Raw genomic sequence first — 57,671 nt, forward strand, 5'->3', positions numbered from 1 at the left:
GTCAGTGGTGGCGCATTATAGGGAGTTATTTCTGCCTGACAAGAGGAAATTTAAAATAATTTTTCAAGTGCCTGGTATTTACCCAAAACGCCATTAAACCGCCAGTTTTTCGAGCGTTTCAAAGCCATAACGCTGTAAAACGGGTAATAATTGTTCAGCTCCTGGCGTCATTGCCATGCAATAAGCAATATTGGCATCGGTTGATTTCGCATCCGGCGCTTCATGTTCCAACAGCCAGGCTGTACGACGCGCTATCGCCGCGCCGGAATCCACTAACCGCGTCCCTTCGGGCAGGACTTGCAAAAGCTCGTCCCGTAATAGAGGGAAATGCGTACACCCCAGAACGACCGTATCAGGCGGCTCCGGCATTCGTAGCCATGGGCGTAATATGCGGCGCAGCTCTTCCAGCGATACCGAGTCGCCATGTAGTTTAGCTTCCGCCAGTTCCACCAGTTCTGCCGACCCCAACATCGCTATCTGACATTCATTAGCGAAGCGCGCAATCAGCTCGTGAGTATAAGGACGTTTGACCGTGGCTCTCGTCGCCAGTAGCCCGACGACGCCATTGGCGGTCAGCCGCGCCGCTGGTTTAATCGCAGGCACAACGCCCACTACCGGGAAGGCAAACTTTTCACGTAATGCGGGAAGTGAGACCGTACTGGCGGTATTGCAGGCAATCACCGCCAGTGAAAGGGGATAGCGCTGCTGTACCGCAGTCACAATCTCGACAACGCGCTCGACGATAAACGTTTCACTCTTTTCCCCGTAGGGGAAAGCCACGTTATCAAAAGCATATATATAGTGGAGATCCGGCAGGAGCCGCCGAATCTCATCATAGACCGACAATCCACCGACGCCGGAATCAAATACCAGCACGGTGGGACGTGGTTCAGAAGGTGTAGCTGCCAGACAAGGTGTATTCTCGTCCTGCAGTTTGGTAGCCATAAACTGTCTCGTAATCTTTGTCGAACAGGTTGGCTATTTTACCACGAACTGTCAGATGTGAGGTGACCGGATATGCAACCGTAAGATCCCATAAACTGACGCCGCCCATTTTTACCGTCCGGTATGGGTAAGCGGAGTAATCCGAATCATAGCGGGAACCAAGGTATTGATATGTCACCCCCCAGTCAAAATCGTAAACGTCCCAGTCAAGTTGATATTTTGCCATCTGTTTGGAACGCCGGGGTAATGGCGTATCGGTAATCGCATTACGCGCATCAACGTAATCGTAACTGACCGTATGCGTTAACGGTCCGGTATCGAAATTCGCCGTCGCCTCAATACCTTTAATGCGCGCCTTACCTTCGTTGTAATATTTTTGCAGATGATCGTCATAATCGATCATGTCATTAATATCGTTACGATAACCTGAAATACGCCAGCTGACGCCAGCGGTTAGCCCTTCAAATGCGCCTTCCCACTGTTTACTCTTTTCAGGATTCAGGTTCGGATTACCGTAATAACCATACAGTTGGCCTAAATTAGGCGCTTTGTAGGAGGTTCCGTAGGAAGCAATAAAGCGATAACCTTCTATAAACTCCCATCCCGCACTGGTTTGCCATGTACCGTGACGACCAAACTGGGAGTTGTCATCACTGCGCGCCGCCGCTTCCAGAGTGAAGTCACCCAATTGTTGTAATCCTGTCAGGTAAACCCCGGTATTACGCTGGTCATATCCCTCGGGCACATAGCCGGTACCTGGCGTGGTAGTCTGTTTCTGCCAGTCTACGCCCGCCCCAACATTACCGTGCCCCACGACCACACTGTTGGTCCATTGAACATTGTACTGTTTCATCTCATCCAGCGTGGCGGAGGTATCATACCGGCCATAGTGCGGATCATAGTTGTAATCTTTACTGTGGCTATAGCTTGAAACCAGCTGAGACTGAATACGTTCGCCATTAAAGCGCAGCCCGGCATCCCAGCTTTGGCTATAAAGTTTGCGTGTATCAATCAGCGGCGAGCCCGGCGAGTAATAGGCGTCGTAATCGGTACGGTTATCGTAGCCATAACCACGCACGAATCCGCTCCAGCGATCAGAAAAGGTATGCTCTAACGCGCCATAAAGCGTTTTACTCAAAAAGCCGTCCCGGTCAGGCTGCGCCTGCATCCCGGTACCGCCTTTCGCTACCACGTCAAACCCTTTGGTGTATTCGTAATCGCCGATCAACGTCGCCCGCGTGTTTTCGCCAAGTTGCTGTTGCGTCGAGAGGTCGTAATTCTGGTAGCTATTGCTTCCCCATCCAGCGGTTAATTCTGTGCCTGGGTTATCGCGCGTCGTAATGATATTCACTACACCGCCGATAGCATCGGAACCATAAATAGCGGAACGCGGACCACGAATATATTCAATGCGCTGTACCAGCGACACCGGGAATTGGCTGAGATCGGCGGACCCGCTCACGCCTGCTAAATTCAGACGCACGCCGTCAATCAATACCAGTACATGGCTGGAGTTGGTGCCGCGAATGAAAATGGAGGAGTTTTGTCCGGCGCCGCCGCTCTGCGCAATATCGACGCCAGGCAAACGGCGCAGAACATCATTTACGGAGGTTGATTGCCAGCGTTCAATATCCTGACGCGTCACGATGGTAACGGGCGCCAGAACCGCGCTGCGCGGCTGCTGAAAACGGTTGGCGGTGACAACCAGGGTATCCGGGCTAGTGTCCTGCGCCCAAGCGGAAAAGGCCGTGACGGAGAACGCCGTCAGCAGCGTAGCTTTTTTAATCATTGTAAAGCATCCACAATATAAGAAGGATGCCGCAGGCTTCATCGATAGTACGCGATGATGAAAAACCAGATGCGACGTTAGCCGGCAGGTCTTCGGGCTTGGAGGGTTATCCGTTGGCTGGATAGCAGAAATGATGACTTCCCGCCGGAGGCAGTGTCTGCTTACGCTCTCATCTCACCTTTCCTTACCGCTGCGCGTCAGCTCCAGATTTTCACTGGATTCCCTATTAACTCACAGGACCGGCCCACGGATGCTACCGTCTGTCACAACACCCTGTCCAGACTGCGCATCACAAATCAGAAATCATCAATAGCTGGACATCCACTGAGCAATCCCTACAATCCCCGCGTACTTTTATTATTCAGGATGCGATATGACCCCCGAACATCTTCCGACAGAACAGTATGAGGCGCAGCTGGCCGAAAAAGTGGCACGCTTGCAGAGTATGATGGCGCCGTTTTCTGGCCTGGTTCCGGAAGTATTTCGCTCGCCGGTCAGTCACTATCGTATGCGTGCGGAATTTCGCCTGTGGCATGACGGCGATGATCTGTACCACATTATGTTTGATCAGCAGACCAAAAGCCGGATTCGCGTTGACACCTTCCCGGCGGCCAGCCAACTGATTAATACCTTAATGAAGGCGATGATTGCCGGCGTGCGCGATAATCATGCACTGCGGCATAAGCTGTTCCAGATCGATTATCTCACGACCTTGAGCAACCAGGCGGTAGTGTCGTTGCTGTACCATAAGAAGCTGGACGAAGAGTGGCGTGAAGCCGCCACTGCGTTACGCGATGCTTTACGCGCGCAAGGTCTGAACGTACACCTGATTGGCCGGGCTACTAAAACCAAGATCGAATTGGATCAGGATTATATTGATGAGCGTCTGCCTGTGGCAGGTAAAGAGATGATCTACCGCCAGGTCGAAAACAGCTTTACGCAGCCAAACGCCGCCATGAATATTCAGATGTTAGAGTGGGCGCTGGAGGTGACGAAAGACTCAAAAGGCGATCTGCTTGAGTTGTATTGCGGCAACGGCAATTTTTCTTTAGCGCTGGCGCGCAATTTTAACCGCGTGCTGGCAACCGAAATCGCCAAACCGTCCGTCGCTGCCGCACAGTACAATATTGCCGCTAATCATATTGATAATGTGCAAATTATTCGCATGGCGGCGGAAGAGTTTACCCAGGCGATGAACGGCGTTCGTGAGTTTAACCGCCTGCAGGGGATCGACCTGAAGCGCTATCAGTGCGAAACCATTTTTGTCGATCCGCCGCGCAGCGGTCTGGACAGCGAAACGGAAAAAATGGTGCAGGCTTATCCACGTATTCTGTACATTTCCTGCAATCCGGAAACGTTGTGCAAAAACCTGGAAACGTTCAGCCAGACGCACACGGTGTCTCGCCTGGCGCTATTCGATCAGTTCCCGTATACGCATCATATGGAATGCGGGGTATTACTCACCGCAAGGTAAAATGTACGTCGGATGGCCGGTTATACCGCCATCCGGCATTCGCACACTATTCCGCGGTGTCCTGCTTGCGGTTACGCAGTTTAAAGCCAATCCAGAATACCAGAATCACCGACAGCACCGCCGGGAAGAAATTAGAGCCAATATCCGGATATTCTGCACGCACGACGGTGCTATACAGTAAAACGCCAAGAATGAAACAAGCGGCGGCCAACCCCGGCAAACCTACCGGCATAGTACGATTTTGGTAGCGCTGATGCAGGCAATATACCGTCAGCACCAGCGAGATAACCGGGAATACGGAGAACGGCACAATAGCGCTAAACAGCGCCGCGAATGTGCCGTTAATCGATAAGCCAGCGATGAGCGCCAGCAACAGCGTACCTTTATCTTGACCTGACTGTTTCATTACTCGTCCTTCACGTTATTCGGAATGATGTGCTATTTTCTCTTGCTCACGGCGATACCAGTAATACGCCCCTTTCGCAATCATGCGCAGTTGCAATACCAGCCGCTCTTCTAATTGCCGACGCTGTTCAGCGCCGATGTCCAACGCCTCTGCGCCCGCGCTAAAGACAATAGTCACCATCGCTTCGGCCTGGGCTTCAGTAAACGCGCGCGGCATATGGTTTTCGAGTTCCAGATAGTCGGCAAGTTCCGCAATAAAATGCTGAATCTCCCGCGCGACGGCGGCACGAAACGCCGCTGAAGTGCCGGAACGTTCGCGCAACAACAGACGGAAGGCGTTGGGATTGTTGCCGATAAACTCCATAAATGTGGAGACCGACGTGCGAATGACGCTGCCGCCTTTCGCGATGCGCTGCCGCGCCTGACGCATCAACTGACGCAGCATCAGACCGCTTTCATCCACCATCGTCAGACCGAGTTCATCGACATCGCGAAAATGACGGTAAAACGACGTTGGCGCAATGCCCGCTTCACGCGCCACCTCACGCAAACTCAGGCTGGCAAAACTCCGCTCAGCGCTCAGTTGGCTGAATGCGGCTTCCACCAGCGAACGCCGGGTTTTTTCTTTTTGTTGCGCTCTAACACCCATCACAATGTCTGAATCCTTCCATATGCCTTATTCGGCACTATACCAGAGAATAAAAGTAACGGGTTCACACTGGATTGTGAATGATTGTTTACAGACAGTTTGTGCTCCGGCTTCGCAAAAAAGCACAACGATAATTGGGTTAAAGCTGGGCAAATGTTATCATCGTGTTTATTTTATGTATAAAAACAGGTGAGTAATACCATGCCACATTCCTGGGATTATGATGCAGTCGTCATAGGGTCAGGCCCCGGCGGTGAAGGCGCTGCAATGGGTCTGGTTAAGCAAGGAGCACGCGTCGCGGTGATTGAGCGTTATCATAACGTTGGCGGCGGATGTACCCACTGGGGCACCATTCCATCCAAAGCCCTTCGCCACGCCGTCAGCCGCATTATTGAATTTAATCAAAACCCGCTCTATAGCGACCACTCCCGTCTTCTTCGTTCTTCATTCGCCGATATCCTTAATCATGCCGATAACGTGATTAATCAACAAACGCGTATGCGTCAGGGGTTTTATGAGCGTAACCACTGTGAAATCTTGCAGGGCAACGCCCATTTTATTGACGAACATACCCTGGCGCTGGAATGCCATGACGGCACGGTTGAAACCCTGACGGCAGAAAAATTTGTTATTGCCTGTGGTTCGCGTCCTTACCATCCCAATGATGTGGATTTCTCGCATCCGCGCATTTATGACAGCGACTCAATCCTGAGTCTCCACCATGAACCGCGCCACGTTATTATTTACGGCGCTGGCGTTATCGGCTGCGAATATGCGTCCATCTTCCGCGGTATGGATGTGAAAGTGGATCTGATCAACACCCGCGATCGCCTGCTGGCCTTTCTCGATCAGGAGATGTCCGACTCTCTCTCTTACCATTTCTGGAATAGCGGCGTGGTGATTCGCCACAATGAAGAGTATGAGAAAATCGAAGGCTGCGATGATGGCGTCATCATGCACCTGAAATCCGGCAAAAAACTGAAGGCTGACTGCCTGCTCTATGCTAATGGCCGTACCGGTAACACCGATTCGCTGGCGCTGGAGAATATTGGTCTGGAAACAGATAGCCGTGGACAGCTCAAAGTCAACAGTATGTACCAGACCGCCCTGCCGCACGTCTATGCGGTGGGCGACGTGATTGGCTATCCCAGTCTGGCCTCCGCCGCCTACGATCAGGGGCGTATTGCAGCGCAGGCGCTGGTGAAAGGCGAAGCGACCGCACATCTTATCGAAGATATCCCCACCGGGATTTATACCATTCCGGAAATCAGTTCTGTCGGCAAAACCGAGCAACAGTTAACGGCAATGAAAGTGCCTTACGAAGTGGGCCGCGCGCAATTTAAGCATCTGGCGCGAGCGCAAATCGTCGGCATGAACGTCGGCACGCTAAAAATTCTCTTCCACCGCGAAACCAAAGAAATTCTGGGGATTCACTGCTTTGGCGAACGCGCCGCCGAAATTATTCATATCGGCCAGGCGATCATGGAGCAGAAAGGTGGCGGTAACACCATCGAATACTTCGTTAACACCACCTTTAACTACCCAACCATGGCGGAAGCTTATCGGGTTGCGGCGTTGAACGGCTTAAACCGCCTGTTTTAACGCCTTGTCGAAATGGCCATCCATTGCGCCACGGATGGCCTCTGCCAGTTGCTCATAACGGCTACGCAGCGGCGATCCCGGGCGATAAACCAGCCCCACGGTACGACGCGGCTCCGGCTTAATGCATGGCAGATAAACCACGCCGTCGCGCTTACGCTCCTGCGGTACGGCCAGCGCGGGGAGTAGTGTAATACCACTGCCCGCCGCCACCATGTTGCGCAGCGTTTCCAGACTGGTCGCCCGGAAATGGGTATCTTCATCCGCTCCCGCTTCAAAACAGAACCCCATCGCCTGATCGCGCAGACAGTGGCCATCTTCCAGCATCAGCAATTTCTCGCCCGCCAGGTCGGACATCGGCACGCGATCGCGATTCGCCCACGGATGATCCTCATAAATAGCCAGCATCATGGGCTCATCAAACAGCGGCACTTCGATAAACGCCTCGCTCTCTTTCACCAGCGCCAGAATAGCGCAGTCAAGCTTGCCGCTATCGAGTTGCGCTAACAACTGATGCGTTTGCGCCTCATGCAGATACATTTCCAGCTTCGGGAAAGTCTGGTGCAACATTGGAATGATAAGCGGCAGCAAATAGGGACCAATTGTTGGGATTAAACCAATATGCAGCGGGCCGGACATCGTCTCGCCTTGTTGGCTTGCCATCTCCTTGAGCACCTTGACCTCACGCAGTACGGTACGCGCCTGATCCACCAGCAGTAAGCCCGCCTGGGTAAACAGCACCTTACGGCTCGTACGCTCCAGCAGCATAACGCCCAGCTCATCTTCCAGCTTACGTATTTGCCCACTAAGGGTTGGCTGGCTGACGTGACAGGAGTCCGCCGCTCGCCGGAAATGGCGATGTTCGGCTAACGCCACCAGATATTCAAGATCACGAATATTCATTATTCATCCTCCGTCGCCACGATAGTTCATGGCGATAGGTAGCATAGCAATGAACGATTATCCCTATCAACCTTTCTGATTAATAATACATCACAGAACGGAGCGGTTTCTCGTTTAACCCTTGAAGACACCGCCCGTTCAGAGGGTATCTCTCGAACCCGAAATAACTAAAGCCAACGTGAACTTTTGCGGACCTCTGGTCCGCTTTTTTTTGCGTAAAAAAGCCCGGCGTCGCTGATGCTCGGCCGGGCAGTATTACCTGATAGCGCGACGCTTATAAGGCCTACAACGCGAGGCGCGCCTTCGCATCGTCGATGGCCTGCGCCACCTGCTGCGGAGAAACGCCGCCTTTTGCCGCCCGTTTATCCAGACACGACTGCAAAGACAATATCGGATACACATCGTCGCCAATCACGCGGCTGAATTTCTGTAAATCGGCCAGCGGCAACGCTTCCAGCGGCTTACCCTGGAGAATAGCTTCTACCACCGCTTCGCCGACAATATGGTGCGCTTCACGGAACGGCACGCCTTTCGCGACCAGGTAATCCGCCAGCTCCGTGGCGTTGGCATACCCCTGTTGCGCCGCGTCCTGACAACGTGGGCGTTTCACCTGAATACCGTCCAGCACTAACGCCGCCATATGCAGGCAGTCAAGCCAGGTATCGAGCGCATCGAACAGCCCTTCTTTGTCTTCCTGCATATCTTTGTTATACGCCAGCGGCAGACCTTTTAAGGTCATCATCATGCCGGTTAGCGCCCCTTGTACGCGACCGCACTTACCGCGAATCAGCTCCAGCGCGTCCGGGTTTTTCTTCTGCGGCATTAACGATGAACCGGAAGTCACGCGGTCAGAAAGCTCTACAAAACCCGCTTCACCAGAATTAAAGAAAATCAGATCTTCCGCGAAGCGTGACAGATGCACCATGCCGATAGCCGCATCAGAAAGCAGTTCCAGTACGTGGTCACGATCGGACACGCTGTCCAGGCTGTTGCGGGTCGCAGACGCAAAGCCCAGCCAGCCTGCCAATTGTTCACGGTCAATTTCATAGGCCGTTCCCGCCAACGCGCCGCAACCTAGCGGACTCACGTCCAGACGTTTAAGCGTGTCCTGCAGGCGGCTTTCATCGCGCGCCAGCATTTCGACATACGCGAGACACCAGTGGGCGAAAGTCACTGGCTGCGCGCGTTGCAGATGGGTATATCCCGGCATTACCGCGTCCTGGTTCGCCTGCGCGTTTTCCACCAGCGCGCTCTGTAGCTGGCGGTTAGCGGTAAGCAGTTCCCTCACCGTCTCTTTGCACCACAGTTTCAGGTCCGTCGCCACCTGATCGTTACGGCTGCGCCCGGTGTGCAGCTTTTTACCCAACTGACCCACTTTGTCGATGAGCTTACCTTCCACCCAGCTATGGATATCTTCCGCATCGCTTTGCAGGATTTGCTGCGGATTCGCGCGAACCTCTTCCAGCAGCACGTTCAGCGCTTCTTCCAACTGTCGTTGCTCATCGGCAGTCAGTACGCCTACCGTGACCAATGCTTTGGACCAGGCCACAGAACCGACAATATCCTGCTCCGCCAGACGGTAATCGAAGCGCAACGAATCATTGAATTGTTTAAACCGCTGGTCTGCCGCCTGTGTAAAACGCCCACCCCAAAGTGCCATAATAGACTTCCTTAAATTCTTCGAATTTCACTGCCGGATAGCGCTACGCTTATCCGGCTTACAATTTCTGTTCACGTAGGCCCGATAAGGCGCAGCCGCCATCGGGCGAACAAATAGTTAAGCCAGAATACGCGTGCCAATCGGCGTGCCGTTAAACAGTGCAGGCAATTGTTCCGCATGACGCCAGGAAGCAATATCCACTGGGCGACCCAGCGCCCGCGCAGCATCGAGAGCCGCATTCACTTTCACAATCATCCCGTCGGTAATAATGCCCTGGTCGATAAGCTGCTCGGCTTTGGACGCCGTCATTTCGGCGATACGCTGGCCTTTGCCGTCCAGAATACCGCTCACGTCAGAAAGCAGGATCAGATCGGCCCCCAGCGTCGCCGCCAGCGCGGTTGCCGCCTGATCGGCGTTGACGTTCATCAGTTGGCCGTCGTCTGTTACGCCAATGGAGCTGACCACCGGCAGAAAGCCGTTTTCCAGCAGCATGTTAATCAGCTTCGGCGACCCCGGCTGCGCCAGCCCGACGTGGCCTAACGCTTCATCGAGTTGGGTCACTTTTACGCTGTCGCCATCACCCAGAAACAGACCAACAGAGGCGATATGGTGTTTCTTCGCCCAGGCCAGCAGAGTCTTGTTAGCGGTTCCCGCCAGCGCGCCGGTAATGATGCCAATCTGATCGGCAGGCGTCACGCGCAGGCCGTCTTTCTTTTTCACTGGCAAATTCAGCCCTTTCATCAGCTCATCCACCACGCAACCGCCGCCGTGAACAATCACCAGCGGACGCTGATGGGACTCACGATAGTTGACCAGCGCGGTAAAAAGACGTTCCAGAGCCTCTTCGCTATCCAGTAATACGCCACCCAGCTTGATAATTAATGGATTCATCATTTCACCCCTAAATAAGAGACTGCGTTTCAGCGAAGCCAAAACGAATATTAGCGCACTGCACCGCCTGCGCCGCTGCGCCTTTCAACAAGTTGTCTTCGGTTGCCACCACAATCAGATGTTCGCCCTGGACGGCAAAACCAATATCGCAGAACGGCAGCCCGACGACGTTCTTTAACGCCGGAACGCCTTTGTCATACAGGCGCACCAGCGGTTTGTCGCCATAGGCTTTTTGCAACACGTCGGCGACCTGCGCATGGGTTACTCCCGCTTTCAGGCGGCAGGTAATGGTTTCCAGAATCCCGCGCGGAAAATTCCCCAGATGCGGGGTGAAGATGACCTCCGCGCCCAGATGGACGGCGATTTCCGGCTGATGACGATGCGTAAACACGCCATACGGTTGCAGACTCACTTCACAGAAACTGTTCGAAATTGCTGCCTTGCGCCCCGCGCCGCTCACCCCGCTGGTGGCATTAATTACCGGCCACTGCGTCAGATCCAGAAGCCCGCCGTCAATCAGCGGTTTTAGCGACAACTGCGCTGCGGTTGGATAGCAACCAGGAACCGCAATCAGATTCGCCGTGTTCAGTTTATCGGCATTCCACTCCGCCAGACCGTACACCGCCTGCTCCAGCAGCTCAGGATACTGATGAGTAAATCCGTAGTACTTTTCATAGAAGGCGCGATCGTTTACCCGAAACGCGCCGGAAAGATCGAATACGACGCATCCGGCCTGTAAAAATTGCGGTGCCAGATCGTGGCTCACTTCATGCGCTGTCGCCAGGAACACCACATCAACATCTGCGCTAAAGTCACGTACATCCGACATCGGTTGCAATGGCAGGTCGACAATCCCTTTTAACTGCGGATGTAAATCAGAAATTAACTTTCCTGCATCATTGCTTTGCGCTGAGACGGTCAAAGCGGTTATGGTCATATGTGGGTGGCGATTTACGTAGCTTACAAGCTCTGCGCCCGCATAACCGCTAGCGCCTACAATCAGCGTATTCAACATCGGGTTCCTTTATGCTCAACGTTAATGTATTTTTATTCATAATTAATGCATGAATATTGATACTATCATGACCTGAGGTGTGTCAACAATGAAAAACGTTTTACCGCCATTTATCGAGATTTACCGCGCTCTGATTGCCACACCGTCGATAAGCGCAACCGAAGAATCCCTGGATCAAAGTAATGCGTCTTTAATCACTTTGCTTGCAGGCTGGTTCAGCGAGCTTGGTTTCAACGTAGAGGTTCAACCGGTTCCAGGAACGCGAAACAAATTTAATATGCTCGCCAGCACCGGACATGGCGCGGGCGGTTTGCTGCTGACCGGCCATACCGACACGGTTCCCTTTGATGACGGACGCTGGACGCGCGACCCGTTCACGCTGACCGAGCACGACAATAAGCTCTATGGTCTGGGCACTGCGGATATGAAAGGCTTCTTCGCTTTTATTCTGGACGCGCTACGTGACGTTGACGTCACAAAGTTGAAAAAGCCGCTCTACATTCTGGCGACCGCCGATGAAGAGACCAGCATGGCGGGGGCGCGTTATTTTTCCGAAACCACGGCATTACGTCCGGACTGCGCGATCATTGGCGAACCGACGTCGTTGCAACCGATACGCGCGCACAAAGGGCATATCTCTAATGTCGTTCGCGTCCTGGGGCAGTCCGGTCATTCCAGCGACCCGGCGCGTGGGGTTAACGCCATTGAACTGATGCACGATGCGATTGGCCATATCATGCAACTGCGTGACTCGCTGAAAGCGCGGTATCACTACGAGGCGTTTACCGTTCCGTATCCAACGCTGAATCTGGGCCATATTCACGGCGGCGATGCCTCAAACCGTATCTGCGCCTGCTGCGAATTGCATATGGATATTCGTCCACTGCCGGGCATGACGTTAAACGACCTTAATGGACTGCTTAACGACGCGCTGGCCCCGGTAAGCGAACGCTGGCCGGGCCGCCTGACGGTGGCGGAATTACATCCGCCGATTCCAGGTTACGAGTGCCCACCGGACCACCAACTGGTTGAAGTAGTAGAAAAACTGTTGGGTACGAAAACCGACGTGGTGAACTACTGTACTGAAGCGCCGTTTATGCAGACATTATGTCCAACGCTGGTGCTTGGTCCGGGCTCAATCAATCAGGCGCATCAGCCGGATGAATATCTCGAAACGCGTTTTATTAAGCCAACCCGGGAATTGATTACCCAGGTAGTACACCATTTTTGCTGGCATTAATGCATATTGCCCGGTGACGCGATGTTTACCGGGCCTACCCCGTCTTGTAGGCCGGATAAGCGCAGCGCCATCCGGCATCTCTACGCCACATGTTCATAAGCATTTCTTATTTGGCACGATGCGAATTAACTTTAATAAATTACCGCCATTTTTTCGTTTGCTGAACCGATTTCGCAGTAATTGACGCCACGGGTTTTACGTGGCTTTATAAAGATGAGAAGTGATGTGAAAAAGCTTGGTCCGAAAGATTTCGCGTTGCGGCAAGACGGCAAACGAGCACATCCCAGGGAGCTTACATAAGTAAGTGACCTGGGTGGGAGAGCGCAGCCAACGCCGCCGCAGCGTGAAAGATGCAGGACAATTACAACAGAGATGGGGTGTCTGGGATCATATGAACGAACAATATTCCGCGTTGCGTAGTAATGTCAGTATGCTCGGCAAGGTGCTGGGAGAAACCATCAAGGATGCGCTGGGAGAACACATTCTTGATCGCGTAGAAACAATCCGTAAGCTATCCAAATCTTCACGCGCCGGCAATGAAGCTAATCGCCAGGAGCTGCTCACCACGCTACAAAATTTGTCTAATGACGAGCTGCTGCCAGTTGCGCGCGCGTTTAGTCAGTTCCTGAACCTGGCCAATACAGCCGAGCAATACCACAGCATTTCGCCAAAAGGCGAAGCCGCCAGCAACCCGGAAGTGATTGCCCGCACTCTGCGCAAACTGAAAAACCAACCGGACCTCAACGACGCAACCATCAAAAAAGCGGTAGAGTCGCTGTCTTTGGAGTTGGTGCTAACCGCCCACCCGACAGAAATTACCCGCCGTACGCTTATTCACAAGATGGGTGAAATCAATAACTGTCTGAAACAGCTTGATAATACCGATATCGCCGACTACGAACGCCACCAGGTGATGCGTCGCCTGCGCCAGTTGATTGCCCAATCCTGGCATACGGATGAGATCCGCAAGCAGCGCCCAAGCCCGGTGGATGAAGCCAAATGGGGCTTCGCCGTGGTTGAGAACAGCCTGTGGCAGGGCGTACCTAACTATCTGCGTGAACTGAACGAACAGCTGGAAGAAAATCTCGGCTACAAATTGCCGGTGGATTTTGTGCCGGTACGTTTTACCTCCTGGATGGGCGGCGACCGTGACGGCAACCCGAACGTGACGGCGGATATCACCCGCCACGTACTCTTGTTAAGCCGCTGGAAAGCCACCGATCTGTTCCTGAAAGACATTCATGTTCTGGTATCAGAACTGTCGATGGTCGACGCCACGCCGGAGCTGCTGGCGTTAGTGGGCGAAGAAGGCGCGTCTGAACCGTATCGCTACCTGATGAAAAAATTGCGCGCCCGTCTGATGGCGACCCAGTCCTGGCTGGAAGCGCGTCTGAAAGGCGAGAAACTGCCCAAACCGGATGGCCTGCTGACGCAAAACGAGCAGCTCTGGGAACCTCTGTACGCCTGCTACCAGTCGTTACAGGCCTGCGGCATGGGCATTATCGCCAACGGCGAGTTACTCGACACGCTCCGCCGCGTGAAGTGTTTCGGCGTACCGCTGGTGCGTATTGATATCCGTCAGGAGAGCACCCGCCATACCGAAGCGCTGGGCGAAATTACCCGCTACCTTGGTATTGGCGACTACGAAAGCTGGTCGGAAGCCGACAAGCAGGCCTTCCTGATCCGCGAGCTGAACTCCAAACGTCCGCTGCTGCCGCGTAACTGGGAGCCGAGCAACGATACCCGCGAAGTGCTTGAAACCTGCAAGGTTATTGCCGAAGCGCCAAAAGGGTCGATCGCCGCCTACGTAATTTCAATGGCGAAAACGCCGTCTGATGTGCTGGCTGTGCATCTGCTGCTGAAAGAGGCAGGTATCGGCTTTGCCATGCCGGTCGCGCCGCTGTTCGAAACCCTCGACGACCTGAACAATGCCGACGACGTGATGACCCAGTTGTTGAATATCGACTGGTATCGCGGGCTGATTCAGGGTAAGCAGATGGTCATGATCGGCTACTCCGACTCGGCGAAAGACGCCGGCGTTATGGCCGCGTCATGGGCGCAGTATCAGGCGCAGGACGCCCTGATCAAAACTTGTGAAAAAGCCGGCATCGAGCTCACCCTCTTCCACGGCCGCGGCGGCTCTATTGGCCGTGGCGGCGCGCCAGCCCACGCGGCGCTGCTTTCGCAACCGCCAGGCAGTCTGAAAGGCGGTCTGCGCGTGACCGAGCAGGGCGAGATGATCCGCTTCAAATACGGCCTGCCGGAAGTCACCGTCAGCAGCCTCTCGCTTTACACCAGCGCAATTCTGGAAGCAAACCTGCTGCCGCCGCCGGAACCGAAAGACAGCTGGCGTCATATTATGGATGAGCTTTCCGTCATCTCCTGTGAAACCTACCGCGGCTACGTGCGCGAAAATAAAGACTTTGTACCGTACTTCCGCTCCGCGACGCCGGAACAAGAGCTGGGCAAATTGCCGCTCGGCTCACGTCCGGCGAAACGTCGTCCAACTGGCGGCGTCGAATCGCTGCGCGCGATTCCGTGGATCTTCGCCTGGACGCAAAACCGCCTGATGCTGCCAGCCTGGCTGGGCGCGGGTACTGCGCTGCAAAAAGTGGTGGAAGACGGTAAACAAAGCGAACTGGAAGCCATGTGCCGCGACTGGCCGTTCTTCTCCACGCGTCTTGGGATGCTGGAAATGGTATTCTCGAAAGCCGACCTGTGGCTGGCCGACTATTACGATCAGCGTCTGGTGGCGAAAACGCTATGGCCGCTGGGCAAAGAGCTACGAGACCTGCTGGAAGAAGACATTAAAGTGGTGCTGGCGATTGCCAACGATTCGCACCTGATGGCCGACTTACCGTGGATTGCGGAGTCCATTCAGTTAAGAAACGTTTATACCGATCCATTAAACGTGTTGCAGGCCGAGTTGCTGTATCGTTCCCGTCTGACTGAAGAGCAGGGCAAATCGCCCGATCCTCGCGTCGAACAGGCGTTGATGGTCACGATTGCGGGCGTCGCCGCCGGTATGCGCAACACCGGCTAACGCCAAAAGAAAGCCGCCCTCACGCAGTTATGTGGGGGCGGCATGAAATACTGCTGTCATCCTCGTCATTTTTTCAATATATTCCTGTCTGCATTTTATGCATTTGTAAATCTTTCTTAGCAAAACGTGCGGCATAAAGCAGGTTTGCTTCAGATTCTTTTAAGGTTCAGGCGTTACGTTTGGCGCTACGATTAAAGACAGGCTCTCATTATGCAATCCACATTACTCCAGACTAAACCCGCGTTTAGCTGGAAAGCCCTGGGCTGGGCACTGCTCTACTTTTGGTTCTTTTCCACCCTCCTGCAGGCCATTATTTATCTCACCGGATACAGTGGGACAAACGGTCTGCGGGATTCGCTACTGTACAGCTCACTGTGGCTGATCCCGGTCTTTCTGTTTCCAGGCCGCATCCGGGTTATTGCTGCCGTTATTGGCGTCGTACTTTGGGCCGCCTCGCTGGCGGCACTGAGCTATTACGTAATCTACGGGCAGGAGTTCTCGCAAAGCGTGCTGTTTGTGATGTTTGAAACCAACGCCAATGAAGCCAGCGAATATTTAAGCCAATATTTCAGTCTGAAAATTGTTCTTGTCGCGCTGGCTTATACGGTAGCGGCGATTCTGCTGTGGACACGTCTGCGCCCTGTTTATATTCCATCCCCCTGGCGCTATCTGGTGTCGTTTGCCCTGCTGTACGGGCTGATCCTCCATCCCATCGCGATGAATACCTTTATCAAGCATAAGTCGATGGAGAAAACGCTGGATAGCCTGGCATCACGAATGGAGCCCGCCGCGCCGTGGCAATTTATTACTGGCTACTATCAGTACCGTTTACAGCTCGCCTCGCTGAATAAACTGCTGAATGAAAACGATGCCCTGCCGCCGCTGGCTAACTTCAAAGACCACTCCGGCGATGCGCCGCGCACGCTGGTACTGGTGATTGGCGAATCGACCCAGCGTGGCCGTATGAGCCTGTACGGTTATCCGCGCGAAACCACGCCGGAACTGGACGCGCTGCATAAAACCGACCCCGGGCTGACCGTGTTTAATAACGTGGTAACTTCGCGACCGTACACCATTGAGATTCTGCAACAGGCGCTAACGTTCGCGGACGAAAAGAACCCGGACTGGTATCTGACGAAGCCATCGCTGATGAATATGATGAAACAGGCCGGGTATAAAACCTTCTGGATCACTAACCAGCAGACGATGACGGCGCGTAATACCATGCTGACCGTGTTCTCTAAGCAGACTGATAAGCAGTTCTATATGAACCAGCAGCGCACTCAAAGCGCACGCGAATATGACAGCAACGTGCTGGCGCCGTTTAAAGCGGTGTTAGCCGACCCGGCGCCGAAAAAACTCATTATTGTGCATCTGCTGGGAACGCACATTAAATACAAGTTCCGCTATCCAGAAAACCAGGGCAAGTTTGATGGTAAAACTGACCATGTTCCGCCGGGATTAAGCAGTGACGAGCTGGAATCGTATAATGATTACGACAACGCGAACCTGTATAACGACTATGTTGTCGCCAGCCTGATTAAGGACTATAAAGCGACCGATCCGAACGGTTTCCTGCTCTACTTCTCCGATCACGGTGAAGAAGTGTATGACACGCCGCCGCATAAGACGCAGGGACGAAACGAAGATTCGCCAACCCGTCATATGTATACGGTGCCGTTCCTGCTGTGGACCTCAGAGAAATGGCAGGCGGCGCATCCGCGCGACTTCTCACAGGATGTCGATCGTAAGTACAGCAGTTCCGAGCTTATCCATACCTGGTCGGACTTAGCGGGCCTGACCTATGATGGTTACGACCCGACGCGTTCCATCACCAACCCGCAGTTCAAAGAGACCACGCGCTGGATTGGCAACCCGTATAAGAAAAACGCGCTGATTGATTATGATACGTTGCCGTATGGCGATCAGGTCGGTAATCAATAGCCTGTATGTTGCCCGATAACGCTAACGCTTATCGGGCCTGGCGTTCTTCTCTCCCGTAGTCCGGATAAGGCGCAAAGCGCCGCCATCCGGCAATAATCGCTTGAGGACATCGGTTTTCGACGTTACTGTTTCCTCTGTTTGCGATCGGCAGGGGATTATCATGTATCACGACGTCAGCCACCTTCTCTCCCGTCTCATCAACGGCCCGCTGCCGCTGCGCCAGATTTATTTTGCCAGCGCCAGCGGCCCAGCGCCGGAACTGGCGTACCAGGTGGATTTTCCGCGGCTGGAGATTGTGCTGGAGGGCGAGCTTACTGATATGAGCATTACCGCCCCGCTCATTCCTTGCGATGTTCTCTACGTTCCGGCTGGCGGCTGGAACATCCCGCAGTGGCAAACGCCCGTCACCACCCTGAGCATTCTGTTTGGCAAACAGCAGTTAGGTTTCAGCGTGGTCCACTGGGACGGTCAGCAGCATCAAAACCTCACGAAACAGCACGTTGCGCGCCGCGGCCCGCGTATCGGCTCTTTCCTGTTACAAACGCTTAATGAGATGCAGATGCAGCCGCAAGAGCAGCAAACGGCCAGATTGATTGTCGCCAGCCTACTAAGCCATTGCCGCGATCTGCTCGGCAGCCAAATCCAGACCGCCTCCCGCAGCCGCGCGCTTTTTGAAGCCATTCGGGAGTATATTGATGAACGCTACGCCGCGCCGTTGACGCGCGAATCGGTAGCACAGGCGTTCTATATCTCGCCAAATTACCTCTCGCACCTGTTCCAGAAAACGGGGGCCATCGGCTTTAACGAATACCTGAACCATACGCGGCTGGAACACGCCAAAACGTTGCTGAAGGGTTATGACCTGAAAGTGAAAGAGGTGGCGCACCGCTGCGGCTTTGTCGACAGTAACTATTTCTGCCGCCTGTTTCGCAAAAATACGGAACGCTCGCCGTCGGAGTATCGCCGCCAGTATCACAGCCAGCTAACGGAAAAATAATCCACACGCCAGTAAAGAGAATACAGTAGATAAAACGCGCATTTACTGGATTATTGTAATATCAATGCAAAAACCTCACTCCCCCACATGGCATACAACAGCACGTTATACGTTAACCATCACCAACTTGTGAAGTAAATCACACTTTACCAAGAGCATCACATTTGTCCAGTTTTTGGCAGATTTGTCACATAGCGCATCCGGGGCACGCTCCTTTATCCTGTCCATAACGAAAACTCACGAAGAGAAAGACTATGGAACTCTATCTGGATACCGCTAACGTGGCGGAAGTTGAACGTCTGGCGCGCATTTTCCCGATTGCCGGCGTCACCACCAATCCAAGCATTGTGGCAGCCAGCAAAGAATCTATCTGGGATGTGCTGCCCAGGCTGCAAAACGCCATCGGCGAAGAAGGCACTTTATTTGCGCAGACCATGAGCCGCGACGCGAAAGGGATGGTGGAAGAAGCCAAACGACTGAATAACGCCATCCCCGGCATTGTGGTGAAAATTCCGGTGACCGCCGAAGGTCTTGCAGCGATTAAATTGCTGAAAAAAGAAGGCATCGTGACGCTGGGCACCGCCGTCTACAGCGCGTCGCAGGGCCTGCTGGCGGCGCTGGCGGGCGCAAAATATGTCGCTCCCTACGTCAACCGCGTTGATGCGCAGGGCGGCGATGGCATTCGTATGGTTCAGGAGCTGCAAACGCTACTGGAACATCACGCGCCCGACAGCATGGTGCTGGCGGCCAGCTTTAAAACACCGCGGCAGGCGCTGGATTGCTTACTGGCAGGTTGCCAGGCGATTACCCTTCCTTTAGATGTAGCGCAACAAATGCTCAATACGCCTGCGGTAGAGTCAGCAATAGAGAAGTTTGAGCAAGACTGGAAAAACGCTTTTGGTAATCTGAACCTGTAGGAGAGAAATGTATGGATCGCATTATTCAGTCACCAGGTAAGTATATTCAGGGTGCAAACGTCATCGCGCGTCTTGGCGATTATTTAAAACCAATGGCGAACAACTGGCTGGTTGTGGGCGATAAATTCGTGCTGGGATTTGCCGAAGAGACGCTGCGCAAAAGCCTGACGGGTGCCGGTTTGTCAGTAGAAATCGCCCCGTTTGGCGGCGAATGTTCGCAAAATGAGATCGACAGGCTGCGCGCCGTCGCCGAGAAAAGTCAGTGTGGCGCCGTACTGGGTATCGGCGGCGGTAAAACGCTGGATACCGCCAAAGCGCTGGCGCATTTTATGAACGTCCCGGTCGCTATCGCGCCGACCATCGCCTCTACCGACGCACCGTGCAGCGCGCTCTCGGTTATTTATACCGATGCCGGTGAGTTTGACCGTTATCTGTTGCTGCCGCATAACCCGAATATGGTCATTGTCGATACGCAGATAGTGGCGGGCGCGCCGGCGCGTCTGCTGGCAGCCGGTATCGGCGATGCGCTGGCGACCTGGTTTGAAGCGCGCGCCTGCTCACGCAGCGGCGCCACCACAATGGCGGGCGGTAAGTGTACACAGGCCGCGCTGGCGCTGGCGGAGCTATGCTATAACACGCTGATCGAAGAAGGCGAAAAAGCCATGTTGGCCGCCGAACAGCACGTCGTCACGCCAGCGCTGGAACGCGTCATCGAAGCCAACACCTACCTGAGCGGGGTCGGTTTTGAAAGCGGCGGTCTGGCCGCAGCGCACGCGATTCATAACGGTTTAACGGCGATTCCGGATGCGCACCACTATTATCACGGTGAGAAGGTCGCTTTCGGTACGCTGACGCAACTGGTGCTGGAAAACGCGCCGGTCGAAGAAATCGAAACCGTTGCGGCGCTGTGCCATTCCGTTGGCCTGCCGATTACGCTGGCGCAACTGGATATTAAACAGGATATTCCGGCAAAAATGCGCACCGTCGCGGAAGCCTCCTGCGCAGAAGGTGAAACTATTCATAACATGCCTGGCGGCGCAACGCCGGATGAAGTGTACGCCGCGCTGCTGGTCGCCGACCAGTACGGTCAACGCTTCTTGCAGGAATGGGAATAAGGTCTGCTTGCAATGAAAAATCCCCGCAATTGCGCGGGGATTTTTTTGCCCGGTGGGCATATGAGACGGTAGGCCGGATAAGCGTTAGCGTCATCCGGCATAAGATTTACAACAGATCGAAACGGTCCAGGTTCATCACTTTCACCCATGCCGCGACGAAGTCCTTCACAAACTTCTCGTGCGCATCGCTACACGCGTAAACTTCCGCCAGCGCGCGCAGTACGGAGTTGGAACCAAACACCAGATCGGCGCGGGTTGCCGTGTATTTTACCTCGCCAGTCAGACGATCCCGGCCTTCGAACAGCTCATTAGCGTCGTCGGTGGGCTTCCACTCGTAACGCATATCCAGCAGATTAGCGAAGAAGTCTGTGCTGAGCACGCCCGGTCTGTCGGTAAAGACACCGTTCTGGCTGCCGTCAAAGTTGGTTCCCAGCACACGCATCCCGCCAACCAGTACCGTCATTTCCGGCGCGGTCAACGTTAACTGCTGCGCTTTATCAATCAACAGCGATTCGGTCGTCGACACATCCAGACGCGCACGATAGTTACGGAATCCATCGGCAATCGGTTCAAGCAGCGAGAACATCTCGATGTCGGTCTGATCCTGACGCGCATCCACCCGGCCCGGCGCAAAAGGTACGCTGATGCTGACACCCGCAGCAGCGGCCGCCTGCTCGATACCGACCACGCCCGCCAGCACAATAATATCGGCCAGCGAGGCTTTATTCGTCGTTTTCTGGATCTCTTCTAATACCGGCAGAACGCGAGCCGCAACGGCGTTGACATCCCAGTCGCGCTGAGGCGCTAATGCCAGACGTGCGCCGTTAGCGCCGCCACGCTTATCGCCGCCGCGGAAAGTAGACGCGGATGCCCAGGCAACCGAAACCATCTCGCTAATAGAAAGCCCGGATGCAGCGATCGCCGCTTTCAGGTTGATAATGTCTTCCTGCGTTGGCTGGTAGAGCGGTTGCGGCAACGGGTCCTGCCAGATCAGATCTTCTTTCGGCACTTCCGGTCCGATGTAACGCGCTTTTGGTCCCATATCTCTGTGCGTCAGTTTGAACCAGGCACGAGCAAAGGCTTCATTAAAGGCCTGCGGATCGTTAAGGAAACGACGGGAAATCTTCTCGAACTCCGGATCAAAACGCAGCGTCAGGTCGGTGACCAGCATGGTTGGCTTACGTTTTTTCGACGGATCGAACGGGTCCGGGATGATGTCCGGCGCGTCTACCGCTTCAAACTGGATAGCGCCAGCCGGACTACGGGTTTGTACCCACTCATATTTGAACAGGTTCTCGAAGAAATAGTTGCTCCACTGGGTCGGCGTCTGCGTCCAGACCACTTCCAGCCCGGAGGTGATAGCATCCGCGCCAACGCCGCTACCATAGCTGCTGGCCCAACCTAAGCCCTGCGCTTCAATCGGCGCGGCTTCCGGATCGGCCCCTACATGGGATGCCGCTGCCGCGCCGTGGGTTTTACCAAGGGTATGCCCGCCAGCGATCAACGCCACGGTTTCTTCGTCGTTCATCCCCATATTGCCAAAGGTAGCGCGAATAGCGGCGGCGGCAGAAAGTGGTTCGCCGCTGTGATCCGGCCCTTCCGGGTTAACGTAGATAAGGCCCATCTCGGTCGCGCCCAGCGGCGCTTTTGCCAGCGCTTCAGGGTGTCGATGAGTCAACCAGGCTTTTTCATCGCCCCAGTTCACATCCAGATCCGGTTCCCAGACATCTTCACGCCCGGCGCCAAAACCGAAGGTACGGAAGCCGGAGTTTTCCAGCGCCACGTTACCCGCCAGAATAAACAGGTCAGCCCAGGAAATTTTCTGGCCATATTTCTGCTTAATCGGCCACAACAAACGACGCGCCTTATCCAGGCTGACGTTATCCGGCCAGGAGTTAAGCGGCGCAAAACGCTGTTGACCACGACCCGCGCCGCCACGACCATCAATAGAACGGTAGGTGCCAGCGCCATGCCAGGCCATACGAATAAACAAACCGACATAGCTGCCCCAGTCGGCGGGCCACCACGGTTGTGAATCGGTCAGCAGCGCCTTGAGATCCCCTTTCAGGGCGGAGTAGTCTAACTTGCTAAACTCTTTGCGGTAGTCAAAGTCTTCACCCAGCGGGTTAGAACGGTTGGAATGTTGATTCAAAAGATCCACGCGAAGCTGGTTCGGCCACCAGTCGCGGCTGGCAGTCCCTGCGCCTGCGCTTCGGTCATGCCCCCCCTGATGGAAAGGACATTTTCCAGTGGATAACGTGTTATGGGTATCGTCGGTCGTGCTCATATCTCAGCTCCCTTTTAAAGTGTTACCGTTACGATATACACCAGGAGCAAATAGATATAGTTGAATTAATCCACAGATTCGATAGCTAATACCTTTTATATTTTTAGTTACAGAGATGTAGATCAATATGAGGTGTAATAAAGCTCCCGGCAGGGAGCTGGAGGTTATAAACCCGGTCTTACGCCCAGCGTGTGGCAAATGGCATAACTCATTTCCGCACGATTCAACGTGTAGAAGTGGAAATCCTTTACTCCTTCGCGACTTAAAATTTTCACCATGTCCATCGCAATGTTAGCGCCCACCAGCTTGCGGGTTTCTGCGTCATTATCCAGCCCCTCAAACATCAGTGACATCCAGGACGGAATGCGGACATTGGTCATATCGGCAAATTTTTTCGCCTGTTTAAAGTTAGACACCGGTAAAATGCCGGGAATAATCTCTACGTCGATACCGGCAGAAACACAGCGGTCGCGAAAACGCAGGTAGCTTTCCACATCGAAGAAAAATTGGGTTATCGCGCGGTTAGCGCCAGCATCCACTTTACGCTTCAGATTAAGCAGATCGGCCTGCGCGCTTTTCGCTTCCGGATGTACCTCCGGATAGGCCGCTACTGAAATATCGAAATCGGCCACCTCTTTGAGCAAACCAACCAGATCGGCGGCGTACATCTCCGGCTTACCGCTGCCCGGCGGCAAATCACCGCGCAAAGCGACAATGTGGCGGATACCGTTATTCCAGTAGTCGCGGGCGATGGTGCGCAGTTCATCGCGGGTGGCGTCAATACAGGTAAGGTGCGGCGCGGCCTCAAGCCCAGTACGCTCTTTAATGCCTTTAATAACGCTATGAGTGCGGTCGCGCTCCCCGGAGTTGGCGCCATACGTTACCGAAACAAACTTCGGTTTCAGACTGCTCAGGCGATCGATGGAGTTCCACAGGGTTTGCTCCATTTCACTGGTGCGCGGCGGGAAAAATTCAAACGAAACGTTAATCTGACCCTGTACTTCCGCCAGGCTCTGATTCAGGGCTTCCCGCTGGTTGGCGTGAAAAAAGCTCATACCTTACCTCATCAATCGCATGTTATTATTTGTTGTGTTGTAAACATCTATCCGTTTAGACGTCCAGATGTAAAAATGACGGAAAAGCAGAAGGACGTCAACTGAAAAATTACGCCAAAGAATGAGGAATATTCAGCAAAGATGAATTTTCTTCATGTCACGCCGCGGCACTGAACGCGCCGCGGCAGGGGAAATTACTTCTTCACATCCGCAACGCGCATTCCTTTGAGCTGCTCATCCGTGATGGTGTTGCCCGCCTTAAAGTAATCGACTATCGCATTCGACACATAGTAGCCGCCGGAGGTATTCCGCGCCTGGCCTTCCGTGAATGCCGCAAAACCATCGCCGCCGTCGGCAAGGAAGCTGTTGGTAGCGATGTGATAAACCGTAGCATCGTCAATCGGCTTGCCATTGAGCGTCAGCACGGTAACCCGCTGGCCGACAGGTTTGCTGCTGTCATACTTCATCTCCAGCCCTTTAGACACCTGCAATACGCCGTTGCTTAAGCCAGCGCCATGCTCCATCAGGCTGCGCAATTGTTTACCGGTTAAATCCATCGTGACCAGTTCATTAGGGAACGGGAAGGTACTGATTACCGCCCCCATCGTCACCGCGCCAGCCGGGATTTCGTTGCGGATACCGCCAGAGTTAGTAAGCGCTAACTGGGTGTCTTTCCCCGCCGTAAAAAGCAGCGCATCCGCCGCCAGATTCCCCAGCGACGACGATTCGCCATACGCGCGGGTCAGCTCAACCGGCGATTGCGCCACCGTCTGCTGCACGACTTTATCGAGCTTTTTATTCCAGCCGTCGATCACCTGTTTCGTTTGCGGATCGGGCTTCCACTCATCAGCAAAAATGGTCTTCAGCTCGAAGTTCTTCACCGTAAAGTGGTGTGGTTTCTCTTTGTAATCCAGCACCAGTTTACCGACATCAATGCCGCCGCTGTCCGTTGAGAGGATCAGCGTATTACCGACTTTAATCGGTTCTGGCGTACCGACATGCGCGTGGCCGGTAATCAAAATATCCAGCCCTTTTACCTGACTTGCGGTCTGAATATCTTTATCCAGCGCGCGTCGCACATCGGTATTCCCCATGCTGGACTGGCGGGCCGGGGTGCCTTCGTGGATCAGCGCGACGGTCAGATCGACTTTACCTTTAAGTTCATCAATGTAACGTTGCAGCCACTTAATTTCATCGCGTGCCTCAATGCCCACGCGCGTCGCGGCAGAAACCGTATCATTAAAAGCAAAGACACCGTGTAAGCCGATTACGCCAATCTTGACGCCATCTTTTTCAACAATGGTGTACGGCTTATCCCAGAAGGATTTACTGCTGTCCTCATAAAAAATATTGCCCTGCACGATAGGGAATTTTGCCCGGCTCAGTTGCAACAATGTATTGTCCCAGCCATGATCGAACTCATGATTACCGATAGTGGCAGCGTCATACTGCATGGTATTCAAAATATCGATAATCGCTTTACCCTTCGTCAGGCTGCTGATATACGGTCCGGTAAAGTAATCTCCGGCATCAAAAAACCACGTCGCCTTATTTTTGGCTTTTTCCTGCTTCACCAGCGTGGTGATATTGGCCCAACCGCCAATATCGCGTTTACCGTCAGCAATCCACGGCACTTTATAAGGCTCCACATGGGCGTGTAGATCGTTGGTGTAAATAATGGTGACATCTTTGGCGCAGGCCCAGAACGGCAGCGTGAACAAAATACCGGCAGCAAGCAGTTTTACTTTCATAAATAAGTCCCTTTCAGTCATATAAAGATTCGCTACGTTACGTTCTGAAAGGTTTTTTTATGTGAGAGTCCTCACACCCGCGTACCGTTTTATGAAGGCAGAATCAACGACCTGCCAAAATCGTTGGTAAAATGTATGCCGCCTCTGTTCACCATTAATGCCTGCAAAAGCGCTGGTTGTCGCAATCTTGGGCTGCCTGACTCGCCGGATTATGTGTGGCCGGACTATCGCCTGGGTTATCCGGCATTGCATTGTCGAGCCTGCGGCAGTTATCCGCCGCTCTTCAACGAGGTGGAATTTCGCCGCTGGGCGTCTGCTTATATCGCGCAATATGCCAAAGAGCATGGTCACTTTTGTCCCGACTGCTATCAAAAAACATGGATTCGCTATGGACGTAATCCCGGCGGAACGCAGCGACTTCAGTGCCAGTACTGTAAGAAAGTCTGGACGCCAAAAAAGCACGCGCTGAATGTCGCCGAAACGCCGGAACAGATTTGCAGTATTCCGCTGCTCGTACCGTTTCAGGGAGCGAATGCCTTCCAACAATTGTACTTTTTATTCAGTTTTGACGCTGTTCGCGGCAATGTTCTTCACCTTTCCAGCAATTTCACGTTACTTTCTGCCGGAAAGAGTTTGCATTACCACTGGAAAGGAATTGCGCCGCCCGAGGGTGAGGATGGCGATATTATTCACCGTATCGCCATTAAAGAACGGCAATTTTTACAGCGCAGCCAGTTCGATGAGATTCAGTATGGCTCGGCGGCGCTTAAACGGAACGCTCAAGGGACAATACTTCGCCCGGTCATTACGGCGCATGGTCATTTTCGGGTGCTGAAAAACCGCTTTCCTGATGTCACGACACACATCATTGCCCATGAGTGTTTTTTGCGCGGCGCGGTCATTACGGCATGGGCGGAGCGGTTTCGCCAGCGTCTCTCCTCGCTGTGGTTCGTTGAGGAAGAGATAAACGATGACGATTGCCGCGCAGAGTGGCAACTGTTAGGCAAAACATGGCAGGGATGGTGGCAAAATCAGTGGCAACTCTGGGGGCAAGGTCACAACCGCAAAATGGTCTGTTCGTTAACTGGTTCCCACTTAGAACAAGGTGTCGCCGTTAATCTGGCGGCCAGTCGCCGCTTTGTTACCTGGCTATGGCAACAACCTGAATTCCAGCAAAGCGCCCACTATTCCGCCAAACGCGTCACGCAAATTCTGTATTTGCTGACGGAAAAATATAACTCACAATGGAATCACATTTAACCCAATGATGTAATGCCACGCATAAAAAATCACAGATTATCATTCAGAAGGCGCTACAGATTTAATCACCTCACATCCTGCTTTTATACGCTGAAAAAGAATAGAACCATTTGATAAAATGGCCCTTCGTTTTAAGTTAAAATCGGCTATAAACGTTATTCACATAATCAATATTTATTATCAATTTAAATAGTTCTATACATTCTTATTTTCTATGGAAAACAAGGGATAAATATGGAAATTACTTTACCGTCAATGTCAGATAAAAAATGGACCTGCGCCGATCTCCTGAGTAGCTATCGATTCTGGGGGATCACTTTTTTCTTTTTGGTGCTCTCTTTTATCAGTTCGCTGGGATCGTCGTATGGTGTTTATTTTTGGAGTAAATCACTGTCCATTCCAGCCGATCGTATTGGTGTTATTCTCGTTTGCGGCCAACTGGGATACCTCCTGGGTATGGTTGCCAGCTGGTTTGTCTGCCGTATAAAAAATTGTTACCCCTTCTACTTTGTTGCGCTTCTGTTAATCATTGGCGTGGTCTGTTCCTTCTGCATAAATGGCCCGTCTGACGTAGTCAGGCTTATCATAGCGCAGTTTTTAATTAATCTGGGTATGGGGATCATAACGCTGTTAGTCCCCATGCTGCTTTTCAGCGCTATCGGCAGTACACAGACATTTGTTATTTTATTTAGCCTCTGCTTACTGTTCAAATTTATCATCGCTAGCTGTCTGTCTATATTTATATACTCAATTCCTTATATAGGAATAATCGCGATTACTTTAGCGGTTATCGCATTTTTGCTACTATTACCGCTCAAAAAAGAACTTTTCTATATTGCACCGCCCAAAAGGTTCTCATCAACCCAGCGACCTGAGTGCGCAGAACCCGTTGTCGTCGCATTATTGGCCTTTTTCATTCCATTTTATATTATTTATTGGTTCTTCAGAATTCACCGGGAAATGCAATTTGTGGCGCCTTCGCCCCGACTCATGACCGCATGTGGCGCGGGATGGCTGTCAGCCATTATGCCGTTTGGCACAGCCATATTGTGTCTGACGCTTAGCGATGAAATCCGCGCTCTTCTGCTGGCGAATAAAAACGAAGATGGCGGAATACGAACCGGCTGGACACTATTCTGGGCGTTACTGCTGCCACCCGTCGGCGCGGCGATTATCCAGGCAAAAATGAACCGTTTTATTACCGCTAATACCGCGGATACTGCTGACAGAGGATAAACATGGAAGGTTTTGAGTTATTTCCAAAAATTAAAGGCGCGATCAAATGGATGGCCGAGCACAGTGACTCGGTAATTCATTTTGGCTGGAATGTTGTTGCCGCCATCATTCTACTTTTCATCGGTAAGTTAATAGCTCGCTTACTATCGAGGGGGCTGGAAAAATTACTTCTCAGGCGGCAAGTGGATGCCACTATTGTCCACTTTTTCTCCGCGCTGGTTCGCTACATCACGATAGCTTTCACGACAGTAGCCGCTCTTGGCCGTGTCGGTATAGAAACCTCCTCAATTATTGCCGTTATCGGCGCGGCGGGTTTAGCCATTGGCCTGGCGTTGCAAGGGTCACTTTCCAACTTTGCCGCAGGCGTACTGCTTGTCTCCCTGCGCCCTTTCCGCGCCGGGGAAATTGTACAAATTGGCCTGGTTATCGGCACAGTAGAAAAGGTCCATATTTTCTCCACCACTCTGCTCACTGCGGATAGCAAAGAAGTTGTCATCCCGAATGGTAAAATTATTGCTGATAATATCATCAACTATTCACGACACCCCTATCGACGTATTGATCTGATTATTGGCGTGGATTACCAAAGCCGTATTGCTGACGTAAAAAGCGTGATACATCGTATTATTGAACAAGATCATCGCATTGATAAAACCCGCGATATTACGGTCCGCCTGGGCGAACTTGCGCCCTCTAGCCTGAATTTCTATGTTCGCGTATGGGTGCCCAACGCTCAGTACTGGAGTACTTACTACGATCTTCTGGAAAATATCAAGGAAGCAATGGATGAAAACGGCATCAATATTCCTTACCCCCGGATGGATGTCCGGGTTGAGAATGTAAAAAGCATCACGCCATAATGTTTCGTCAGCAATCGGATAGCGCTTCGTATATCAGTATCTACAGAATGACTGCATAACGTATTGATGAGGGAGCGAAGCGCAACCTGGCGCTTCGCTCACGAACTTGCCTTTATTACAGCAACTGCGCCAGGCGGTTGATATCCGACTGAATCGCCCCGGCGGTCACATCGCGACCCGCGCCCGGCCCACGGATCACCAACGGGTTATCGCGATACCAGCGGCTTTCAATAGCAAAGACATTATCGCACGGCAGCAACGCCGCCAGCGGATGTTCCGGACGCACCGCTTCAACGCCGACGCGCGCTTTGCCATTGGCGTCGAAACGCGCCACGTAACGCAACACCAGCCCCAGTTCGCGGGCTGCCTCCAGACGCTGCACCATCTGTTCATTCAGCGCGTCGCCGTTTTCGAAAAAGTGATCGATAGACCCTTCTTCACAATGCGCCGGCACCAACGATTCTACACGCACCTGATCCGGCTCGATGTCGTATCCCGCCTCGCGCGCCAGAATCACCAGCTTACGCATGACATCTTTTCCGGAAAGATCGACGCGCGGATCGGGTTCGGTCAGCCCCTGCTGCCAGGCCTGATCCACCAGATCAGTAAACGGCACCGTACCGTCAAATTGCAGGAACAGCCAGGATAGCGTCCCGGAGAAGATCCCGCTGATCGAGAGAATCGTATCGCCGCTGTCAATCAGATCCCGCACCGTGTGGTTGATCGGCAATCCCGCGCCCACGGTGGCGTTATACAGCCAGTAACGCCCGGTTTTTTCAAACGCGTCATGAATCTGGCGATACTTATCGCTGGCGCTTGCGCCCGCCAGTTTATTAGCGCTAATCACATGAAAACCGTGGCTGGCGAAATCCAGATACTGATCGGCCAGTTGCTCACTTGCTGTCACATCCAGCACCACTAAATCATCATACGGATGAGCGCGCATCCACAGGAACAGCGACTCCTCATCCTGCTCAACGGCTTCATCATCAAAGAATGCCAGCGCGCGGCTGGCATCCAGCCCTTCATAATTCAGCAGGCTACGGCGGCTATCCACCACGCCCGCCAGCACAAACTCAAAACCAGTACGCGCGGAAAGCGTGCTTTGCTCACGGGCAAACAGTTCCAGCCAACGGGAACCGATGTTCCCCTTACCGAACAGCATCAGGCCAATGCGTTTTTCGGCGCGGAAAACCGACTGATGCAGCCCCTGAATCAGGCTCTCAGTCGGGCCGGTACGCAGCACCGCCACCAGACTGATGCCCTCCTCCGACTGCCAGGTAAACTCCACTGGCTGACCTTTAAGCTGCTGCCAGAAGCGATGGCAGTGTAGCGGATTGCGAGTGACGCCCGCACCGACCATCGCCACCAACGCCAGCCCCTGCCGCAGGCGCAATTCGCCCGGCAGCCCGACATCGTCGAGGAGTTTCAGTACGCTATCCGCTACCTCGGCGGTATAGCAGAACTGTAATAGCTGGCGATCGCGATGCACGCCCACCGCCAGCGGACGCGCCTGCGCCCGTTTTAAAATGTGGTCGAGCTCTTTGTGCGCCAGCCTGAAATCCTGGCTGGCGGGCACCTGAAACTCAATCAGACAGATATCATCGTGACTGGTCACGATACGCGCGCCCGTCCCGGAAGCCAGCACCCGTTCAATTCGGGTTGACCCTTGATCCGGCGTGTAGCTACAGCGCAACTGCAAATCGATATCGCTGCCGGACACTGGCTGTAGCGTGCGGGCGTGCAGAACAGGTGCCGCCAGACGCGCCAGCTCGCTGGCTTCGTCCAGACGCAGCAACGGCAGCAGGCAGGCATCTTTCACTTTGCGCGGGTCGGCGCTATAAACGCCCGCGACATCGCTCCAGATGGTCACGCGGGAAACGCCCGCCAGCGCGCCGATTTGCGTGGCGGAATAGTCGGAACCATTGCGGCCCAGCAGGACCGTTTCGCCGTCATGATTGCGGCTGATAAAACCGGTCACGACCAGACGTTTGCCAGGATGCTGCGCCAGTAGCTGTTGCAATAAAGGATAAGATAACCCTTCATCAACCTGCGGCTGTGCGGCGCGTTCGGCGCGTAAAAATGCGCGCGCGTCCAGCCAGGCGGCATCCAGCCCCTGCTGATTCAGGACGGCGGACATCAATCTCGCCGACCAAATTTCGCCGTGTCCGACGATCTCAGCATAGACGGCATCCGTTACGCCGCCGTCGAGCAAGGCGGCAAGACGTTCCAGATCGCTGATAAAAGCGCTGGTTAAATCATCTGCCGCGTCGGCGGGAAGCAGCCCGCTAATCAGATCGCACTGGTAGCGGCGTAACGTCTGTAATACCTGATGCGCAGAAAGGCGATCGGTCTGGCTTAACTTGAGCCAGCTAATCAACTGGTTGGTGGTACTGCCTGCGGCGGACACTACCATCATATCGTCAGACTGCGAATACTCCGCCATAATGCCTGCGACACGCAGGTAACACTTCACATCCGCCAGACTACTGCCGCCAAATTTATGCAGTTGACGACCTTTCGCCCCTGCCTGCGCAATCACACTCATGTTTACCCCTTGTTTGCAGCCCGGAAGCCATTTTCCAGGTCGGCAATTAAATCTTCGCCATCTTCAATACCGGTGGAGATACGCAGTAGCGTTTCGGAGATCCCGGCGGCGGCACGCGCCTGCGGCGACATACCGGCATGCGTCATGGTGGCGGCGTGAGAGATCAAACTTTCCACTCCCCCTAAAGATTCCGCCAGCGTAAACAACGACAGCCCGCCCAGAAAACGACGCAGCGTCTCCTCATCCCCATCCAGTTCAAAACTCAACATTGCGCCAAAGCCTTTTTGCTGACGCGCGGCAATCTCATGTCCCTGATTATCCGGCAGCGACGGATGATACAGCTTTTTCACCAGCGGCTGGGTTTGCAGGTAATCCACAATCGCTTGCGCATTACGCTGCGCCACCTCCATACGCGGCGACAGCGTACGCAGGCCACGCAGCAGCAGATAGCTATCAAACGCCCCGCCAGTGACGCCAATATTATTCGCCCACCACGCCAATTCAGTGACCATTTCCGGATCTTTAGCAATCACCACGCCGGCCACGACATCCGAATGACCGTTGAGATATTTCGTGCATGAATGCAACACCAGATCGGCACCCAACGCCAGCGGATTTTGCAGCGCCGGGCTTAAAAACGTGTTATCAACGACGCTCACTGCGCCCGCCTCGCGCGCCAGCCGACAGATTTTCGCAATATCCACCACGCGTAACAATGGATTACTTGGACTTTCTACCAGTACCAGCTTCGGTTTTTCTTCCAGCGCCGCCTGTAAGGCGCGTTCATCGCCCTGATCGACAAACCGCACACGATAACAGCCGCGTGTCGCCAGACTGTCAAACAGACGATAACTGCCACCATAGCAATCATGCGGCGCGACCAGCAGATCGCCCGGCTTGAGGAAAACGGTGGTGACCAGATGAATCGCCGACATGCCGGTATTCGTCAATACCGCGCCCGCGCCGCCTTCCAGTTCCGCTAATGCGCGCTGAACCACATCACGCGTGGGATTACCGCGGCGGGAATAATCATGCGCGCGCGGCTCATTGAAACCGGTAAAGTTATAGGTACTGGAGAGATGGATTGGCGGCACAACGCAGCCGTATTGCTCGTCGTCGTTTAATCCGCTACGCACTGCGATAGTGGCCTGTTTACGCGTCATATGAAGATATTCCTGGCTGAGTCGGTGAAAGTCAGGCCACAGATTAACCACTACCACAATAGACGTCAATACATCTGGACATCTAAACTTCTTTGCGTATAGATTGAGCAAACCGCAAATAGCCGTTAAAATTATATGCATTAGCGCACATCTGCGACCGCTAACTTCGTGTCAGGGCCGCGCCACTACGGTAAACTACGCGCGATTATGGTCCGGGCTCAGGTTCAGACCTCAATATTAATGACGAAGAGGATTAAGTATCTCATGGCTGAATGGAGCGGCGAATATATCAGCCCATACGCTGAGCACGGTAAGAAGAGTGAGCAAGTCAAAAAAATTACGGTTTCCATTCCTCTGAAGGTGTTAAAAATCCTCACCGATGAACGTACGCGTCGTCAGGTGAACAACCTGCGCCACGCCACCAACAGCGAGCTGTTGTGTGAAGCATTTCTGCACGCCTTTACCGGGCAACCCTTGCCGGATGATGCCGATCTGCGAAAAGAGCGCAGCGATGAAATCCCGGAAGCGGCAAAAGAGATCATGCGTGAGATGGGGATTGACCCGGAAACGTGGGAATACTGATAGCAAAGCATGCGGTCAGAACGCCTCTGGCCGCGCTTTTTTAACGATTCCCCTGTACACGGCTATCTCCGACATTTTTCTAACCGTTCATCTTCCCGAATAGCCCTCGGTGGATAAATTTGTCAGACATGATAAGTTTCTCTTCGTTATTTTCCTGAAAAAAATTCCCGACATGCCATAACCGATATAATTTCATTATATTTAAACTTCCAATATTTATTTAATGTTTCACGTAGCAAAGCGTACATGAATAATAATACAGCGCCATATATTTACTGAACAAATAGTATAACGATAAGTATTGTTAAAAAGACCATAGACACCTCATATTTGTGACCAACATCATTATTCCCCTCCGCGGATTGTTTTACTTTTTTAAATGTTTTTTCATCTCCGATAAATAAGAAGGTTAATATACATTCATTTTATCGATAATATCGAATGGGGAAATAAATATGTTATTTACAAGGAAAGTCTTACCTGTATTATGCTGCCTGTGTTTGAGCGGCAGCGTTTTAGCCTCAGGCGTTTTAGACCCAAACAGGCCAATGGTCGCATCATCAGATGTCATTCCAGTCCATGAAGGGCCATTAGGTATGGTCGATGTCGCACCCTACGGCGGCGTTTTCCCATTAACAGCAATCATTAATAAAGCCAATCATAATGTGCAGAACGTGAAGGTTACCGTTTTAGGGAAAGGGGAAAAAGGTATACCGATCAGTTATGATGTCGGCCCGCAGGCTATAAATACCCATGACGGCATACCTGTATTTGGCTTGTATCCAGATTATGTCAATAAAGTTAAAGTAGACTGGACTGAAGAAGGTAAAAAACAAACTTATACGTGGTCCATTTACGCCGCACCGGTATCATTACCCTCGACTACCGGGCAAACCGCCGTTCTTCCTACAGTAGAACCGGTTAAAGTCGATAGCTCGCTTAAAAAACGCTTATATCTTTTTAACCATATAACGGGGATGCCAAGAGCAGGCCACATTATGCATGTCGCAGGCGGCGCGGCGAACTGGGATTATACCGGTATCAACTGGATTAGCGATACGAATGGCGATGTTCGCGGCTATATGAATATTGATAAATTCCGTAACCAGGATGATATAACGCGCTTTGGTTCCATGATGAGCTTCCATCAGGTTAACGATGGCAATCTTATTTTTGGCCAGGGTCAACGTTACTTTAAATATGATTTCTTAGGCCGCGTTATTTCCGATAAACGGCTGCCAAAAGGATTTATTGATTTTTCGCACGCCATTACCGAAACGCCGAAAGGCACCTACCTGCTGCGTGTCGCAAAAGAAAATTATCCATTAAATGGTAAATACACCATCAATACTGTGCGTGATCATATTCTTGAAGTTGACCAGAACGGCGATACCGTCGATTACTGGGATCTGCCAAAAATCCTCGACCCCTATCGTGACGACGTTATTCTGGCGATGGATCAGGGAGCGGTATGTTTGAGCGTCGATGCCGAACATTCCGGTCAGGTCATGACCAAAGAGCAGCTTGCAAAACAACCCTTCGGCGATATCGCGGGTTCCGGCCCGGGCCGCAACTGGGCGCATGTTAACTCCGTCAGCTACGATCCTCGCGACGACAGCATTATCATTAGCTCGCGCCACCAGTCTGCCATCATCAAAATTGGCCGCGATAAAAAAGTGAAATGGATACTTTCCGATCCATCCGGCTGGAAAGGCGAACTGGCGAAAAAAGTGCTGAAACCCGTAGACAGCAACGGTAAACCGCTAACCTGCGAAGCGCACCACTGCGACGGTGGATTTGACTGGACATGGACACAACATACCGGTTGGTTAGTGCCATCCAAAAGCACCGGAGGTAAAACCGTCGTGACCGCCTTTGATAACGGCGATGCGCGCGGCATGGAACAACCGGCCATGCCGTCAATGAAATATTCCCGTGGCGTGGAATATCAGATTGACGAAAAAAATATGACGGTTTCCCAAATGTGGGAATATGGTAAAGAGCGCGGTTTTGACTGGTACAGCGCCATTACTTCCGTCACGGAATATCGCCCGGAAACCAAAACGATGTTTATGTACTCGGCTACAGCGGGAATGAGCGGTACAAAACCGATCGTTTCCGTTCTGGATGAAGTCAAAGACGGTACTCAGGATGTGATGCTGGAGCTAAAAGTACACAGTAACCGTGCCGGTATGCTGGGTTATCGGGCGCTGATTATCGATCCAGAGCAGATGTTTAAAAAATAAAGCGAGATAGTAAAAGTAAAACAGGCGGAAGCTAACTTCCGCCTGAATGGTTAAAACGTATTGTAGTTATGACATTCGCCTTATTACCCTCGAAGAGGAATGCAAAAATATCAATGAATTACCAATCCGGCACCGACCCGATAAACGCAGCGTCATTAGACAAACGCCACAACATACCGCGCCTTTGCTGGTGATATGTCATGAAAAATCTCTTTATCGCCTGGTTAAGTTTACTGCTATATGGCTGCACAACCTTTCCACAAGCCGTAAAACCTACGACAGGCGGACAGCCCTCCCCGACGGAAATCTATATCGTCAGTCATGGCTGGCACACGGGAATTATTGCGCCAGCCCATGATGTTAATACCGTTCTGCCACAGCTTAAAAAACGGTTCGCTCAGGAGACGCAGTGGTATGAAATCGGCTGGGGCGATAAGGGCTTTTATCAGTCACAAGAAATAACCACCGCGCTTACGCTCCAGGCCATGTTCTGGTCATCCGGCGCGGTTATGCACATCGTCGCCTTTTCCGGTCAACCAGAACGCTATTTCGCCGGTAGCGAGATAAAATCACTGCTCCTGCACACAAACCAGCGTAACAGTCTGATGCGTTATCTGGGCCGCAGCTTTGCGCGTGACGCAGAGGGTAATCTGATTCCGTTAAAACAAGGAATTTACGGCGATAGCCAGTTTTACGCCGCGAATGGCCGCTACGGCATACTCAATACCTGCAATAAATGGACAGCGAAGGGGCTGGAAAGCGCGGGACTGACTATAAATCCTTCGTTAAAACTCACGGCAGGAAGCGTAATGAAAGCGATTACGGATCACAGAATGTGTCTGAACAAATACTGTTATCCCTAGAAAACAAAAAAAGCGCCTGCGGCGCTTTTTTTTCTGGCGGTAACTTATTTGCTGCCAGGGATGCTGAAGCGCTTGTTGAAGCGCTCAACACGACCACCGGTATCAACAACACGCTGCTTACCAGTGAAGAACGGGTGGCATTTGCCGCACACGTCCAGGTTCAGGTCGTGACCCACGGTAGAGTGGGTTTTGATAACATTACCGCAAGAACAGGTTGCAGTAATTTCTACGTAATTCGGGTGAATACCTTTTTTCATGGGGAACCTCAGTGTAAGGCCGCGTCGCTCTTCCAGCCCTAACGCCAGACACCACGCGAAGTTAATAGTAAAGGGTTTGATGCTCACAACACGCACCAAAGGCGGCGAATCATACAGAATTTGACCACCGTATGCAAACTGATCCGCGCTCCCTTATCGTAATGTGTATACTACCCGACGAAATTTCAAGTCAGGAAGATGCTATGTCCGTCGCGCACGTTGCCTTGCCCGTTCCGCTTCCCCGAACCTTTGATTACCTGCTGCCGGAAGGCGGGGTCGCCAAAGCCGGGTGCCGCGTGCGCGTGCCGTTCGGCAAGCAGCAAGAGCGCGTGGGCATTGTCGTCTCGGTTAGCGACCACAGCGAATTGCCGCTCGATGAATTAAAATCGGTCATTGAAATCCTGGATAACGAGCCAATCTTTTCTCCCTCCATCTGGCGCTTACTCCTCTGGGCGGCGGATTACTACCACCATCCCCTCGGCGACGTTCTGTTTCACGCTCTGCCGGTTTTATTGCGTCAGGGAAAACCAGCCAGCAACGCGCCCCTATGGTATTGGTTCGCCACCGAAGAGGGGCAAGCCGTCGACATCAACAGCCTGAAACGCTCCGCCAAACAACAACAGGCGTTGGCGGCGCTGCGGCAAGGAAAGATCTGGCGCTATCAGGTAGCCGAGCTTGATTTTACTGACGCCACGCTGCAAACGCTGCGGCGTAAGGGGCTTTGTGAGCTTGCCAGTGAAACGCCCGCGTTTACCGACTGGCGGGAGCATTATGCCGTCGCAGGAGAGCGCCTGCGGCTGAATACCGAACAGGCGACAGCAGTCGGCGCGATTCACAGCGCGTCGGACGGTTTCTCCGCCTGGTTGCTGGCAGGCGTAACAGGTTCCGGCAAGACCGAAGTGTATCTGAGCGTGCTGGAAAACGTCCTCGCCCAGGGCAAACAGGCGCTGGTGATGGTGCCGGAAATCGGCCTGACGCCGCAAACGATCGCCCGTTTTCGCGAACGTTTTAACGCGCCGGTGGAAGTGCTGCATTCCGGGCTAAACGACAGCGAGCGTCTTTCGGCATGGCTGAAAGCGAAAAACGGCGAAGCGGCGATTGTCATCGGCACGCGTTCCTCGCTGTTTACGCCGTTTAAAAATCTTGGCGTGATTGTCATCGACGAAGAGCACGACAGTTCTTATAAACAGCAGGAAGGGTGGCGCTACCATGCCCGCGATTTGGCTGTGTATCGCGCCCATAGCGAGCAGATCCCGATTATTCTCGGCTCCGCCACCCCAGCCCTGGAAACGCTATGCAACGTGCGGCAGAAAAAATACCGGATGCTGCGTCTGACGCGGCGCGCAGGCAACGCCCGCCCAGCCCTGCAGCATGTGCTGGATTTAAAAGGCCAGCGTCTTCAGGCGGGACTGGCGCCCGCCCTTATCGCCCGTATGCGCCAACATCTCCAGGCCGACAATCAGGTAATTTTATTTCTTAACCGCCGGGGATTCGCGCCCGCGCTGCTTTGCCACGACTGCGGCTGGATTGCGGAGTGCCCGCGTTGCGATCACTACTACACGCTGCACCAGGCGCAGCATCATTTACGCTGTCATCACTGCGACAGCCAGCGTCCGGTACCGCGTCAGTGCCCCTCCTGCGGCTCCACACATATGCTACCGGTTGGGTTAGGGACGGAACAGCTGGAGCAGGTGCTGGCGCCCTTCTTCCCCGGCGTGCCGATCTCACGAATCGACCGTGATACCACCAGTCGTAAAGGCGCGCTGGAGCAGCATCTGGCGGAAGTTCACCGCGGCGGAGCGCGCATTCTGATAGGCACACAAATGCTGGCGAAAGGCCATCACTTTCCGGACGTCACGTTGGTGGCGTTGCTGGACGTCGATGGCGCGCTTTTTTCCGCAGATTTTCGTTCGGCGGAACGCTTTGCCCAGCTCTACACTCAGGTTTCCGGCCGCGCCGGGCGCGCGGGCAAACAGGGCGAAGTGGTGCTCCAAACGCACCATCCTGAGCATCCCCTGCTGCAAACGTTACTGTATAAAGGCTATGATGCGTTTGCGGAACAGGCGCTGGCGGAACGGCAAACGCTCCAGCTTCCGCCGTGGACCAGCCACGTCATTATTCGCGCAGAGGATCACAACAATCAGCAGGCGCCCGTCTTTCTCCAGCAATTGCGTAATCTGATTCAGGCCAGCCCGCTATCAGACGATAAGCTGTGGATCTTAGGTCCGGTTCCGGCCCTCGCGCCAAAACGCGGCGGCCGCTATCGCTGGCAAATTTTACTTCAGCATCCTTCACGGATTCGCCTGCAACACATCATCAGCGGCACGCTGGCGTTGATCAATACGCTCCCGGAAGCGCGGAAAGTTAAATGGGTTCTGGACGTCGATCCGATTGAAGGATAGTCCTCACGATGCGAGGCGGATCGTAAAATTAAAGATCCATCACACTTTTTATGAAAATTCTGTAACCGCTTCCACGCACTATCTGATAAAAATGTTTTCGATGAGTGTTACCAGGGATAGATCTGCGCCAGCAGTTCCCAGGCGAGGAGAAAGAGTGAAATCGAACAAGCAGGTTACTGCCGCTACGATGAAGGATGTTGCGTTGAAGGCGAAAGTCTCTACGGCAACCGTATCCCGCGCGTTAATGAACCCCGATAAAGTCTCCCAGTCGACCCGTAGCCGGGTTGAACAGGCCGCGCTTGAAGTGGGTTATTTCCCGCAGTCGATGGGGCGAAATGTAAAACGCAATGAATCCCGTACGATTTTGGTGATTGTCCCGGATATTTGCGATCCCTTCTTCAGTGAAATTATCCGCGGTATCGAAGTGACCGCGGCAGAACAGGGGTATCTGGTGCTGATTGGCGATTGCGCCCATCAAAACCAGAAAGAAAAAACCTTTCTTAATCTCATCATCACCAAACAGATCGACGGCATGGTACTTCTCAGTTCCCGACTGCCCTTTGACGCCAGCGTTGAGGAGCAGCGCAATTTGCCCCCGATGGTGATGTCGAATGAGTTTGCGCCGGAGCTTGAACTGCCGACGGTACATATTGATAACCTGACCGCCGCGTTCAATGCCATGAACTACCTGTTGGATTTGGGCCACAAGCGGATTGGTTGTATTGCGGGGCCGGAAGATATGCCGCTCTGTCACTATCGCTTACAAGGTTACGTACAGGCATTAAGGCGCAGTGGCATTGTGGTCGATCCGCATTACATCGCCCGTGGCGACTTTACCTTTGAAGCCGGGGCAAACGCATTAAAGCAGTTGCTTGAGCAACCGTTGCCGCCTACCGCCGTCTTTTGTCATAGCGACGTAATGGCGCTGGGCGCCCTCTCCTGGGCCAAGCGCCAGGGTCTGAAAGTGCCTGACGATCTGTCGATTATCGGCTTTGACAATATCGCGCTGGCCGAGTTTTGCGACCCTCCGTTGACAACCGTGGCGCAGCCGCGTTTTGACATTGGTCGCGAAGCGATGCTGCTGTTGCTCGATCAGATGCAGGGGCAAAATGTGAGCAGCGGCTCGCGTTTAATGGATTGCGAGCTGATTATTCGCGGTTCTACGCGCGCTTTACCCTAAAGTAAATAGCTTTAAGACTCACCTGTCTGGTCAAAGGCCCGCCGCTTCAGTAACATGACGGGCTGACGAACGAATAAATACAGCGAAACGATAGTGGCACAACGAGATTATGTACGTCGCGGCCAACCGGCTCCTTCGCGGCGCAAAAAGAGCACCTCACGGAACTCACGGAAGAAGCAAAGCAACATGCCTGCCGTCTCGCCGGCAATGGTCGCGATTGCGGCAGCCGTCCTTGTGACCTTTATCGGCGGTCTGTACTTCATTACTCACCATAAGAAAGAAGAGTCCGAAACGCTACAAAACCAGAAAGTCACCGGCAATGGGCTTCCGCCAAAACCGGAAGAGCGCTGGCGTTACATCAAAGAGCTGGAAAGTCGCCAGCCGGGCGTGCGTACGCCAACGGAACCGTCCGCCGGCGGCGAAGTCATGAATCCGAATCAGCTCACCAGCGAACAGCGTCAACTCCTGGAGCAGATGCAGGCGGATATGCGTCAGCAGCCAACGCAACTTAACGAAGTGCCGTGGAACGAGCAGACGCCAGAACAACGCCAGCAAACGCTACAGCGCCAGCGTCAGGCGCAGCAGCAGCAGCAGTGGGCTCAAACGCAGCCTGTTCAGCAACCACGTACGCAGCCGCGGGTAAACGAGCAGCCGCAAACACGCACGGTACAGTCCGCCCCGGCGCAACCCGCGCGCCAAAGTCAGCCGCCGAAGCAGACGGCCTCGCAGCAACCTTATCAGGATTTGCTGCAAACGCCGGCGCATACCAGCGCGGCAGCGCCGAAAGCCGCGCCAATTACGCGCGCGCCTGAAGCGCCGAAGGCGACAGCAGAGAAAAAAGATGAACGTCGCTGGATGGTGCAATGTGGTTCATTCAAAGGCGCCGAGCAGGCAGAAAGCGTCCGCGCTCAGCTGGCGTTTGAAGGCTTTGACTCCAAAATTACCACCAATAACGGCTGGAATCGCGTGGTTATCGGGCCGGTGAAAGGTAAAGAAAATGCCGACAGCACCATTAACCGTCTGAAGATGGCGGGCCATACAAACTGCATTCGACTCGCCACCGGGGGTTGAAACCCTCAAAATCTCCCCCATCTATACTTGCATTATGCCCCGTACGCCGTACGGGGCCGCAATTCAGCATTAGTAACCAAGGGGTCTGCTCGTGACAACAATAGTAAGCGTACGCCGTAACGGCCACGTGGTAATCGCCGGTGATGGTCAGGCCACACTGGGTAACACAGTAATGAAAGGCAACGTGAAGAAAGTCCGCCGCCTCTACAACGACAAGGTCATTGCGGGCTTTGCGGGCGGTACTGCGGATGCATTCACGCTGTTCGAGCTGTTTGAACGTAAACTGGAAATGCATCAGGGGCACCTGGTCAAAGCCGCCGTTGAACTGGCGAAAGACTGGCGTACCGACCGTATGCTACGCAAACTGGAAGCGTTGCTGGCCGTCGCGGATGAAACCGCCTCGCTCATCATCACGGGTAACGGCGATGTCGTGCAACCTGAAAACGATTTAATTGCTATCGGCTCCGGCGGTCCTTATGCCCAGGCTGCCGCTCGCGCTCTGTTGGAAAATACCGAGCTCGGCGCGCGCGAAATTGCTGAAAAGGCGTTGGATATTGCAGGCGATATCTGCATTTACACCAACCATTTCCACACCATTGAAGAATTGACCGCCAAAGCGTAAGGACCTCTCATGTCTGAAATGACCCCACGCGAAATTGTCAGCGAACTGAACAAACACATTATCGGCCAGGATAACGCAAAGCGTTCCGTGGCGATTGCATTGCGTAACCGCTGGCGTCGTATGCAGCTTGATGAAGAGCTGCGCCACGAAGTAACGCCGAAAAATATTCTGATGATTGGCCCGACCGGCGTCGGTAAAACCGAAATCGCCCGTCGTCTGGCAAAACTCGCCAACGCGCCGTTCATTAAAGTCGAAGCCACCAAATTCACCGAAGTGGGCTATGTCGGGAAAGAAGTGGACTCTATCATCCGCGATCTGACCGATGCCGCGGTGAAAATGGTTCGCGTACAGGCTATCGAGAAAAACCGCTATCGTGCGGAAGAGTTGGCGGAAGAGCGTATTCTCGACGTACTGATCCCACCCGCAAAAAATAACTGGGGCCAGGCCGAACAGCAGCAGGAGCCTTCTGCCGCCCGTCAAACGTTCCGCAAAAAACTGCGCGAAGGCCAGCTCGACGATAAAGAGATCGAGATTAACCTCGCCGCCGCGCCGATGGGCGTAGAGATTATGGCGCCTCCGGGCATGGAAGAGATGACCAGCCAGTTGCAGTCTATGTTCCAGAACCTGGGCGGTCAGAAACAGAAACCGCGTAAGCTGAAAATTAAAGACGCGATGAAACTGTTGGTTGAAGAAGAAGCTGCTAAGCTGGTCAACCCGGAAGAGCTGAAACAGGACGCTATCGACGCGGTTGAACAGCACGGCATCGTGTTTATCGATGAAATTGACAAAATTTGTAAGCGTGGCGAAACCTCCGGCCCGGATGTTTCACGCGAAGGCGTACAGCGCGACTTACTGCCGCTGGTAGAAGGCTGCACGGTTTCGACCAAACACGGGATGGTCAAAACGGATCATATTCTGTTTATCGCCTCTGGCGCGTTCCAGGTGGCGAAGCCGTCTGATCTGATCCCGGAACTGCAGGGCCGTCTGCCGATTCGCGTTGAACTTCAGGCGCTGACCACCAGCGATTTCGAACGCATTTTGACCGAGCCAAACGCCTCCGTCACCGTGCAGTATAAAGCGCTGATGGCAACTGAAGGCGTCAATATCGAGTTCACCGATTCCGGTATTAAACGTATTGCCGAAGCCGCCTGGCAGGTTAACGAAACCACCGAAAACATCGGCGCGCGCCGTCTGCATACCGTACTGGAGCGTCTGATGGAAGAAATTTCCTATAACGCCAGCGATCTGCACGGCCAAAACATCACAATTGATGCGGAATATGTGAGCAAACATCTGGATGCGCTGGTCGCAGATGAAGATCTAAGCCGTTTTATCTTATAATCGCGTCCAATGCATTTTCATCACTGTTGATGGGGCTGAAAAGCCCCATTTTTATTGGCGCTAAATATGACTGAACAACAACAAATTAGCCGCACCCAGGCCTGGCTGGAAAGCTTACGACCCAAAACCTTACCCCTCGCCTTCGCGGCGATTATCGTCGGTACGGCCCTGGCATGGTGGCAAGGCTATTTCGATCCTCTGGTCGCGCTGCTGGCCCTTATCACCGCCGGGCTGCTGCAAATTTTATCCAACCTCGCCAACGATTACGGCGACGCTGTCAAAGGCAGTGATAAACCGGATCGCATCGGGCCGCTGCGGGGGATGCAAAAAGGCGTCATCACCCGGCAGGAGATGAAGCGGGCGTTAATCATTACCGTCGTGCTGATCTGTATCTCCGGACTGGCGCTGGTGGCGGTCGCGTGCCATACGTTAACCGATTTTGTAGGCTTCCTGATTTTGGGCGGGCTGTCGATTATCGCCGCCATCACCTACACCGTGGGTAATCGGCCCTACGGTTATATCGGGCTGGGTGATATCTCTGTCCTGGTATTCTTTGGCTGGCTAAGTGTCATGGGGAGCTGGTATCTCCAGGCGCATACGCTGATTCCGGCGCTGATTCTCCCGGCCACCGCCTGCGGTTTACTGGCGACGGCGGTGCTGAATATTAATAACCTGCGCGATATTAATAGCGACAGAGAGAACGGCAAAAACACCCTTGTAGTACGACTGGGCGATGTCAACGCGCGTCGTTATCACGCCTGCCTGTTGCTAGGCGCGCTGCTCTGTCTGGCGCTGTTTAATCTGCTCTCGCTACACAGTCCGTGGGGATGGTTGTTTATTCTGGCCGCGCCATTGCTCATTAAACAAGCGCGCTACGTAATGCGCGAAAGGGAGCCTGCGGCAATGCGCCCGATGCTTGAACGTACCGTTAAAGGCGCGTTGTTAACCAACCTGTTATTTGTGATTGGGATACTCTTAAGTCAGTGGGCCGTTTAACTGACAAATATCAATTAACAATTGATGATTTTGCCAACAGTATACTTAGCGCGATATACTAAAAATTCTCGCAGCAACTGAACGTTAAGCCTATGAAATACGATACTTCCGAGCTTTGTGACATCTATCAGGAAGATGTCAACGTCGTGGAACCGCTGTTCTCTAATTTTGGAGGGCGGTCGTCGTTTGGCGGACAAATCATCACGGTAAAATGTTTCGAGGACAACGGGTTGCTGTACGATCTGCTCGAACAAAATGGCCGTGGTCGGGTTCTGCTGGTCGATGGCGGCGGTTCTGTCCGCCGTGCATTAGTCGATGCGGAGCTGGCGCGTCTGGCCACGCAAAATGAATGGGAAGGGCTGGTTATCTATGGCGCGGTGCGTCAGGTGGACGATCTGGAAGAGCTGGATATCGGCATTCAGGCGATCGCCGCCATTCCGGTTGGCGCCGCAGGTGAAGGCATTGGGGAAAGCGATGTGCGCGTCAATTTCGGCGGCGTGACGTTCTTCTCCGGCGATCATCTCTATGCCGACAACACCGGGATTATCCTTTCCGAAGACCCGCTTGATATCGAGTGATCAAAAAAGGCGCCGTAAGGCGCCTTTTTTATGCGTTGTCGCTGATTGCCGGATGTCGGCTTACGCCTTATCCGGCCCACCGGTATCCGCATTCTAAATCCTCTATAGATTTCGCGTCAGGGCAAGGCGGCAAGTAAGTGAATCCCCAGGAGCATAGGCCACTATGTGACTGGGGTGAACGCACGCAGCCAACGCCGCCATAACGTGAAATATGACGAGGATTAGACTTCTTCCATACGACCAAGCAGCGCCTGCAAACGTTCCTGCCAGCCGCTCTGCTGTTCCTTCAGAGAATTATTTTCACGCTCGAGTTCTTCACGCTGATGCTGTGCAGACTGCACTTCCTGCGTCAGGCTGTTGTTCTTTTCTTTCAGCTCTTCAATTTCCATCTGTAACAGGGTGATGGTGTCAATCGCCTGCTGTACTTTTGCTTCCAGTTTCTCAAACACTTCTAAAGACATGATCTTACCTCTCCTGAATTGCAAGGCGACGCTTCACGTAAACGCGCACAATATATAGTGTCGATTGTATGAAGCCCCGCTCTCGCTGTCCAGCGACATACCGCGTAGATCGCGGTTTGCAGCAATTTTCATCCATCTCCTGGTAACATTCATTCAATAACTTAAAAGTGTTAACATATTGGTTAATGAAATGATTCAATTCACTCTCTTCTGCTGTCTCAAAATGCGCCTCATGGCGCGATAACGCTCATTTTATTGACGCAGTACACACATTTTGATTTCGATATTTCTCGTTTTTGCTCGTTAACGATAAATTAACAGTGTGCCTACAGGGCATCGTGGATGTCCATGACCTCCTCGCATACCAATAATCATTACATACTCTTCAGGATCCGATTATGAGTCAAACATCAACCTTAAAAGGCCAGTGCATTGCTGAATTCCTCGGTACCGGGTTGTTGATTTTTTTCGGTGTGGGTTGTGTCGCTGCGCTTAAAGTTGCCGGAGCTACTTTTGGACAGTGGGAAATCAGCGTCATCTGGGGTCTGGGAGTAGCGATGGCTATCTACCTGACGGCAGGTGTTTCTGGCGCACACCTGAACCCGGCAGTGACCATCGCACTCTGGCTATTTGCCTGTTTCGACAAACGTAAAGTTGTTCCTTTTATTATTTCTCAAGTTGCCGGCGCCTTTTGCGCAGCGGCGTTAGTTTACGGGCTTTATTACAATCTTTTTGTGGACTTCGAACAAACCCACCATATCGTCCGTGGCAGCGTTGAAAGTCTCGATCTCGCAGGCATTTTCTCAACTTACCCGAATCCTCATATCAATTTTGTGCAGGCCTTCGCGGTTGAAATGGTGATTACCGCTATTCTGATGGGGCTGATTCTGGCGCTGACCGACGACGGTAACGGCGTACCTCGCGGTCCGCTTGCGCCACTGCTCATTGGTTTACTGATCGCCGTTATCGGTGCCTCTATGGGGCCGTTGACCGGGTTTGCGATGAATCCGGCGCGTGACTTTGGCCCCAAAATGTTCGCCGGGCTTGCCGGCTGGGGTGAAATTGCGTTTACCGGCGGTAGAGACATTCCTTACTTCCTGGTGCCGCTGTTTGGCCCCATCGTCGGCGCCATTCTGGGCGCGTTTGCTTATCGCAAATTTATTGGCCGTCATTTGCCGTGCGATACCTGCGTCGTGGAAGAGAAGGACTCCACCGCGACCACACAACAAAATGCTTCGCTGTAATCTGATTACGGGACAAAATTATGACTGAAAAAAAATATATCGTTGCGCTCGACCAGGGTACCACCAGCTCCCGCGCGGTCGTTATGGATCATGACGCGAATATCGTCAGCGTATCACAGCGTGAATTTGAGCAAATTTATCCTAAGCCAGGCTGGGTAGAACACGACCCGATGGAAATTTGGGCGTCCCAAAGCTCAACGCTGGTAGAAGTACTGGCTAAGGCCGATATCAGTTCCGATCAGATTGCCGCTATCGGTATCACCAACCAACGTGAAACCGCGATCGTCTGGGAACGTGAAACCGGCAAACCGATATACAACGCTATTGTCTGGCAGTGCCGTCGTACCGCCGATATTTGCGAACAGCTTAAACGCGACGGCCTGGAAGATTACATCCGCGACAATACCGGTCTGGTCGTCGACCCGTACTTCTCTGGCACTAAAGTGAAATGGATCCTTGACCATGTGGAAGGTTCGCGCGAACGCGCGAAGCGTGGCGAGCTGCTGTTCGGTACGGTGGATACCTGGCTTATCTGGAAGATGACGCAGGGCCGCGTCCACGTTACGGATTACACCAACGCCTCACGAACCATGCTATTCAACATCCATGATTTGGACTGGGACGATAAGATGCTGGACGTGCTGGATATCCCACGCGCGATGCTGCCCCAGGTACGTAAGTCCTCCGAAGTCTACGGCCAGACCAATATTGGCGGTAAAGGCGGTACACGTATTCCTATCGCCGGGATTGCCGGGGATCAGCAGGCCGCGCTATTCGGTCAACTGTGCGTAAAGGAAGGAATGGCAAAGAATACCTACGGCACCGGCTGCTTTATGCTGATGAACACCGGCGAGAAAGCGGTAAAATCGGAAAACGGCCTGCTGACCACCATCGCCTGCGGCCCAAGCGGCGAAGTCAACTATGCGCTGGAAGGTGCGGTGTTTATGGCGGGAGCGTCCATTCAATGGCTGCGTGATGAAATGAAGCTCATCAGCGACGCGTTCGACTCCGAATATTTCGCCACGAAAGTGAAAGATACCAACGGTGTCTACGTGGTTCCGGCCTTCACCGGTCTGGGCGCGCCGTACTGGGACCCGTATGCCCGCGGCGCCATTTTTGGCCTGACTCGCGGCGTGAACTCTAATCACATTATCCGCGCGACGCTCGAATCCATCGCTTACCAGACCCGCGACGTACTGGAAGCGATGCAGGCCGACTCCGGCATCCGCCTGCACGCTCTGCGTGTGGACGGCGGCGCAGTGGCCAACAACTTCCTGATGCAGTTCCAGTCAGATATTCTCGGCACGCGGGTGGAACGCCCGGAAGTGCGCGAAGTGACCGCGCTGGGCGCCGCCTATCTGGCTGGTCTGGCCGTCGGTTACTGGCAGAACCTGGACGAGCTGCAGGAAAAAGCCGTCATCGAGCGAGAATTCCGCCCCGGCATTGAAACCACCGAGCGTAACTACCGTTATAGCGGCTGGAAGAAAGCGGTTAAACGCGCAATGGCGTGGGAAGATCACGACAAGTAAGGTCGCCATCCGGCAAAATCTTTGTGCGGGGGCAACTCCGCACACACATCAATTATTCCCTCCTTCCCCTGTGCTACACTGCGCGCCACTCCTTTTTGCTACGAGTTTGTTATGAGACGAGAACTTGCCATCGAATTTTCCCGTGTGACCGAAGCGGCGGCGCTGGCTGGCTACAAATGGCTGGGACGCGGCGATAAAAATACCGCGGACGGCGCGGCGGTCAACGCCATGCGTATCATGCTCAACCAGGTCAACATTGACGGCACCATCGTGATTGGCGAAGGCGAAATCGACGAGGCCCCGATGCTCTATATCGGCGAGAAAGTCGGTACCGGCCACGGCGATGCGGTAGATATCGCCGTCGATCCGATTGAGGGCACGCGCATGACGGCGATGGGTCAGGCGAACGCGCTGGCGGTGCTGGCGGTCGGCGATAAAGGCTGCTTCCTGAATGCGCCCGATATGTATATGGAAAAACTGATTGTCGGTCCGGGCGCCAAAGGGGCGATCGATCTCAATCTGCCGCTGGCGGATAACCTGCGCAACATCGCGGATGCGCTGGGTAAACCGCTTGGCGATCTGACCGTGACCATTCTGGCAAAACCGCGTCATGACGAGGTTATCGAAGAGATGGCTAAACTGGGCGTACGCGTGTTTGCCATTCCTGACGGCGACGTCGCGGCCTCAATTCTGACCTGTATGCCGGATAGCGAAGTCGACGTGCTGTACGGGATTGGCGGCGCACCAGAAGGCGTGGTATCCGCAGCGGTGATCCGCGCGCTGGACGGCGATATGCAGGGGCGTCTGCTGGCGCGCCATGACGTGAAAGGCGACAGCGAAGAAAACCGCCGCATTGGCGAACAGGAACTGGCGCGCTGCAAAGCAATGGGCATTGAAGCGGGCAAGGCGTTATGCCTGGGCGATATGGCGCGTAGCGATAACGTTATTTTCTCCGCGACCGGCATCACGAAAGGCGATCTGCTGGAAGGAATTAGCCGGAAAGGCCATATTGCCACGACGGAAACGCTGCTGATCCGCGGCAAATCACGCACCATCCGCCGCATTCAGTCGATCCACTATCTTGATCGTAAAGATCCGGATGTGCAGGCGCATATCCTCTAGCGCATTTGTTAGTTAGAGCCTTCCAGCCTCGCGGGGCTGGAAATCTTTCTCCTGACGAACGAAGATAAGGTTAGCGATTCAGAACAGGAGAAAACCATGGCCGATTGGGTAACAGGTAAAGTCACTAAGGTGCAAAACTGGACTGACGCACTGTTCAGCCTGACCGTTCACGCCCCCATTAATCCTTTTACTGCAGGCCAATTTACCAAACTCGGACTGGAGATCGATGGCGAGCGCGTTCAGCGCGCGTATTCCTATGTGAATGCGCCTGACAATCCGAATTTAGAGTTTTATCTGGTGACGGTGCCGCAAGGAAAGCTCAGCCCGCGGCTGGCGGCGCTAAAACCTGGCGATGAGGTGCAAGTGGTCAGCGACGCGTCGGGTTTCTTTGTACTGGATGAAGTGCCTGACTGCGAGACGCTATGGATGCTGGCAACCGGAACCGCTATTGGCCCGTATTTGTCTATTCTGCAATATGGGCAGGATGTCGCGCGCTTTAAAAATCTGGTCTTGGTCCACGCCGCACGCTTCGCCGCCGATTTAAGCTATCTGCCGCTAATGCTGGAACTACAACAGCGTTATGAAGGCAAGCTGCGCATCCAAACGGTGGTCAGCCGGGAGAGCGTGCCAGGCTCGCTTACCGGGCGCGTGCCTGCGCTCATTGAAAACGGCGAGCTGGAAAAAGCCGTTGGATTGCCGATGGATAAAGAGACCAGCCACGTCATGCTGTGCGGGAACCCGCAGATGGTGCGCGATACGCAGCAACTGCTGAAAGAGACCCGACAGATGACTAAACATCTGCGCCGCCGACCGGGGCATATGACGGCTGAACATTACTGGTGATGTTTTACCGAATGGCGGCTGGGGCTTATCCGGCCTGCAAATCATCACCACTCTGTAGACCCGGTAAGCGTCAGCGCCACCGGGCAAATTACGGTTTACCGCCCGTTACAGCTCTGCTTTAAACTTCACGTCCTGTGTCGCTTTCCCAAACTTATTTTCCCCCTGAACACCGACAAACGCGCCCAGATCGATAAGCATCATTACCAGGATCAGTGTCGGAATAAATCGCCCGACAACCCACTGCCACATTCCCGGCAGCATCCCCCAGTTTCCGGCCAGCAGCATCCACGCCAGAATCATCAGCAACGCCCACGCGCCGGAGCGCCCCCGGTCATGCAGACGTTTGACCATGACGGCGGCGGTCGGCCACAGCAGGCACACCAGGCAAAATGCCGCCGTTTGGATATCAAGCAGATTTTTCCCCGCCAGCGAAAATAGCGCCAGCATCCCGGCAAACCAGAGGCCGATCCAAATCCAGAAATCACGGCGTCCGATACGCCCTTTAAATGAGAATAACCATTGCTGTATGGTCATGTAAGTTCCTTATATTTTGCCTTCCGCTACAGTTTACCCTTTTGACAAGCCCGACAGTTATCGTTTTAATCGTGAGCAGTCCTAACGAAAGGTAAGATTGATGAAGCCAGGATGTACTCTGTTTTTACTGTTGTTTTCTGCTCTCACCGCCAGCATAACGGCGCACGCGCAGCTCTCTTCATCGACCACGACAGCGCCCTATCTGCTGGCGGGCTCGCCAACCTTTGATCTTTCTATTAGCCAGTTTCGTGAGAACTTTAACCGCCAGAATCCCGATCTGCCGCTCAATGAATTTCGCGCCATTGAGAATAGCCGCGATAAGGCGAATCTGACCCGCGCCGCCAGTAAGATTAACGAAAATCTGTATGCCTCCACGGCGCTGGAGCGCGGTACGCTCAAAGTGAAAAGTATGCAGATTACCTGGCTGCCCATTCAGGGGCCGGAACAGAAAGCGGCGAAAGCGAAAGCGCTGGAATATATGGCCGCCATTATTCGCACTGTCGCCCCGTTGCTGACAAAAGAGCAAAGCCAGAAAAAACTGCAAAAGATGCTTATCGCCGGTAAAGGTAAACACTATTACGCCGAGACCGAAGGCGCGGTACGTTATGTTGTCGCAGATAACGGCGAAAAGGGGCTGACCTTCGCGGTTGAACCGATTAAGCTGGCGCTATCTGAAAATCTGGAAGGGGCGAATTGATGACAAAAAGCAAAGCCTTTCCGGGGATGAATCTCTATACTGTTTCACAGACCATGCTGCTCTGACGAGCGGCCATCTTCCTTAATTCGCTGACTAAGCGTGGAGAAATGAAATGCGACATCCTTTAGTGATGGGTAACTGGAAACTGAACGGCAGCCGCCACATGGTAAACGAACTGGTGGCTAACCTGCGTAAAGAACTGACGGGCGTAGCAGGCTGCGATGTGGCAATCGCTCCGCCGGAAATGTATATCGATCTGGCGAAACGCGCTGCTGCCGGTAGCCACATTATGCTGGGCGCGCAGAACGTTGATCTGAATCTGTCTGGCGCATTCACCGGTGAAACTTCGGCTGAAATGCTGAAGGATATCGGCGCGCAGTACATTATTATCGGCCACTCCGAGCGTCGTACTTATCACAAAGAATCTGACGAGCTGATCGCCAAAAAATTCGCCGTACTGAAAGAACAAGGTCTGACGCCGGTACTGTGCATCGGTGAAACCGAAGCGGAAAACGAAGCGGGCAAAACAGAAGAAGTATGCGCACGCCAGATCGACGCGGTACTGAAAACGCAGGGCGCGGCAGCCTTTGAAGGCGCGGTTATCGCTTACGAACCCGTATGGGCGATCGGTACCGGTAAATCTGCAACGCCTGCGCAGGCTCAGGCAGTGCACAAATTCATCCGTGACCACATTGCTAAAGCTGACGCGAAAATCGCTGAACAGGTTATTATCCAGTACGGCGGTTCTGTTAATGCCTCCAACGCAGCCGAACTGTTCGCGCAGCCGGACATCGACGGCGCACTGGTAGGCGGCGCTTCTCTGAAAGCTGACGCCTTCGCCGTGATCGTGAAAGCAGCAGAAGCTGCTAAACAGGCTTAATTGCCAATCAATGTCTGATGGCGCTGCGCTTATCAGGCCTACCAGCCGAGTGCTTATGTAGGCCTGATAAGGTAAAGCCGCCATCCGGCATTTATGCTGTGGAGGGTAAGAAAGTAGTATCCCCGGCAACCTTAAACATCGCCCTCCAGCTCCGCGTATTCTCAACCAGCCGATCATCACGAAATAACGCACTACCAGAAACAACACGATTGATGCCCTGTGCAATCAACGAAGGCAACTGATCCTGCGTTAACGACCCATCAATAACGATAATTTTACCTTCGCGTTTATCACCAAGTAGACAGAGAAGCTGCGCCACGCGCTCGTGCAAATCACTGGAGCGCATTTTACTGCCGTATCCAGGGTTCACTGCCAGTAGTTGAATAACCTCAACGTCGCTCAGAATGGGGATAATGACATCCAGAGGCGTTGCCGGGCATAAACTAATCCCCCGGATCACCGGCATTTCACCGCCGATAACGGGCACGGTCTGCTGACCAAGCCAGCTTAGCGTATGATGCAGATGAATATCGCCTTCAGCCTGAAGCGTGATGCAGTGTGCGCCCGCCTTCACGCAGGCTTGCGCCGCCGTCCATTGATCCGCTACCATCAAATGAACATCTTTGATAAAGGTTTGCGGCAGTTGCCCAACTGCCCATGGCCCAACGGTAAACTGCGGGCAAAATTGACCATCCATCAAATCCAAATGCAACAGCGGCTGGTTTAGCGCTTCCAACTGTTGCAGATAGCGATGCAACGCAATCCACTGCCCTGCCAGAATACCCACACTAAGCGGATATGACGCTAACAATGCCACACATGCTTCGCGCGTTAATCCGGCAAACTGGCTGTTCATGAGCGCTCCTTAAGGCATCAAACCCATAAAAACTTTTTTTGTCCGCGGACCGGTCATCAACGGTTCAAGCTGCTCCACGCAAGTTTTGTAGTGTGGCGTTGTCTTGTGAAAAGCGACGGCCTGTTCATCAACGTAGGCTTCATAAATATAAAATCGCGTAGGCACCTGCGGATCCTGCAGAACATCAAAACGCAAGTTACCCGGCTCTTTAATTGAGCCCAGATGATTCTGCCGAAAAACATCGATAAATTGTTCAACCTTGTCATCATGAACGTTAATTTCAACCAGCGTAACGTGCATCATTAACCCCCTGATTATTCCAAATAAAATAACAGTCATCCCCATCTCCTCGCATCGGTAAAAGATGGGGAAGCGATCTCATTTAACCTTTCTCACTCAAAAACAGCTCATAAGCACGCTCTGCTGTTTCGTTATGATGAACGACAGCATGTACCGCTTTAATCATGGCTACCGGATCTTCTGACTGGAATATATTACGCCCCATATCTACGCCAGAAGCCCCCTGGTCAATCGCCTGATAGCACATTTCCAATGCTTCACGTTCAGGCAGTTTTTTACCGCCGGCGATGACAATCGGCACCGGACAACCTGCCGCAATACGCTCAAAACCTTTATCGACATAATACGTTTTGATAATTTGCGCCCCCATTTCCGCAGCGATACGCGTTGCCAGTGAAAAATAACGCTGGTCGCGAGCCATATCTTTACCCACCCCGGTCACTGCCATTATTGGCATCCCGACGCGTAACCCGGCATCAATCAGTTGAATAATATTTTTAATCGACTGATGTTCATGCTCACTACCAATATAAACCTGTGCGGCAGCAGCACAGCTATTCAACCGCACAGCGTCATCCATCGCCACCGCAACCGCCTCATTGCTTAATTCAGTGAGAATAGAATTTGCCCCGGACGCGCGTAAAACGACTGGTTTATTGATTGCCGGAGGTACCACACTGCGTAATATGCCGCGAGTACACATTAAGACATCAGCATATTCAAAGAGCGGCGCAATATTGATATCAATACGCTCAAGTCCGGTTGTCGGCCCCTGGAAATATCCATGGTCAAAGGCCAGCATGACCGTTTTTCTGGTCTTGGGATTAAAAATCCTCGCCAGTCTGGACTGCATTCCCCAATCCAGCGCGCCACAGCCTTTTAATGCGAACAAAGTGTTAGTTTGTGGTTTATCGGTGTGAAAATCTTTGCCATCTTTAATATCATCTAAATCAGCCATTCTTTACTCCGTCGATACATAACAGTTATCAGAAATCATATTTGTCGATATTGTCTTTGTTGAAAATGACACGCTCCGGCAATAACACAATGCCGTTACCTTTTGCCTCATAGTGATATCCCTGCTCACTATTAGGTGAAACGGTGACTTTGCCGATGCCGGGAATATCCAGTGAATCACCGACATTCATTGGCATATTTTTCAGCAACGCGTTGGCGACATATACGGAAATTTTTCCCTGTTGGACGACATCCCACAGGCCAAACTCTTTAACAGTGCCGCGCTGAACATAAGGGCGCATTACATTCGGCGTACTAAAACCAACAATCGCGAGATTATTGCGTTTAAGGTTCTCCGCCGCCTGTGCCGCAGCAGGTAAAGCGTTAGCGTCAGGCGCGATGATGGCATCCAGATCGGGATACGCTTTGATGATACCTTCCGCCGTCTGGAGCGATTTCGTGGCATCGTTATAGCCAAACTGGGTAGTGACTATCTCCCACCCCGGATGTTCCTGGCTAATTTTGGCTTTAGCTTCTTTCACCCACTGGTTCTGGTCGGTCACCGTTGGGCTGGAATAGAAGAAAGCGACTTTCGCTTTCTCTTTGTCCACCTGATGAGCGGCCATCTCTACCAGCATGCTGCCGAGCTGTTTTGGCGTCCCTTGATTGATATAGTAAGAACGGCACTCCGGCTTGGTATCGGAATCCCAGGTTAATATTTTCACGCCTCTTTGCATTGCCCGCTTCAACGCCGGGCACAGGCCATCAGGCGAAACGGCAGAAACGATAATGGCGTCATACCCCTGATTGACAAAGTTATTCACCAGTTGAACCTGGCCTGAGACGCTGGGCTCTGTAGGGCCATCGTAAGTTACGTCAATGCCCAGCGCTTTTCCCGCTTCCTGCGCGCCATTGCCGCCGCTGGTAAAAAAGCCCACGCCAACCAGTTTGGGAATAAAAGCAATCCGCTCTGCCGCCTGCACGGTCATTGCCGCAGATGCCAGACCAAACGCAGTGAGTAAGGCGATCATTTTAATGCTGTGTCTTGCCATTTTTTTCTCCATAAATTTCAAAAGGAAATCATGCCTGATGCGCATTGCGACGGCGTGAGTACCATTCAAGGATTTGGTGACGATGCAAACTGACGGAACGACCAACGACAACAACAATGAGAAGCGCACCGGACAATGCGCTGGAAATTTGATTTGGCACTCCGGCCATCTGTAGCCCCTGCTGTAAAAATCCCACCAGCAGCGCCGCCAACGCGGACCCCATAATCGACCCGGAGCCGCCATAAATATTGGCGCCTCCCAGCACAACCGCCGTAATGGCCGGCATCAGGAAAGAGGCGCCCAGATCCGAACGTGCGGAGCCAAAGTAAGAAACCAGTAATACGGCGGCGATAGCGGAGGCGCATCCGGTCATGGCATACACGGTATACAACGTGCGATTCACCGGGATCGCGCTGTACTGCGCGACACGGGCGCTCTGGCCAATCAGGAAAACGTTGCGTCCCATATGCGTGCGATGCATGAGCAGCCAGAAAAACAGACAGCACACAAGAAAAAAAATAAGCGGCATGGGAATACCAAGAAATGAAATATTGGCAAAGTCAGTGAACGCTGTGGGAAATCCACCAATACCTTCATAACCCGTGGCGCCAGCCATACCAGATAACAATAATGCGCTACCACCAAATAAATACATGGTTCCCAGGGTAATCACCAACGGGTTTACGCCGGTATAAATAATAAGTCCGGCATTTATCAGCCCACATATTGCGCCGAGTAGTAGGGTAATAATAATCGCTAAAGGTAGCGGCATACCGAGCTGAAACAGCACACCCAGGGTAATCGCGCATAGCCCGATTGTAGAACCAAATGAAATATCCATGCCACCGCTGACAATAACCATTGTTAGCGGCAAAGCGACAATACCGATACAAATAAAATCGCTAGTGCTAAAAAGTAAGACATTAATATCTAATAAACGTGGATTAATCAGACCGAAAGCCAGAATTTCAAAGATCAATAAGGCTGCCAGCGCAATTTCCCAGCTATAGCGTCGCCATGGATTCATCATGCCACCTCTTTGTTTTTATTCTGTTGTGCGTGCGTTTTTGCTTCCGCCTGTAGTGGAGTGGGTGGTGATATAAAACGGGCATATTTCTGGCGGCGCAGATTGCGTTGTAATGCACAACGCAGCCGCCCATCGAATACCAGTACGCCCAACAATACCAGGCCAGCAATAAAATCGTTCCACCAGGCAGGGATACGCAGCAGCACTAACACACTATCGATTTGCGTAAGAAAATAAGCGCCGAGAATAGCGCCGATGACCGTGCCTGACCCGCCTAACAGGCTAATTCCCCCCAATACGCAGGCCGCGATGGCTTTCATTTCCAGCCCCGTGCCGGTTTGATTGGGAATGAAGCCAATCTGCGAGGCAAACACGATTCCAGCCAATGCCGCCATACCGCCATTAAGTGAAAATGCCATGATGCGTACCATCTCGGTACGGACACCCAATTGCCGGGCGCCCTGCAGGTTATCGCCGGTGGCGTAAAAATTGCGGCCAAAGGCGGTTTTCGCCAGGAGCCAGGCCATAAGCAGCGCTAACACCAGGGTAAACCAGCCGATTGCGGAAATTCCCAGAAACACCGGAGCAGAGAGTTGCTTTAAGCCTGCGGGTAATCCTTCAATCCATTTCCCCCCTGTCCATAGCAGCATGATCCCACGATACAAGCCCAGCGTTCCCAGCGTGGCGACAATGGCGGGTATCTTCAACCAGGCAACCAGTACGCCATTAAAAAATCCGGCGACAATTCCTAATATTAGTGTGGCCAGGCAGGCGACCGGCAGGCTATAGCCGGCGTTTAACATCACTCCCAGCAATACCGCGCACATGCCTGTCGTCGAGCCCACCGATACATCAATATTGCGGGTGAGCATTACCATCGTCGCGCCAATCGCCAACAGCATCAAAATTTGCGCGCTACTGAAAACCATTGTCAGCGTTTGCACGCTCAAATACTGGCTATCCAGCGCGCCAGGAAACACGAATAAACAGACTATTGCCAGCAGTGCCGTCGCTTCCCGATTATTTTGGATGAATTTCAACATGTTGCCTCCGACGCACCATGTTCGCCAAACGCAACGTGCATGATGGTATCAACGTTAATTTCCTCGCCGCATAACGCAGGCCCCCCCAGTTCCCCCTGGTGCATGACATATACGCGATCGGCCATCTGCTCTATCTCTTCCAGATCGGAGGAAATAAACAGCACTGCGACATTTTGTTGCGCGATACTGCGCAACAGCTGATAAATATCGCTGCGGGCGGAGACATCGACACCGCGTGTCGG

Annotated in this window: 50 protein-coding genes and 1 riboswitch (1 of these 51 running past the window's edge); of the genes, 27 read left to right on the forward strand and 23 right to left on the reverse strand. The window is 53.0% G+C overall.

The features are described from left to right. Positions 1-93 precede the first annotated feature (93 nt). Both murI and btuB read right to left on the reverse strand, forming a co-directional pair. Positions 94-945: a glutamate racemase gene (gene murI, locus ACLD4F_RS19755; RefSeq protein WP_000201804.1), complete on the reverse strand. Its 852-nt coding sequence runs from the start codon at positions 943-945 to the stop codon at positions 94-96. Continuing rightward, positions 890-2,734: a TonB-dependent vitamin B12 receptor BtuB gene (btuB, locus tag ACLD4F_RS19760; protein ID WP_000591411.1), complete on the reverse strand. Its 1,845-nt coding sequence runs from the start codon at positions 2,732-2,734 to the stop codon at positions 890-892. The genes murI and btuB overlap by 56 nt, the downstream gene beginning before the upstream one ends. Positions 2,735-2,799: 65 nt before the next feature. After that, a riboswitch (cobalamin riboswitch) is annotated at positions 2,800-2,993 on the reverse strand. A gap of 114 nt (positions 2,994-3,107) precedes the next feature. Here btuB and trmA point away from each other — a divergent pair. Next, positions 3,108-4,208 (forward strand): tRNA (uridine(54)-C5)-methyltransferase TrmA, encoded by a 1,101-nt coding sequence (trmA, locus tag ACLD4F_RS19765; RefSeq protein WP_023137072.1) that lies wholly within the window; start codon positions 3,108-3,110, stop codon positions 4,206-4,208. A gap of 46 nt (positions 4,209-4,254) precedes the next feature. On the opposite strand, the gene ACLD4F_RS19770 is transcribed toward trmA, so the two are convergent. Together ACLD4F_RS19770 and fabR are read right to left on the reverse strand one after the other, a co-directional pair. Next, the gene (locus tag ACLD4F_RS19770; protein ID WP_000813838.1) at positions 4,255-4,614 is read right to left on the reverse strand and encodes a YijD family membrane protein; all 360 of its coding nucleotides are present in this window, start codon (positions 4,612-4,614) and stop codon (positions 4,255-4,257) included. A gap of 15 nt (positions 4,615-4,629) precedes the next feature. Beyond that, on the reverse strand, positions 4,630-5,265 hold the full coding sequence (fabR, locus tag ACLD4F_RS19775) for an HTH-type transcriptional repressor FabR (RefSeq protein ID WP_000971958.1): 636 nt from the start codon (positions 5,263-5,265) through the stop codon (positions 4,630-4,632). A gap of 198 nt (positions 5,266-5,463) precedes the next feature. Between fabR and sthA the strand changes: the two genes are divergently transcribed. Further along, positions 5,464-6,864: a Si-specific NAD(P)(+) transhydrogenase gene (sthA, locus tag ACLD4F_RS19780; protein WP_001120789.1), complete on the forward strand. Its 1,401-nt coding sequence runs from the start codon at positions 5,464-5,466 to the stop codon at positions 6,862-6,864. Here sthA and oxyR read toward each other — a convergent pair. From oxyR to argC, 4 genes are all read right to left on the reverse strand, one after another. Next, complete coding sequence (gene oxyR, locus ACLD4F_RS19785) at positions 6,847-7,764, reverse strand: DNA-binding transcriptional regulator OxyR (RefSeq protein ID WP_001025919.1); 918 nt, start codon at positions 7,762-7,764, stop codon at positions 6,847-6,849. The two genes, sthA and oxyR, sit on opposite strands and share 18 nt — an antisense overlap. A gap of 283 nt (positions 7,765-8,047) precedes the next feature. Further along, positions 8,048-9,424: an argininosuccinate lyase gene (gene argH / locus ACLD4F_RS19790; RefSeq protein ID WP_411011000.1), complete on the reverse strand. Its 1,377-nt coding sequence runs from the start codon at positions 9,422-9,424 to the stop codon at positions 8,048-8,050. 117 nt (positions 9,425-9,541) lie between these two features. Beyond that, positions 9,542-10,318 (reverse strand): acetylglutamate kinase, encoded by a 777-nt coding sequence (gene argB, locus ACLD4F_RS19795; RefSeq protein ID WP_086776771.1) that lies wholly within the window; start codon positions 10,316-10,318, stop codon positions 9,542-9,544. 7 nt (positions 10,319-10,325) lie between these two features. Next, on the reverse strand, positions 10,326-11,330 hold the full coding sequence (argC, locus tag ACLD4F_RS19800; protein WP_000935336.1) for an N-acetyl-gamma-glutamyl-phosphate reductase: 1,005 nt from the start codon (positions 11,328-11,330) through the stop codon (positions 10,326-10,328). A gap of 88 nt (positions 11,331-11,418) precedes the next feature. Between argC and argE the strand changes: the two genes are divergently transcribed. From argE to ACLD4F_RS19830, 6 genes are all read left to right on the forward strand, one after another. Then, entirely contained in the window at positions 11,419-12,570 is a 1,152-nt protein-coding gene (gene argE, locus ACLD4F_RS19805) for an acetylornithine deacetylase (RefSeq protein ID WP_411011001.1), read from the forward strand. Positions 12,571-12,961: 391 nt separating this feature from the next. Beyond that, positions 12,962-15,613, forward strand: coding sequence for a phosphoenolpyruvate carboxylase (ppc, locus tag ACLD4F_RS19810; RefSeq protein ID WP_001005549.1), 2,652 nt, complete (start codon positions 12,962-12,964; stop codon positions 15,611-15,613). 210 nt (positions 15,614-15,823) lie between these two features. Continuing rightward, complete coding sequence (locus tag ACLD4F_RS19815; protein ID WP_080210228.1) at positions 15,824-17,557, forward strand: phosphoethanolamine transferase CptA; 1,734 nt, start codon at positions 15,824-15,826, stop codon at positions 17,555-17,557. 160 nt (positions 17,558-17,717) lie between these two features. Continuing rightward, on the forward strand, positions 17,718-18,554 hold the full coding sequence (locus ACLD4F_RS19820; protein WP_000274595.1) for a helix-turn-helix transcriptional regulator: 837 nt from the start codon (positions 17,718-17,720) through the stop codon (positions 18,552-18,554). Between the two features lie 254 nt (positions 18,555-18,808). Beyond that, positions 18,809-19,471 (forward strand): fructose-6-phosphate aldolase, encoded by a 663-nt coding sequence (gene fsa / locus ACLD4F_RS19825; protein ID WP_000424866.1) that lies wholly within the window; start codon positions 18,809-18,811, stop codon positions 19,469-19,471. An 11-nt stretch (positions 19,472-19,482) separates the two neighbouring features. Next, positions 19,483-20,586, forward strand: a complete 1,104-nt coding sequence (locus ACLD4F_RS19830) for a glycerol dehydrogenase (RefSeq protein ID WP_000374041.1) — start codon at positions 19,483-19,485, stop codon at positions 20,584-20,586. Positions 20,587-20,692: 106 nt separating this feature from the next. Here the strand turns inward: ACLD4F_RS19830 and katG are convergent, their stop codons facing one another. From katG to ACLD4F_RS19845, 3 genes are all read right to left on the reverse strand, one after another. Next, the gene (katG, locus tag ACLD4F_RS19835; protein ID WP_000108102.1) at positions 20,693-22,873 is read right to left on the reverse strand and encodes a catalase/peroxidase HPI; all 2,181 of its coding nucleotides are present in this window, start codon (positions 22,871-22,873) and stop codon (positions 20,693-20,695) included. Positions 22,874-23,037: 164 nt separating this feature from the next. After that, a complete protein-coding gene (gene metF, locus ACLD4F_RS19840; protein ID WP_000007508.1) occupies positions 23,038-23,928 on the reverse strand; it encodes a methylenetetrahydrofolate reductase in 891 nt (296 codons plus the stop codon). A gap of 194 nt (positions 23,929-24,122) precedes the next feature. After that, positions 24,123-25,679 carry a bifunctional metallophosphatase/5'-nucleotidase gene (locus tag ACLD4F_RS19845; protein ID WP_000865252.1) on the reverse strand — a complete coding sequence of 519 codons (1,557 nt, stop codon included), beginning with the start codon at positions 25,677-25,679 and terminating at the stop codon, positions 24,123-24,125. 135 nt (positions 25,680-25,814) lie between these two features. On the opposite strand from ACLD4F_RS19845, the gene ACLD4F_RS19850 reads away from it, so the two are divergent. The 3 genes from ACLD4F_RS19850 (at position 25,815) to mscS (ending at position 29,035) form a co-directional block, all read left to right on the forward strand. Further along, positions 25,815-26,939 carry a cytoplasmic protein gene (locus tag ACLD4F_RS19850; RefSeq protein WP_080213047.1) on the forward strand — a complete coding sequence of 375 codons (1,125 nt, stop codon included), beginning with the start codon at positions 25,815-25,817 and terminating at the stop codon, positions 26,937-26,939. A 234-nt stretch (positions 26,940-27,173) separates the two neighbouring features. Continuing rightward, entirely contained in the window at positions 27,174-28,175 is a 1,002-nt protein-coding gene (locus tag ACLD4F_RS19855) for a hypothetical protein (protein WP_411011002.1), read from the forward strand. Positions 28,176-28,177: 2 nt separating this feature from the next. Next, positions 28,178-29,035 carry a small-conductance mechanosensitive channel MscS gene (gene mscS / locus ACLD4F_RS19860; RefSeq protein ID WP_000398255.1) on the forward strand — a complete coding sequence of 286 codons (858 nt, stop codon included), beginning with the start codon at positions 28,178-28,180 and terminating at the stop codon, positions 29,033-29,035. A gap of 115 nt (positions 29,036-29,150) precedes the next feature. On the opposite strand, the gene ACLD4F_RS19865 is transcribed toward mscS, so the two are convergent. Continuing rightward, positions 29,151-31,583: a bifunctional aspartate kinase/homoserine dehydrogenase II gene (locus tag ACLD4F_RS19865; protein ID WP_183060159.1), complete on the reverse strand. Its 2,433-nt coding sequence runs from the start codon at positions 31,581-31,583 to the stop codon at positions 29,151-29,153. Positions 31,584-31,585: 2 nt separating this feature from the next. Further along, entirely contained in the window at positions 31,586-32,746 is a 1,161-nt protein-coding gene (gene metB / locus ACLD4F_RS19870) for a cystathionine gamma-synthase (RefSeq protein WP_411011003.1), read from the reverse strand. 264 nt (positions 32,747-33,010) lie between these two features. Between metB and metJ the strand changes: the two genes are divergently transcribed. The 3 genes from metJ (at position 33,011) to ACLD4F_RS19885 (ending at position 36,437) form a co-directional block, all read left to right on the forward strand. Next, entirely contained in the window at positions 33,011-33,328 is a 318-nt protein-coding gene (gene metJ, locus ACLD4F_RS19875) for a met regulon transcriptional regulator MetJ (RefSeq protein ID WP_000852811.1), read from the forward strand. Between the two features lie 455 nt (positions 33,329-33,783). After that, complete coding sequence (locus tag ACLD4F_RS19880; protein WP_411011004.1) at positions 33,784-35,574, forward strand: aryl-sulfate sulfotransferase; 1,791 nt, start codon at positions 33,784-33,786, stop codon at positions 35,572-35,574. Between the two features lie 200 nt (positions 35,575-35,774). After that, positions 35,775-36,437 carry a TIGR02117 family protein gene (locus ACLD4F_RS19885; RefSeq protein WP_000792797.1) on the forward strand — a complete coding sequence of 221 codons (663 nt, stop codon included), beginning with the start codon at positions 35,775-35,777 and terminating at the stop codon, positions 36,435-36,437. 44 nt (positions 36,438-36,481) lie between these two features. Here ACLD4F_RS19885 and rpmE read toward each other — a convergent pair whose 3' ends face one another. Beyond that, entirely contained in the window at positions 36,482-36,694 is a 213-nt protein-coding gene (gene rpmE, locus ACLD4F_RS19890; protein WP_000715284.1) for a 50S ribosomal protein L31, read from the reverse strand. A gap of 203 nt (positions 36,695-36,897) precedes the next feature. Between rpmE and priA the strand changes: the two genes are divergently transcribed. The 7 genes from priA to rraA all read left to right on the forward strand — a co-directional run bounded on the left by priA (position 36,898) and on the right by rraA (position 44,884). After that, complete coding sequence (priA, locus tag ACLD4F_RS19895; protein ID WP_000109392.1) at positions 36,898-39,096, forward strand: primosomal protein N'; 2,199 nt, start codon at positions 36,898-36,900, stop codon at positions 39,094-39,096. Positions 39,097-39,250: 154 nt separating this feature from the next. Continuing rightward, complete coding sequence (cytR, locus tag ACLD4F_RS19900; protein WP_000841337.1) at positions 39,251-40,276, forward strand: DNA-binding transcriptional regulator CytR; 1,026 nt, start codon at positions 39,251-39,253, stop codon at positions 40,274-40,276. A 93-nt stretch (positions 40,277-40,369) separates the two neighbouring features. Continuing rightward, entirely contained in the window at positions 40,370-41,347 is a 978-nt protein-coding gene (gene ftsN, locus ACLD4F_RS19905) for a cell division protein FtsN (protein WP_000068809.1), read from the forward strand. A gap of 91 nt (positions 41,348-41,438) precedes the next feature. Beyond that, positions 41,439-41,969, forward strand: a complete 531-nt coding sequence (gene hslV / locus ACLD4F_RS19910; protein WP_000208240.1) for an ATP-dependent protease subunit HslV — start codon at positions 41,439-41,441, stop codon at positions 41,967-41,969. Positions 41,970-41,978: 9 nt separating this feature from the next. Further along, positions 41,979-43,310, forward strand: a complete 1,332-nt coding sequence (gene hslU / locus ACLD4F_RS19915; RefSeq protein ID WP_001293360.1) for an HslU--HslV peptidase ATPase subunit — start codon at positions 41,979-41,981, stop codon at positions 43,308-43,310. 66 nt (positions 43,311-43,376) lie between these two features. Further along, the gene (gene menA, locus ACLD4F_RS19920) at positions 43,377-44,306 is read left to right on the forward strand and encodes a 1,4-dihydroxy-2-naphthoate polyprenyltransferase (protein WP_000139639.1); all 930 of its coding nucleotides are present in this window, start codon (positions 43,377-43,379) and stop codon (positions 44,304-44,306) included. Positions 44,307-44,398: 92 nt separating this feature from the next. Further along, entirely contained in the window at positions 44,399-44,884 is a 486-nt protein-coding gene (rraA, locus tag ACLD4F_RS19925) for a ribonuclease E activity regulator RraA (protein ID WP_000872918.1), read from the forward strand. A 221-nt stretch (positions 44,885-45,105) separates the two neighbouring features. On the opposite strand, the gene zapB is transcribed toward rraA, so the two are convergent. Continuing rightward, a complete protein-coding gene (gene zapB / locus ACLD4F_RS19930) occupies positions 45,106-45,345 on the reverse strand; it encodes a septal ring assembly protein ZapB (RefSeq protein WP_000051370.1) in 240 nt (79 codons plus the stop codon). Between the two features lie 398 nt (positions 45,346-45,743). On the opposite strand from zapB, the gene ACLD4F_RS19935 reads away from it, so the two are divergent. The 4 genes from ACLD4F_RS19935 (at position 45,744) to fpr (ending at position 50,083) form a co-directional block, all read left to right on the forward strand. After that, the gene (locus ACLD4F_RS19935; protein WP_000084285.1) at positions 45,744-46,589 is read left to right on the forward strand and encodes an MIP/aquaporin family protein; all 846 of its coding nucleotides are present in this window, start codon (positions 45,744-45,746) and stop codon (positions 46,587-46,589) included. Positions 46,590-46,609: 20 nt separating this feature from the next. Further along, positions 46,610-48,118 carry a glycerol kinase GlpK gene (glpK, locus tag ACLD4F_RS19940; RefSeq protein WP_000136808.1) on the forward strand — a complete coding sequence of 503 codons (1,509 nt, stop codon included), beginning with the start codon at positions 46,610-46,612 and terminating at the stop codon, positions 48,116-48,118. A gap of 111 nt (positions 48,119-48,229) precedes the next feature. After that, positions 48,230-49,240: a class II fructose-bisphosphatase gene (glpX, locus tag ACLD4F_RS19945; RefSeq protein WP_023232486.1), complete on the forward strand. Its 1,011-nt coding sequence runs from the start codon at positions 48,230-48,232 to the stop codon at positions 49,238-49,240. Between the two features lie 96 nt (positions 49,241-49,336). Next, the gene (fpr, locus tag ACLD4F_RS19950) at positions 49,337-50,083 is read left to right on the forward strand and encodes a ferredoxin--NADP(+) reductase (RefSeq protein WP_000796303.1); all 747 of its coding nucleotides are present in this window, start codon (positions 49,337-49,339) and stop codon (positions 50,081-50,083) included. A gap of 105 nt (positions 50,084-50,188) precedes the next feature. Here fpr and ACLD4F_RS19955 read toward each other — a convergent pair whose 3' ends face one another. Further along, on the reverse strand, positions 50,189-50,617 hold the full coding sequence (locus ACLD4F_RS19955; RefSeq protein WP_006724708.1) for a DUF805 domain-containing protein: 429 nt from the start codon (positions 50,615-50,617) through the stop codon (positions 50,189-50,191). A 100-nt stretch (positions 50,618-50,717) separates the two neighbouring features. Between ACLD4F_RS19955 and ACLD4F_RS19960 the strand changes: the two genes are divergently transcribed. Together ACLD4F_RS19960 and tpiA are read left to right on the forward strand one after the other, a co-directional pair. Further along, positions 50,718-51,314: a YiiQ family protein gene (locus ACLD4F_RS19960; protein ID WP_000802241.1), complete on the forward strand. Its 597-nt coding sequence runs from the start codon at positions 50,718-50,720 to the stop codon at positions 51,312-51,314. 112 nt (positions 51,315-51,426) lie between these two features. After that, complete coding sequence (gene tpiA / locus ACLD4F_RS19965) at positions 51,427-52,194, forward strand: triose-phosphate isomerase (RefSeq protein ID WP_001216339.1); 768 nt, start codon at positions 51,427-51,429, stop codon at positions 52,192-52,194. 91 nt (positions 52,195-52,285) lie between these two features. Here tpiA and ACLD4F_RS19970 read toward each other — a convergent pair whose 3' ends face one another. From ACLD4F_RS19970 to lsrA, 7 genes are all read right to left on the reverse strand, one after another. After that, positions 52,286-53,050, reverse strand: coding sequence for an epimerase (locus tag ACLD4F_RS19970; RefSeq protein ID WP_001088050.1), 765 nt, complete (start codon positions 53,048-53,050; stop codon positions 52,286-52,288). 9 nt (positions 53,051-53,059) lie between these two features. Further along, positions 53,060-53,350 carry a (4S)-4-hydroxy-5-phosphonooxypentane-2,3-dione isomerase gene (gene lsrG, locus ACLD4F_RS19975; protein WP_001543603.1) on the reverse strand — a complete coding sequence of 97 codons (291 nt, stop codon included), beginning with the start codon at positions 53,348-53,350 and terminating at the stop codon, positions 53,060-53,062. Positions 53,351-53,432: 82 nt separating this feature from the next. Then, positions 53,433-54,308, reverse strand: a complete 876-nt coding sequence (lsrF, locus tag ACLD4F_RS19980) for a 3-hydroxy-5-phosphonooxypentane-2,4-dione thiolase (protein ID WP_000774146.1) — start codon at positions 54,306-54,308, stop codon at positions 53,433-53,435. A gap of 28 nt (positions 54,309-54,336) precedes the next feature. After that, positions 54,337-55,359 (reverse strand): autoinducer 2 ABC transporter substrate-binding protein LsrB, encoded by a 1,023-nt coding sequence (gene lsrB, locus ACLD4F_RS19985; RefSeq protein WP_000090737.1) that lies wholly within the window; start codon positions 55,357-55,359, stop codon positions 54,337-54,339. 28 nt (positions 55,360-55,387) lie between these two features. Then, on the reverse strand, positions 55,388-56,389 hold the full coding sequence (lsrD, locus tag ACLD4F_RS19990) for an autoinducer 2 ABC transporter permease LsrD (RefSeq protein WP_000981826.1): 1,002 nt from the start codon (positions 56,387-56,389) through the stop codon (positions 55,388-55,390). Then, on the reverse strand, positions 56,386-57,429 hold the full coding sequence (gene lsrC / locus ACLD4F_RS19995) for an autoinducer 2 ABC transporter permease LsrC (protein WP_000911133.1): 1,044 nt from the start codon (positions 57,427-57,429) through the stop codon (positions 56,386-56,388). The genes lsrD and lsrC overlap by 4 nt, the downstream gene beginning before the upstream one ends. Then, positions 57,423-57,671: the final stretch of an autoinducer 2 ABC transporter ATP-binding protein LsrA gene (gene lsrA / locus ACLD4F_RS20000; protein WP_001167250.1), read on the reverse strand. 1,287 nt of this gene lie beyond the right edge of the window; 249 of the gene's 1,536 nt are visible here — the last part of the coding sequence; its start codon lies beyond the right edge, outside the window; it ends in the stop codon at positions 57,423-57,425. Before lsrA ends, lsrC begins: the two co-directional genes overlap by 7 nt.

The organism is Salmonella sp. 741265050_HSA (assembly GCF_046569445.1).
Taxonomy (GTDB): Bacteria; Pseudomonadota; Gammaproteobacteria; order Enterobacterales; family Enterobacteriaceae; genus Salmonella; species Salmonella enterica.

Bases quoted from the DNA above. Each gene is read 5' to 3' on its own strand.
- katG (WP_000108102.1), bottom strand. From the start codon at position 22,873: ATGAGCACGACCGACGATACCCATAACACGTTATCCACTGGAAAATGT.
- glpX (WP_023232486.1), top strand. From the start codon at position 48,230: ATGAGACGAGAACTTGCCATCGAATTTTCCCGTGTGACCGAAGCGGCG.
- priA (WP_000109392.1), top strand. From the start codon at position 36,898: ATGTCCGTCGCGCACGTTGCCTTGCCCGTTCCGCTTCCCCGAACCTTT.
- rraA (WP_000872918.1), top strand. From the start codon at position 44,399: ATGAAATACGATACTTCCGAGCTTTGTGACATCTATCAGGAAGATGTC.
- oxyR (WP_001025919.1), bottom strand. From the start codon at position 7,764: ATGAATATTCGTGATCTTGAATATCTGGTGGCGTTAGCCGAACATCGC.
- ACLD4F_RS19960 (WP_000802241.1), top strand. From the start codon at position 50,718: ATGAAGCCAGGATGTACTCTGTTTTTACTGTTGTTTTCTGCTCTCACC.
- btuB (WP_000591411.1), bottom strand. From the start codon at position 2,734: ATGATTAAAAAAGCTACGCTGCTGACGGCGTTCTCCGTCACGGCCTTT.
- lsrC (WP_000911133.1), bottom strand. From the start codon at position 57,429: ATGTTGAAATTCATCCAAAATAATCGGGAAGCGACGGCACTGCTGGCA.
- ACLD4F_RS19830 (WP_000374041.1), top strand. From the start codon at position 19,483: ATGGATCGCATTATTCAGTCACCAGGTAAGTATATTCAGGGTGCAAAC.
- ppc (WP_001005549.1), top strand. From the start codon at position 12,962: ATGAACGAACAATATTCCGCGTTGCGTAGTAATGTCAGTATGCTCGGC.
- menA (WP_000139639.1), top strand. From the start codon at position 43,377: ATGACTGAACAACAACAAATTAGCCGCACCCAGGCCTGGCTGGAAAGC.
- argB (WP_086776771.1), bottom strand. From the start codon at position 10,318: ATGATGAATCCATTAATTATCAAGCTGGGTGGCGTATTACTGGATAGC.
- ACLD4F_RS19935 (WP_000084285.1), top strand. From the start codon at position 45,744: ATGAGTCAAACATCAACCTTAAAAGGCCAGTGCATTGCTGAATTCCTC.
- hslU (WP_001293360.1), top strand. From the start codon at position 41,979: ATGTCTGAAATGACCCCACGCGAAATTGTCAGCGAACTGAACAAACAC.
- ACLD4F_RS19820 (WP_000274595.1), top strand. From the start codon at position 17,718: ATGTATCACGACGTCAGCCACCTTCTCTCCCGTCTCATCAACGGCCCG.
- ACLD4F_RS19970 (WP_001088050.1), bottom strand. From the start codon at position 53,050: ATGAACAGCCAGTTTGCCGGATTAACGCGCGAAGCATGTGTGGCATTG.
- ACLD4F_RS19850 (WP_080213047.1), top strand. From the start codon at position 25,815: ATGCCGCCTCTGTTCACCATTAATGCCTGCAAAAGCGCTGGTTGTCGC.
- ACLD4F_RS19885 (WP_000792797.1), top strand. From the start codon at position 35,775: ATGAAAAATCTCTTTATCGCCTGGTTAAGTTTACTGCTATATGGCTGC.
- ACLD4F_RS19865 (WP_183060159.1), bottom strand. From the start codon at position 31,583: ATGAGTGTGATTGCGCAGGCAGGGGCGAAAGGTCGTCAACTGCATAAA.
- lsrB (WP_000090737.1), bottom strand. From the start codon at position 55,359: ATGGCAAGACACAGCATTAAAATGATCGCCTTACTCACTGCGTTTGGT.
- ACLD4F_RS19855 (WP_411011002.1), top strand. From the start codon at position 27,174: ATGGAAATTACTTTACCGTCAATGTCAGATAAAAAATGGACCTGCGCC.
- argE (WP_411011001.1), top strand. From the start codon at position 11,419: ATGAAAAACGTTTTACCGCCATTTATCGAGATTTACCGCGCTCTGATT.
- ACLD4F_RS19955 (WP_006724708.1), bottom strand. From the start codon at position 50,617: ATGACCATACAGCAATGGTTATTCTCATTTAAAGGGCGTATCGGACGC.
- argC (WP_000935336.1), bottom strand. From the start codon at position 11,330: ATGTTGAATACGCTGATTGTAGGCGCTAGCGGTTATGCGGGCGCAGAG.
- ACLD4F_RS19770 (WP_000813838.1), bottom strand. From the start codon at position 4,614: ATGAAACAGTCAGGTCAAGATAAAGGTACGCTGTTGCTGGCGCTCATC.
- tpiA (WP_001216339.1), top strand. From the start codon at position 51,427: ATGCGACATCCTTTAGTGATGGGTAACTGGAAACTGAACGGCAGCCGC.
- metB (WP_411011003.1), bottom strand. From the start codon at position 32,746: ATGACGCGTAAACAGGCCACTATCGCAGTGCGTAGCGGATTAAACGAC.
- murI (WP_000201804.1), bottom strand. From the start codon at position 945: ATGGCTACCAAACTGCAGGACGAGAATACACCTTGTCTGGCAGCTACA.
- zapB (WP_000051370.1), bottom strand. From the start codon at position 45,345: ATGTCTTTAGAAGTGTTTGAGAAACTGGAAGCAAAAGTACAGCAGGCG.
- rpmE (WP_000715284.1), bottom strand. From the start codon at position 36,694: ATGAAAAAAGGTATTCACCCGAATTACGTAGAAATTACTGCAACCTGT.
- lsrG (WP_001543603.1), bottom strand. From the start codon at position 53,350: ATGCACGTTACGCTGGTTGAAATTAACGTTCATGATGACAAGGTTGAA.
- argH (WP_411011000.1), bottom strand. From the start codon at position 9,424: ATGGCACTTTGGGGTGGGCGTTTTACACAGGCGGCAGACCAGCGGTTT.
- ACLD4F_RS19880 (WP_411011004.1), top strand. From the start codon at position 33,784: ATGTTATTTACAAGGAAAGTCTTACCTGTATTATGCTGCCTGTGTTTG.
- trmA (WP_023137072.1), top strand. From the start codon at position 3,108: ATGACCCCCGAACATCTTCCGACAGAACAGTATGAGGCGCAGCTGGCC.
- metJ (WP_000852811.1), top strand. From the start codon at position 33,011: ATGGCTGAATGGAGCGGCGAATATATCAGCCCATACGCTGAGCACGGT.
- glpK (WP_000136808.1), top strand. From the start codon at position 46,610: ATGACTGAAAAAAAATATATCGTTGCGCTCGACCAGGGTACCACCAGC.
- fpr (WP_000796303.1), top strand. From the start codon at position 49,337: ATGGCCGATTGGGTAACAGGTAAAGTCACTAAGGTGCAAAACTGGACT.
- ACLD4F_RS19815 (WP_080210228.1), top strand. From the start codon at position 15,824: ATGCAATCCACATTACTCCAGACTAAACCCGCGTTTAGCTGGAAAGCC.
- mscS (WP_000398255.1), top strand. From the start codon at position 28,178: ATGGAAGGTTTTGAGTTATTTCCAAAAATTAAAGGCGCGATCAAATGG.
- metF (WP_000007508.1), bottom strand. From the start codon at position 23,928: ATGAGCTTTTTTCACGCCAACCAGCGGGAAGCCCTGAATCAGAGCCTG.
- sthA (WP_001120789.1), top strand. From the start codon at position 5,464: ATGCCACATTCCTGGGATTATGATGCAGTCGTCATAGGGTCAGGCCCC.
- lsrD (WP_000981826.1), bottom strand. From the start codon at position 56,389: ATGATGAATCCATGGCGACGCTATAGCTGGGAAATTGCGCTGGCAGCC.
- fsa (WP_000424866.1), top strand. From the start codon at position 18,809: ATGGAACTCTATCTGGATACCGCTAACGTGGCGGAAGTTGAACGTCTG.
- ACLD4F_RS19845 (WP_000865252.1), bottom strand. From the start codon at position 25,679: ATGAAAGTAAAACTGCTTGCTGCCGGTATTTTGTTCACGCTGCCGTTC.
- lsrF (WP_000774146.1), bottom strand. From the start codon at position 54,308: ATGGCTGATTTAGATGATATTAAAGATGGCAAAGATTTTCACACCGAT.